The organism is Bacillota bacterium (assembly GCA_023511835.1).
Lineage (GTDB): Bacteria > Bacillota > Sulfobacillia > JAIMAT01 > JAIMAT01 > JAIMAT01.
In genome coordinates this window covers 55251-108147 of the sequence record JAIMAT010000001.1, presented here as the reverse complement: position 1 = coordinate 108147, position 52897 = coordinate 55251, and the positions used below count along the sequence as shown (strand labels likewise).

Below are 52897 nucleotides of genomic sequence, written 5' to 3'. Positions count from 1 at the left end.
GCGCGTCAGCCTCCGCACGATCGGCCTCAACCACCTCTCCTGGAGCCGGCTCTTCCTGGACGGGAGGGAGATCACGGGCGAGATCCTGGCCTCGGACCTGGCCTTGCGCGAGCTGGTGGCCAACCTGCCCGGCCTCGACGCCGCCTCGCCCGAGGTGGAGGCCTTCCTCGGGTACGCGCGGCGGCTCGGGCTGATCCCCAACCCCTACCTGCGCTACTACTTCCTGCCGCAGGCGACGCTGGCCGAGGCGAGGAGGGCGCTGGAGGCGGGCGAGGGGACGCGCGCCGACCGCGTGGAGGCGGTCGACCGGCAGCTCCTCGACCTCTACCGCCAGCACGAACGGAGCGAGCCGCCCGCGGAGCTCGGCCAGAGGGGTGGCGCCTGGTACTCGGAGGCGGCGCTGGGCGCCATGGAGTCGCTCTGGACCGGCCGGCCCGCGCTCCACGTGCTCGACGTGCCCAACCAGGGCGCCACGCCCGACATGCCGCCGGAGGCGGTGCTGGAGGTGGACGCCAGCGTCGGCCCCTGGGGCGTCCGCCCGGTGGCGCACGGCCGGCTGCGGCCCGAGCTGCGCGGCCTGATGCAGCAGGTGAAGGCGTACGAGGAGCTGACCGTCGAGGCGGCGCTGACCGGCGACCGGGAGACGGCGCTGGCCGCGCTGGTCGCCCATCCGCTGGTACCCGGGGTGGCGGTGGCGCGGGAGCTCCTGGAGGAGCTGCTGGAGGCGCACCGGCCCTACCTGCCGCGCTTCTTCCCGCGCTAGGCGCCCGGCTTGCTAGGCCCGCGGGAGGAGACCGGCCCGCTCTGCCTCCTCCGCTTGCTCCGCCGCCTCCGACGGCGACTTCGGCGGGGCCGGCGGGACGGACGGGGCCGGCCGGGCCGCGGACTCCCCCGGCCAGCCCTCGAAGGCCGTGCCCGCACCTGCCGTGGCGAAGTGGAGCGCCGTCTGGAGGAGGACGGCCAGCTGCTGGAGGAGGAGCAGGAGCGACGTCCCCAGCCAGGCGGGAGGAAGCCGGCCCCAGACCAGCCACCCCTGCGCCGCGGCGAGGAGCCGTCCCGCGACGAAGGCCACCGCCGCCAGCGCCAGCAGGGCGGCCCAGAGCGGCAGGGCGGCCCTGCCGAGGAGCGCGCGGAAGAGCACCCAGGCGCCCTGCCGCCGGCCCGTGCGGGCGGCCGCCAGGATGGCCGGGCGGACGGCGTCGACGGCCAGCCGCGCCAGCGCCGCGCCCAGGGCGCCGCCCAGGAGCGCTCCCCACGGCCCGCCGGCGGGGCCGGCCAGGCGGCCGAGCGCGGCGCCCGCCGCGGCGAAGAGGGCGGCCGAGGCGAGCGTCAGGGGGATGCCGGCGGCCCAGAGCCGGTAGAAGGGTCCGAGGGCCAGGCGGAGATCGGCGCCCAGGCTGCGGCGGGCCGCGGCGGGCGCGCCCTCGTCGCCCCCGCCCGGCTGCTCGGCGAGGAGCGCCCGGCCCAGCGTCAGCGAGGCCAGGAGCGGTCCCAGCAGCCAGGCGAGGAGCGGCACGAGGGCCACGACGAGGAGGCTTCCTCGCAGGGTGGCGTCGGGATCGGCGAGACCGGCGCCGGGCGCCGTGCCGGCAGGGAAGGTGGCCGGCGTGGGCGCGGGCGGCCCCGAGAGCGGCGCGTGCGGGCCGAGGAGCATGCCGAGGAGCCAGCCGCCGTCGAGCGTCGCCCAGGCGTCCGCCGCATCCGGCAGGGCCGCCAGGAAGGCGCCCAGCGAGGGCACGGCCAGCCAGGGGAGGGCGCCCAGCGCGGCCGTCACGAACCAGGCCAGAAGGAGCGCCCCCGCGTGGCGGGCGACGAAGGCGAGCCCCGCGCGAAACGACCGCCTCACCAGAGCACCCCTCCGCTCAGGAGCGTCTCCACCAGGTAGGCCAGCTCGCCCCACCAGCGGGCGAAGGGCCAGGCCGGCGGCCGCTGCCGCCAGACGTCGTCGGCGTTGTCCACGTCGAGCGCCAGGCCGCCGGCCACGCGCACCTCCTGCGGCGCCCCGGGGAAGGTGAACGTCCGCTGTTGGCCGCGCCCGTCCCAGCCGAGGATGCGCCGGCTGCCGTCGGCGTAGGTCGCCTCGACCCGGACGGGGAAGCTGCCGTCGCCCAGGTGGCGGACGGTCACCTGGGTGCCCTGGACGGCCGGCCGGACCGAGTCGATCCCGTAGTCGACCCGTCGCGCGCCGGTGACGTACTGGCGGAAGAGGTCGCCCAGCGGCCGGCCCGACACCTCCTCGAAGACGGCGCGCACCTGGTCGGTGGAGGGGTGGCGCCAGGCGTAGCGGTGGACAAGGGTGGAGAGCGCCCGGTCGAAGGTGGCACGTCCGAGGTAGCCCTCCAGGCTCAGGTAGAAGAGGCCCGGCTGGCCGTAGGCGGTGTACCAGTAGCGCGCGTCGTCGCTCTCCTGCCAGGCGGGCCGCACCTGCTCCGGCGGCAGCATGGGGAGGTACTGGAGGCGGATCAGGTCGTCGCCGCTGGCGGTGAGCGGCGGCAGGCCCGGGGCGAGCCAGCGGAGCGGGCCGGGCAGCGCCGCCGTCGGCAGCCCTTCCAGGCCCAGCTCGCCGGGGGTCAGTGGCGCCCGCGGCAGGAGGGCGGCCATGGCGCGCATCTCCGAGTAGGTGGCTAGCCCCTCGTCGAGCCAGGCTTCCTCGGTCTCGTCGAAGCCGACCAGGCCGTACCAGTACTGGTGGGCGTACTCGTGCACCAGCACGTCGGCCAGCGCCGGCTCCTGCGGCTCGTGGGCGCCGGGGACCGGGTAGCCTCCCACGATCAGCGTCGGGTACTCCATGCCGGCCGCGCCCTCCGCCCCCTTCGGCGGGTCGACCACGGTCAGGACGGGGTACGGGTAGGGGGCCCAGCTACGGCCGAAGAGCCGCCAGGCGCCCTGCAGGATGCGGAACTGGAAGCCGGCCGAGGTGACGTCCTCCGGCTGGAGGAGGAGCCGCACCCGCACCGGAGGCAGGCCGGCGGCGCGGAAGCTCTCCTCGCGCACCACGAAGCGGGGATCGGCGGTCCAGGCGAAGTCGTGGACCGCCTGCGCCAGGAAGCGGACGCTCTTCCACCCCGCCTGCGGCTGCGAGCTCCCCACCTGCACGCCCGTCGCCCCCACCACGTAGTCGGCCGGCACGGTGAGGCGGACGTCGTAGTCGCCGTAGTCGGCGTAGAACTCGCTGTTGGCGTGGTACTGGTGCAGATCCCAGCCCGGCGAGGTGCGTCCGCGCGTGCCCGCCGGCTCCAGCACCGCCACCTTGGGGAACCACTGCCCGGCCAGGACGAAGTCGCCGGCGTAGCCCGCCCGCGCGAAGACCCTGGGCAGCTGCTCCTCGAAGGAGAGATCCACCGTCGCCGTGCCGCCCGGGGGAACGGGCCGCGGGAGCGGCAGGCGGGCCAGCGTCCGGTCCTGCGGGTTGTGGTCGTCGGGCTGGACGTACTCCAGGCGCACGCCCTCCACGCGGATCCAGCCGGGATGGCGCGGGTCCCAGCGGACGCCGCGCAGCTGGCCGCCGGACTCGCGCACGAAGGTGGTCTCCGGACCGGCGAAGGCGTTCATGTAGAGGTGCAGGTAGAGCGCGTCGACGGTCAGCGAGGAAGGGTTCCGCCAGACGATCCGCTCGCGCCCGCTGAGGCGGTGGCGGGCAGGGTCGAGGCGGACGTCCAGCACGTAGCGGACGACCGGCGGCGGCGGCGCGGGCAGCCCGTCCAGCTCGGCGGCGGGATCGACGGGGGCCGGCGCCGCCGCCGTCAGCAGGAGCACCACGAGCGGCAGCGCGGCCAGGAGCGCTCGCCGGGGGCGGCGCGGCAGCAGGATGGCCTCTCCCTCCACGGCGCTCCCGATTCGACTCAGTCGGGCCGGCTTCCTGGGCGGACCAGCCGGCGCCGCTCGGCGGCCGCCCGGCGGGCCTCCTCCGCCCAGCGCCCCAGGCGCGCCTCCAGCCCGCCGAACCAGGCGGCGGGCGCCCGCGCCAGCAGCCAGAGCGCCGCCAGCGCCAGCGCCACCGTACTCACTTCGCGGGTCATGTAGCGGATGCGGGCGATCTCCATCTGCGCCAGCGCGCGGGCCGCCTGCGGGCTCCCCGGGCTGGCGTAGAGGCGGCTGGCCCAGTGGCCGGCGGCCGCCTCGTACTGGCCGCCCCAGGCCAGCACCAGCGCGCCGGCGACCACCAGGAGAAGCGCCGCCACGCCCCAGCGTCCCACCGAGCCCGTCCCCCATCCCTCCCGCCGGCCGCCGCGGCGGCCGGAATGCGGCTACGGGAAGCCCTTCCCCGCGCGGCCGGCGCTCATACGCGCGCCGCCCCCGCCTCGTCGAGGCGGCCGGGGAGCGGCGCCGCGCCCAGGCCGAAGCCGCCCGGCCCGCGGGAGAGGAGGGTGAAGATGGGGCCGTCATCGACGCGCAACACGTGGAACCGCTGCCCGGCGGGGGCCAGCTGCCCGAGCCGCTCCTCCAGCCGCCGGGCGGCGTCGGCGTTGCCCCCGTGGCCGATCACCAGCTGCCAGCCCCCCTCGGGGCCGTCCCCGCCCTGCCAGTGCTCGCGGAACAGCGCGGCCAGCCGCTCCACCGCCTCCTCGACGCCCTCTGCGGCGCCGAGCGGACGGATGCGCGCGCCGAGGTCGAGAAGGACGTATTCCGGCGAGCCGCCCGGCTCCGCCTCCAGCAGGCGTCCCAGGTGGCGGAGGATGCTGGTGTCGCGGCTGGCCAGGATCGTCCGCGTGCGGGCGGCCGCCTTCCGCACCCAGCCCTCCATCTCCTCCAGGGAGGCGCCGGAAGCGGCCAGGCGGGCCGCGGAGAGCGCCAGCGCGGCCAGCCCGCAGGAGGCGGTGCCGCTGTCCACGACGCGGACGGGGAACGGCTCGGCCAGCCGGGCGGCGGCCACGGCGCTGCGGTGGGTGCCGCTCAGGGTGGAGGCCAGGGAGAGGAGCAGGACCGAGCCGGCGCCCCGCGCACGCAGCCGGTCCACGGCCTCGCCCCAGGCCTCCACGTTGACGCCCGAGGTGCTGATCTTCTCCACGGGCGTGCCCGCCAGAAGCCGGGCGAAGGCGGCCCGGTCCGCCTCCGGGCCCGCCTCCAGCTCCCGGCCGTCGACCAGCACGACCACCGGCGCCGACTCCAGCCCGTAGGCCTCCAGGGTGGCCCGGTCCAGGTCGCCGGTGGAGTCCAGCGCCACGCCTACGCGCATCCCCGCTCCCCCCGTCCCGTCCGTCGCTCGAACACCCGCTCCGGGCATACTCCGTCCGGCCGCACCCCCCTCGTTACCGGGCGGTCGAAGCGGCCGGGGGGCGCGCAGGTGCGGCCTGCGCTACCATGGAGGACCGGAGGCGACTTGGCGAGCATGCGACCCGTCCGTCTGGCCATCATCTATTACAGCTCCACGGGCACCATCTACCGGCTGGCACGGGCGGCCGAGTCGGCGGCGAGAGAGGCGGGGGCCGAGGTGCGCCTGCGCAGGGTGCGCGAGCTGGCGCCCGAGCAGGCCGTCGACGCCAACCCCGCCTGGCGCGCCCACCTCGAGGCGACGCGCGACGTGCCCGAGGCCGGATACGACGACCTGGAGTGGGCCGACGCCTACCTCTTCGGGACGCCCACCCGCTTCGGCAACGTCGCGTCGCAACTGAAGCAGTTCCTGGACACCACGGGGCCGCTCTGGGCGCAGGGCAAGCTGGCGGGCAAGACGGCCGCCGGCTTCACGAGCGCCTCCAACGACCACGGCGGGCAGGAGAGCACGCTCCTGGCGCTCTACAACGTCCTTCACCACTGGGGCTGCATCCTCGTCCCGCCCGGCTACACCGATCCGGCTGTCTTCGCCGCCGGTGGCAACCCCTACGGGGTGAGCGCCACGGCCAAGCCCGGGCAGCCGCTGCCGGAGAGCGTGCTGGAGGCGGCGGCCTACCTGGCACGCCGGCTGATGCGCGTGACCGCCTGGCTGCTGGCCGGACGCGAGCAGTCGGACGGCTGAGAGCCGGCCCGCGGCCGCGGCCCGCGGCGCGGGCGAGGAGGTGTGGAGCCTTGGCGCGGCCGCGACCGCCCGAACGGCAGATCCTCTGTCCCACCGTGCGGGGGGAGCCCCGCCACTTCCCGGCGGCCGAGGTCCGCTGGCGGCCCGCCTGCTACGGCGTCGCGCTGCGGGAGGGGCGCGTGTTCCTGGGACGCTCGCTCTTCACCGGCCGCTGGGAGCTGCCGGGCGGCGGCGTGGAGCCCTGGGAGAGCCTGGCCGAAGGGCTGGAGCGCGAGTTCGCCGAGGAGTCGGGGCTGCGCCCGCGGGTGCTGGAGAGCCTCTACTTCGCCGAGAGCTACGTCAGCTTCTTCGGACGTGCCTTCCACTCGCTGCGCTACTACTTCCTGGTGGCGCTGCCCGCAGCCGGCCCGCTCCGGCCCCAGGAAGGGGAGCTGGCAGAGCTGGCCTGGCTCGATCCCGGCGACCCGGCGCTGGAGCTGGGGGCCGACGACCGGGAGGCCATCCGCCGCGCGCTCGTCCGTCAGGGCAGCGGCGCGGCCGCCGCGGGCTAGGCGGCGGGGGGCGGCCTCCCGCCCCTCCGCCGCGCCGGCGGCGCCGCCCTAGCCCAGCAGGTGGCGGGTGAGGAAGTCGACCACGCTCCGCCAGGCGCGCTCCTGGTTGGAGCGCTTCATGAAGCCGTGCCCCTCGTCCTCGAAGAGCAGGTACTCCACCTCCAGGCCGCGGGCGCGGAGCGCCTCCACCATCTGCTCCGACTCCGCCTGCACCACGCGGAAGTCGCGCGCACCCTGGACGATCAGCATGGGGCAGCGGACCTGGTCGACGTAGGTGATGGGCGAGCGCTCCAACAGGAAGTCGCGCTCGCTCTCGGGGTCGCCCATCCAGGCGGCCATCCACTTCCTCCAGCTGGGCGGGACGGCGCGGGCGAAGGTGACCAGGTTGGAGGGGCCCATCAGCGAGACGCCGCAGGCCCAGTACTCGGGCAGGCGCGTGACGCAGGAGAGGGTGGCGAAGCCCCCGAAGCTGCCGCCGAAGACGCCGATGCGCCCGGGGTCGACCCAGGGCTGCTCGCGCAGCCAGCGGACGGCCGCCTCCAGGTCGCGCAGCTCGCCGCCGCCCCAGTCGTGGTGGATCAGCTTCTGGTAGCTCCGGCCGTAGCCGGTGGAGCCGCGGATGTTGGGCGCCAGGACGGCGATGCCGCGGTCGAGGAGGACCTGGTAGAGCCCGCCGTACATGTACATCGGCAGCTCCTGCGACTCCGGCCCGCCGTGGATGGAGAGGATCGCCGGCACGCGCCGGCCCTCCCCGGCCGCGCGCGGCCGGTAGAGCCAGGCGGGGACGGAGCGCCCGTCGAAGCTGGTGAAGCGGACCTTCTCGGGCTCCACCAGGTCGGAGGCCGAGAGGCCGCCCAGCTGGTTGCGCGTCAGGCGCCGGAGCTCCCCCTCCAGGAAGTCCAGCACGTAGACGTCGGCGGGGCGGCTCGCCCGCGCCAGGAGGAGGCAGAGCTCGCCCGAGCCCGGGCGCGGCGAGGCCTCCAGGCTGTAGAGGACGCCGTCGGGCAGCGAGGGCAGCTCCGGCTCGCGGCCGGTCGCCCGATCCAGGACGTGGAGGCGGCTGACGCCGTCCTCGTTGACGGTGTAGGCCAGGTAGCGCTCGTCGGCGCTCAGCGTCACCTCCTGGACGTCCCAGGAGGGCGTCGCCAGCCACTCCAGGCGCCGCTCCGCCAGGCGGTAGAAGGCCAGCCCGGCGAAGTCGCGCCCCTGGTCGCTGATCAGGAAGAAGCCGGAGCCGTCCTCCAGCCAGGGTCCCGGCGCGTAGACGGCCTCGCCCTCGTGGGGGGTGAGGAGTTCGGGCTCCGCGCCGGGCTCGTCGAGGCGGAGGAGGTAGAGGTTCGCCTGGGTGTTCCCTTCCTGGTCGAGGACGAGCAGGGAGGAGCCGTCGGGCGACCAGCCGGCCGGGTAGCGGTTCCGCCCCGGCGCCCCGCCCGCGCTCCGCACCTCGCCGCTCTCCACGTCCAGGATGAGCGGCTCCATGTCGGTGGGACGGCTCTCCGTCCCCGCGAAGGCGAGCCGGCGACCGTCGGGCGAGAAGGCGCCGCCCGCCAGAAGGTACTGGACGTCGTCCCGCGTGGTGATCCGCCGCGGCCAGCCGCCCTCCGGCTCCATCAGGTAGAGCTGGTAGCGCTCGTCGCCGTCCTGGTCGGCCAGCAGGGCCAGGCGGCGGCCGTCGCGGGAGAGCTGGAAGGCGCGCACGGTGCCGCGGTCGAAGCTGGTCAGCTGCTCCGGGCAGCCGCCCCGCAGGGGGTGCCGCCATTGAACTGCCCGCTGGTGTCGATGACGTAGAAGAGGTCGCGGCCGTCCGCGCCGAAGCCCACCCGGCTCACCCGGCGGATGGCGTAGTACTGCTCGAAGCTGGGCAAGGGTCCACCTCCCGCCGCCCATCATAGCCGGGAATCTCCCCCAGCGGCGGCGCGGGGGGCCGGAAGGCCGCGGGCAGGGGCCTCCGCCCCTGCCCGCGCCGCTCAGCGAGGGATCATCAGACCGGATGAATCAGGGAACGATCGCGTCCTCAGCCGGAGACCTTGGCCTTGCCGAAGAGGCCCACCACATAGGTGAGCACGGCCGCCAGGACGATGGAGGCGACCATGTTGGCGTGGTCGAGCGTCCAGCCCCAGTTGCCCGGGATCCAGCCGCCGCCCACGCCGCCCACCAGGCCGGCCAGGAGGTAGCCGATCCAGCCCGCCGGGTACTCCCGGTTGGGGATGGCGTAGGCCCCCACCAGCCAGCCGACGACCAGGCCGACCACGATGACGGCGAGCCAACCGTAGGTACCGAGCACCTCCGACACCTCCTCTCGGGAAGAAGCGTCGCAGAACCGGCAGCCTTCGGTCTCGCTGCCACTTTAAACCTAACCAAAAAGGTCGGGATTGATCAGGCGGCGCCCGTCGGGCCCGGCGGCAGAAGCGTCGGGTCGCAGGGGCGGGACGTGGGCCATCTCGTTCGGACGCATCCGTTCTCGGGCTTTCTCGTCTGCACGCCGCCGGACGGGACCGGTCCGGCGGCCGCCCCCATTCAGCGGGCGGCGCGGAGCAGGCGCAAGCCCGGCTGGAGCCCCAGCCAGGCGGCGAGGATGGGTCCCACCTCCTCGGCGGCCACTTCCTCGTCCTGCGCCAGAGCGGGCAGGGGCCGGGAGCTGACCAGCCACCCCTCCTCCGGCCGCCCCGCCAGCGAGCCGAAGGAGCCGCGCAGCACGCTGCGGTCGAGCGGGACGCCGTCCGGGCCGGCCAGCAGCTCCAGCGGGTCGACGCCGGGCTTGCCGGTGGGATCCACCCGCCGGGCCACCGGCGGCGCCTCCTCGGGCCGGTCCCACCAGTCGTAGGGGAACCAGGCGTCCGGCTCGGCGATGGCCACCAGGTCGCCCGAGCGCGGGTGGTCGGCGTCCAGGGCGCGCAAATCCGCCTCCTCCAGCAGGGCGGCCAAGCCGGGCAGCCCCTCCAGCGCGCCGCGGACCTCCGCCGGGCGGGCGCCCTGCAGGTAAATGTGCGCCACCTGCTGGTCGCAGACGGCGAAGGCGCGGCTTCCTCCCAGGTCCAGGTAGAGCTGGCCCCCCGAGCGGCGGACGGCCAGCAGCCCCGCCTCCCGCAGGAAGCGGTTGAGCGGGAGCGGCCTCGTCACCGGCCGGATGGCGCGGCCGGAGAGCGCCAGCACCGCCGTCGCCGCCAGCGTGCCGCGGTGCTCCAGGGCGGCCAGCAGCCGCCCCAGCTCGCCGTCCAGGCGGAGGACGGCCGCCCGCGCCTCGGGGCTGCCGGGGCCGAAGCGGCGCGCCGTGTGCCCCGCCTGCGGCAGGTAGGCCAGCAGCACGTCCGCCCCGCGCCGCTCCAGCAGGTAGGCGAGGGCCGCCAGCGTCCAGCGGGCGGCGCGCAGGCCCGCCCCCGGTCCCCACCAGTCGCCCGAGGTGAGCGGGCCGGCCGCCCGCCCCAGCTCCTCGGAGAGCCCGGCCGGCTGGGTGGAGCAGCCGACGGGCGGGCTGTCGCTGGCCCAGGGGGCGCTGGGCAGCGGCGGGGCCACCACCGCGTCGGCCTCCGCACCCCAGGAGTTGGCCCAGAAGAGGGTGGTGACGCGGAGCGGGCGTCCCCCCGTCTCCCAGCTCCAGAGCGGCGGCGCCTGGAGGAGCCGCGCCGAGTTGGCCCAGGCGATGGGGCGCATCAGCTCGCGGTCGTAGAAGGCGTCGGCGACGATGCCATGCAGCCGCGTCGGCCGGCTCGTCACCAGCGTAGCGTGGAGCGTGGAGGCCGCCGAGGGGAAGGGCGGCCTGAGCCTGCGGCGGTCGCCGGAGGCGGCCAGGCTCGCCAGGTTGGGTGCCCAGCCCTCGTCCAGAGCTTCGGCGGGCACGCCCGACAGGTCCAGGAGCAGGACGCGGCGGATGCGCAGGGTGCTTCCCTCCCCCGGCCGGCCGCGGACGGCGCCGGGCGTGCCGCCGGGCGCTTCGCCGGAGCCGGCCGCGGCAGGTTATGCGACGGGGCTTGGCCGAGGTGCGCGCGGCGGCCCCGCGCCGAAAAGGGCCGGTGGGCGGCAAATGGGTGAAGGAATAGCGCTCTTTGCCACGGGCAACATAGAGTTCCAGCAGGGCACCCGTTTCCGCGCGTCGAATAGCGGCCGCAAGCTTCCGCCGCGGGGAGAGGGGGCGACGAGATGGGCGAGCTGGCCGAGCTGAGCGACTTCACCTTCGCCGAGCAGGTCTACCACTGCGAGCTGGTCGCCGTGGTCGAGTTCTGGGCACCCTGGTGCAGGCCCTGCCTGGCGCTCCAACCGGAGATCGGCCGGCTAGCCGAGGAGCGCCCCGACCTGAAGGTCTTCCGCCTGAACGTGGACGAGAACCCCGTCAGCGCCATGATCTACGGCGTCAAGAACGTGCCGACGCTGCTGGTCTTCCGCAACGGGCAGGAGATGGCCCGCCTGGAGGGCTTCCGCAAGAAGGAGGAGTTGGAGCGCCGCATCGGCGAACTCCTGGGGAAGAGCGAGAAGGGTTAGCCGCGGGCTGACCCGCAGCGACCAGGAGGAGGCGTATCCAGAGGTGGAGCGTCCCCGTTCGGAGGCCGCCTTCCGGCGAGCCTCCGAACGCATTCCCGGCGGTGTCTCCAGCCCCGTCCGCGCCTTCCGCGCGGTGGGGGGGAGCCCGCTCTTCATCGCGCGCGGCCAGGGCGCCTGGATCGAGGACGTGGACGGCAACCGCTACGTCGACTTCGTCGGCTCGTGGGGCCCGCTGATCCTGGGCCACGCGCACCCGGCCGTGGTGCGCGCCGTCCAGGAGGCGGCTGCCGCCGGCACCAGCTTCGGCGCGCCGACGCTGGCCGAGGTGGATCTGGCCGAGCGGATCGCCGCCGCCATCCCCTCGGTGGAGCAGGTACGCCTGGTCAACTCCGGCACCGAGGCCACCATGACCGCGCTGCGGCTGGCCCGGGCGGCGACCGGCCGCCAGCGCATCCTCAAGTTCCGCGGCTGCTACCACGGGCACTCCGACAGCCTCTTGGTGGAAGCGGGCTCGGGCGCGCTCACCCTGGGCGTCCCCTCCAGCCCCGGCGTGCCGGCGGCGCTGGCGCAGGAGACGAGCGTCCTCGAGTACAACGACCTGGAGGGCGTACGCGCCTACTTCCGGGAGCGCGGGGAGGAGACGGCGGCGGTGATCGTCGAGCCCGTCGCCGGCAACATGGGGGTGGTGGAACCCGTGCCGGGCTTCCTCGAGCTCCTCCGCGAAGAGAGCCGGCGGGCGGGTGCCCTCCTCATCTTCGACGAGGTGATCACCGGCTTCCGCCTGGGCTGGGGCGGCGTGCAGAGCCAGCTGGGCGTCGAGCCCGACCTGACCTGCCTGGGCAAGGTGATCGGCGGCGGGCTCCCGCTGGCGGCGGTGGCCGGACCGCGGGCGCTGATGGAACAGCTGGCCCCCGCCGGGCCCGTCTACCAGGCGGGGACGCTGGCGGGCAACCCGCTGGCGGTGGCGGCGGGGCTGGCCACCCTGCGCGAGCTGGAGCGGCCGGGCGTCTACGAGCACCTGGCCCGGCTGGGGGAGCGCTGGCGCAACGGTCTCCAGGAAGCGGCGCGGCAGGCGCGGGTGCCGCTGACGGTCAACGGGCGCGGCTCCATGTCCACCCCCTTCTTCACCGGCGAGCCCGTGCGCGACCTGGAGGGCGCCCGGCGCGCCAGCGGCGCGCGCTACGCCGCCTTCTTCCACGGCATGCTGGAGCGGGGCTTCTACCTGCCGCCCTCGCCCTTCGAGGCCAACTTCCTCTCCACGGTGCACGACGAGCGGCTGGTCGACCTGGCGCTGGAGGCGGCGGGCGAGGTGCTGCGGGCCATCGCCCGCGACGGGCGCGGATGAGCGGCGGGCGCAGGGTGGAGGCGCTGGTCGGGCCGGCGGGGACGGGGAAGAGCCACCGCGCCACCCAGCTGGCCTACGACCTGGGCTGCCCGCTCCTCCTGGACGACGGCCTGCTCATCGAACGCGAGCGGATCGTCGCCGGCCGCTCGGCCAAGCGGGCGCCCAACCCCATCGCCGCCGTGCGCGCGGCCATCCTGGAGGACCCGGCCCACGCGGCCGCCGTCCGCGAGGCGCTGGAGCGGCGTCCCGGCCTGCCGCTGCTGGTGATCGGCACCTCGGAGGCCATGGTGGCGCGCATCTGCCGCGCCCTCGACCTGCCGCCGCCGGAGCGGGTCCACCGCATCGAGGAGCTGGCCACGCCGGAGGAGATCCGCCAGGCGCTGGGCGAGCGGCAGAACGCCGGGAAGCACGTCATCCCCGCGCCGACGCTGGAGGTGCGGCGGAGCTTCCCGGGCTACCTCATCGACCCGCTGGTCCTCTTCCTGCGCACGCGCCGCCACGGCACGGCCTGGGTGGAGCGCTCCGTGGTGCGGCCCACCTACAGCCGGCTCGGCCACTTCACCATCGCCCGCCAGGCGCTGGTCGCCCTGGCCGGTTTCGAGGCGCTGCAGGTGCCGGGCGTGCGCGACGTCCTGCGCTGCCGCGTCGAGCAGCGCTCGGGGAGGCTCGACATCTGGCTGGAGCTGGAGCTCCTCTACGGGCCGCCGCTCCACCGGGTGCTGGCGCAGGTGCGCCGGCGGGTGGCGGAGCGGGTCGAGAGCCTGACCGCCCTCCTCATCGGCCGCGTCGAGGTGAGCGCCAGCCGCCTGGCCCTGCCCGCCGGGGGAGGGCCGCCCTCCGCCGAGGCGCCGCCGCTTCCGGCGCCCGGGCGGCGAGAGGAGGGAGCGGGCTCGTGAAGACGGCTCTCTTCGACCTGGACGGCACGCTTCTCGGCTTCGACATCGCCACCTTCTTCCCGCCCTACCTGGAGGCGCTCAGCCGGCACGTGGCGGCGCTCCTGGCGCCGGCCGAGCTGGCGCGGCGCATGGAGGAAGGGCTGGCGGCGCTGGCCGCGCCGGGCGACGGGCGGCGGAGCAACGCCGCGCGCTTCGAGGAGCGCTTCTACCGGGGCCTCCCGGCCGCGCTGGAGGGGGAGCTGCGGCGGGCCTTCGACCGCTTCTACCGCGAGGTCTTCCCCTCGCTTGCGCGCTTCAGCCAGCGCTGGCCGGAGGCGCGGCAGGTGCTCGAGGCGGCGCTGGCGGCGGGATGGCGGCTGGCGGTCGCCACCGATCCGGTCTTCCCGGAGGCGGCCGTCCGCGAGCGCCTCCGCTGGGCGGGCGTGGACGACCTGCCCTTCAGCCTGGTCACCACCCTGGAGAACATGCACGACGTCAAGCCGCACCCGGGCTACTACCGGGAGGTGCTGGAGCTCCTCGGGGCGCGCCCGGAGGAGTGCTGGATGTTCGGCAACGACATGCGCCAGGACATGGCGGCGGGCGAGCTGGGCATCCACACCTTCTTCGTCCGCCGGCTGCCGCGCAACCTGGAGCGACGGCGGCCCGTGGAGCGCGAGGGCGACCTGGGCGAGGTGCTCCGCTTCTTCCTCGACGGGAAGGCCGCCTGACTCGTCCGGGTCTTCCGGCCCCGCCGCGGGCATAGGGCTGGCCGGGAGGCGATGGCGTGGGCCCGGCCGGCGCGCTCCTCGGCCTGGCCGCGGGGCTGGCGCTGGTGCTGCTGGCGCTCCGCGAGGCGACGGAGGCGGGACGATCCGCCGCCGCCTGGCCGCGGCTGGCGGCGGCGACGCGGGGCGCCGGGGAGCGGCCGCTCCTGGCCTTCCTGGCGGGGGCGGGCGGAACGGTGCTGCTGGGCTCCTCCAGCGCCTGGGTGATCCTGCTGGAGGCGCTGGCCGACGCCGGAGCCGTCGACCTGGCCGGCGCGGTGGCCATGGTGCTGGGTGCCAACGTGGGCACCACCCTGACCTCGCACGTGGCCGCCGCCCCGCTCCCCTGGCCCTGGGCGCTGGCCCTCTGGGCCGCGGGCCGGGCGTCGGCCGGGCGGGCCAGGCGCCCGGCGTGGAGGACGGTCGCGGGCACCGCCGGCGCCCTGGGCGCGCTCCTGGCCGGACTCGACCTGCTGGGCGGGGCGGCGCGCGCGGCGCTGGCCGGAGCGGGCGGCGCGGGGTGGCTGGAGTCGGCGCTGGGCGGTGCCGGGGCCGGGTGGGGCTTCCTGGTGGGGACGGCGGCGACGGCGCTGGCCTTCTCCTCGGCGCTGGTGGTGGGCCTGCTGGAACGGCTGCTCCAGGCGGGCGCCCTCGGCCTGGGGCAGGCGATCCCCGTCCTCTTGGGCAGCGACCTGGGCACCGTCGCCGACACGCTGCTGGCGGCGGCGGCGCTGGGACGGCGCGCGCGGGCGGTGGCGGCCGCCCACCTCCTCTTCAACCTGGCCGCCGACCTGGCCTGGCTCCTCCTCGGCCGCGAGGCGCTGGCGCGGGCGGCGGGGGCGCTGGCGGCGGCGCCGGCGGCCCGGCTGGCCATGGCGCACAGCCTGCTCAACCTGCTCGCGGCGCTGCCGCTTCTGCCCGCGCGGCGCGCCCTCGCCCGCGCCGCCCTGGCGCTGGCGGGCGCCGGGGCAGACTAGGGCCGCGGTTATAATGTCCGCGGACAGTGGCTGGAGGAGATCGCCAGCCCGGAGAGGCCTCGGGATCCGGCCCTCGGGGCCGCCGGGCGGGAAGGAGGCCGGAAGGTGACCGTTCGCGTCGGCATCAACGGATTCGGCAGCATCGGAAGGCGGTTCACGCGCCAGGCCTGGGAGGATCCGGAGGTCGAGGTGGTGGCGGTCAACGACGTGGCCGACGTCGCCTCGTTCGCGCTGTTGCTGAAATACGACAGCAATTACGGGGTCTGGGAGCACGACGTCCGCGCGGAGGAGGACGCCATCCGCGTGGACGACCGCAGGATCGCCTTCCTCCGCCATACCGACCCCGGCGAGATCCCCTGGCGGGAGTACGGCGTCGACGTGGTCATCGAGTCGACGGGCCGCTTCACCGACCGGGAGCACGCCCGCCTGCACATCGACCGCGGCGGCGCGCGCAAGGTGATCATCTCGGCGCCGGCCAAGGGCGAGGACATCACCGTCGTGCTGGGCGTCAACGAGGACCAGTACGACCCGGCCCGCCATCATGTCATCTCCAACGCCAGCTGCACCACCAACTCGCTGGCCCCCATGGTGAAGGTGCTCCACCGGGAGTTCGGCGTCGTGCGCGGCCTGATGACCACCGTCCACTCCTACACCAACGACCAGCGCATCCTCGACCTGCCCCACAAGGACCTGCGCCGGGCGCGGGCCGGCGCCCAGAACATCATCCCTACCACCACAGGCGCCGCCGTCGCCATCGGGCGCGTCATCCCGGAGCTGAACGGCAAGCTGAACGGCTTTTCGCTGCGCGTGCCCACGCCCACCGTCTCCATCACCGACCTGGTCTCCGAGCTCGCCCGCGACGTGACCGAGGAGGAGGTGAACGCGGCCTTCGAGCGCTGGGCGGAGGGGCCGATGAAGGGCATTCTGGGCGTCAGCCGCGAGCCGCTGGTCTCCATGGACTACAAGGGCTCCACCTACTCCTCCATCGTGGACGAGCTCTCCACCATGGTGCTGGAGGGACGCCTCGTCAAGACGGTCGCCTGGTACGACAACGAGTGGGGCTATTCGGCGCGCCTGCTCGACCTGGTCCGCTTCCTGGCCTCCAAGGGGCTCTGAGGCCGCCGCGCCGCACGCCGGCACGGTGCGCCGTGCCGCGACCACGGGGGAGGTGCAAGAGCATGGCCAAGAAGACCGTCCGCGACATCGACGTGCGAGGCAGGCGCGTCCTTCTCCGGGTCGACTTCAACGTTCCCCTGAAGGAAGGTTGGGTGGCCGACGACGCGCGCATCCGCGCCGCCCTGCCCACCATCCGCTACCTCCTGGACCAGGGCGCGCGCGTGGTCGCTTGCTCCCACCTGGGGCGGCCCAAGGGCGAGGTGGTTCCAGGCCTCAGCCTGGCGCCGGTGGCCCGGCGGCTGGGCGAGCTGCTCGGGCGGCCCGTGCCGCTGGCCCCCGACAGCGTGGGCCCCGAGGTGGAGGCCATGGTCGACCGCCTCCAGCCCGGCGAGATCCTCCTGCTCGAGAACCTCCGCTTCCGCCCCGGGGAGGAGCGGAACGACCCGCGTTTCGTCGAGGCGCTGGCGCGCCTGGCCGATCTCTGGGTCAACGACGCCTTCGGCTCCTCCCACCGCGCGCACGCCAGCACCGCCGGTGTGGGGAGCCGGCTGGAGGGCGTAGCGGGCTTCCTGATGGAGCAGGAGATCCGCGGCCTCTCCCGTCTCTTCGGGCCGGAGCGACCCTACGTGGTGCTGGTGGGCGGAGCCAAGGTCAAGGACAAGCTGCCGGTTCTGCAGGCTCTCCTGGAGAAGGCCGACGTGCTGCTCATGGGCGGCGGCATGGCCAACACCTTCCTTCTGGCCATGGGGCACCGGATGGGCAAGTCGCTGGTGGAGCCGGAGCTGGCGAGCGAGGCGCGGGCGCTGGTCCACCGCGCGCACCAGCTGGGGCGCGAGCTGCAGTTCCCCATCGACCTGGTGGTGGGCGACTTCTTCGAGGAGACGGCCGACCACCAAGTGGTGACGGTGGACGCGGTGCCGGAGACGTGGGTGGCCATGGATATCGGGCCCCGGACCGTCGAGCGCTTCGCGGCCGAGATCCGCAAGGCGCGGACCATCTTCTGGAACGGCCCGCTGGGCGTCACCGAATGGTACGACTTCGCCCAGGGGACGCGACGGCTGGCCGAGGTGATCGCGCACAGCCACGCCTACAAGGTGGTGGGCGGCGGCGATTCGGTGCGCGTGGTGGACGAGCTGGGCCTGGCGGACCGCTTCGACCACGTCTCCACGGGCGGCGGCGCCTCGCTGGAGTTCGTGCAGGGGAAGCCGCTCCCCGGCATCGAGGCGCTGGCCGATGCCTGAGGCCGGGGGCCGGCGGCCGCTGGTGGCCGCCAACTGGAAGATGAACCGCGGCGCGCCGGCCGAGGCGCGCGAGCTGGCGGCGGCGGTCCGCCGGGAGCTGGAGGCGCTGGGCCTCGATCCCGGCCGTCCCGGCGAGCCCGAGGTGGTGCTCTGCCCGCCGTACACCGGGCTGGCGGCGGCGGGTGAGGCGCTGGCGCGGTCGGGGCTGGAGCTGGGCGCCCAGGACCTGGACCCGCGGCCGGCGGGCGCCTTCACCGGGGGCGTCTCGGCGGCCATGCTCCTGGGCGCCGGCGCGCGATGGGCGATCGTCGGCCACTCCGAGCGCCGCCTGGTCTACGGCGAGGACGACGCCGCGGTGCAGAGAAAGGTGGCGGCGGCGCTGCAGGCGGGGCTCCGTCCCATCCTCTGCGTCGGCGAGACGGCGGAGGAGCGGGACGCGGGGCGTACCGAGGCGGTGGTGGGACGCCAGCTGGCGGCCGCGTTGGCCGGGCTGGAGGCCGCCGCGCTGGGCCGCCTGGTGGTGGCCTACGAACCGGTCTGGGCCATCGGCACCAGCCGTGCCGCCCAGCCCGAGGATGCGGCGCAGGTGGCCGCCTTCATCCGCGAGAGGGCGGGCCGCTGGCTGGGCGGCGACGCGGCGGAGCTGCGCGTCCTCTACGGAGGAAGCGTCAAGGCCGCCAACGCGGAGGGCTTCCTGCGCCAGGCGGAGCTCGACGGGGCGCTGGTGGGCGGCGCGAGCCTGGAGGCGGCCGAGTTCGCCGCCATCGTCGCCGCCGCGCGCCGCCGGGGCGGGTGGGGCGCGTGACGGCGACGGGCGGGACGGCCCGGCCCGGGCCCGTGCGGGGCCCGCTGGCCATCGTGGTCCTGGACGGCTGGGGCATCCGGCGCGAGCGCCGCGGCAACGCCATCCTGGCGGCGCGGACGCCGGTGATGGACCGCCTCTGGCGCGAGTGGCCGCATACCGAGCTCCAGGCCTCGGGCGAGGCGGTGGGACTGACGGCGGGGCAGATGGGCAACTCCAACGTCGGCCACCTGACCATCGGGGCGGGGCGGATCGTCTGGCAGGACCTGGTCCGCATCGACCGGGCCGTCCGGGACGGGAGCTTCTTCGAGAACCCGGTGCTGCGCCGGGTGATGGAGGAGACGCGCGCCGCCGGACGGGCGCTGCACGTGATCGGTCTGCTCTCGGACGGGGGCGTCCACAGCCACATCCGCCACGCCCTGGCCCTGCTGGAGATGGCGGCGCGCGCGGGGCTCGGGCGCGTCTACCTGCACGCCTTCCTGGACGGGAGGGACACGCCGCCGCGGAGCGCGGAGCCCTTCCTGCGCGAGGCGCAGGCCAGGGCGGAGAGCCTGGGCCTGCCGGGCATCGCCACGGTGACCGGCCGCTACTACGCCATGGACCGCGACCGCCGCTGGGAGCGGACGGAGCGGGCCTACCGGGCGCTGGTGGAGGGCCGCGGATTGGCCGCCCGGGAGCCTCTGGAGGCGCTTCACGCCGCCTACGCGCGCGACGAGAGCGACGAGTTCGTCCAGCCCACCGTCATCCTGCCCTCGCCGGACGGCGGCGGGGAGGCGCCGGGCCGCATCCGGCCCGGCGACGGCGTCGTCTTCTTCAACTTCCGCGCCGACCGGGCGCGCCAGCTGACGCACGCGCTGACCGACGACCGCTTCGAGCCCTTCCCGCGCCCGGCGCTGGGGCTGCGCTTCGTCATGATGACCCGCTACGAGGAGTCGCTGGCGCTGCCCGTCGCCTTCCCCAAGCCGGATCTGACGGAGACGCTGGGCGAGCTGGTGGCGCGCGCGGGCGGCCGCCAGCTGCGCATCGCCGAGACCGAGAAGTACGCGCACGTCACCTACTTCTTCAACGGCGGCGAGGAACGCCAGTTCGAAGGCGAGGACCGCATTCTGGTTCCTTCGCCCAAGGTGGCCACCTATGACCTGAAGCCGGAGATGAGCGCGCCCGAGATTACCGAACGGCTGTTGCAGGCGCTGGCGGGGAACGACTACCGCCTGGTCGTCCTCAACTTCGCCAACGCCGATATGGTGGGTCACACCGGCGACTTCGAGGCCGCGGTCCGCGCCGTGGAGACGGTGGACGGCTGCGTCGGGCGGGTGGTGGAGGGCGTCCTGGAGCGGGAGGGCGCGGTGCTGATCACGGCCGACCACGGCAACGCCGAGGAGATGGAGGACGCGTCGACGGGCCAGGCGCATACGGCCCATACCGCCAACCCCGTCCCCTTCATCGCCGTGGTGCCGGGCCGGGCGCCGCGCGAGCTGGCCCCGGGGGGCCTGCGCGACGTGGCGCCCACCGCTCTCGGTCTCCTCGGGCTTCCGCGGCCGGCGGTGATGGAGGGCCGCGACCTCCTGGCGGAGCCGGCCGAGGCGTGAGCCCGCGGGCCGCCGGGCGCGGTGCGAACGAAGGGAGGAAGCATCCCCATGGCGACGATCGTCGGAGTCCACGGGCGTCAGATCCTCGACTCGCGGGGGCATCCCACGCTGGAGGTGGACGTCGAGCTGGAAGACGGCACGCTGGGGCGCGCCGCGGTCCCCTCCGGCGCCTCCACCGGCAGCCACGAGGCGCGGGAGCTGCGCGACCAGGACCCCTCCCGCTGGGGCGGGCGGGGCGTGGAGGAGGCCGTCCGGCACGTCAACGACGAGATCGCGGCCGAGCTGATGGGCTGGGACGCCGAGGAGCAGGCGGGCATCGACAGGGCGCTGATCGAGCTGGACGGCACGCCGGACAAGTCGCGCCTCGGCGCCAACGCCATCGTCGGCGCCTCGATGGCGGTGGCGAGAGCCGCCGCCCGCTCGCTGGGCGTCCCCCTCTACCGCTACCTGGGCGGCGCGGGCGCGCGGCTCCTCCCCGTCCCCATGCTCAACGTGGTCAACGGCGGGCGCCACGCCCAGAACCCGCTGGACGTGCAGGAGTTCCTGCTCGTCCCCCTCGGCTTCGAGCGCTTCGCCGACGCGCTCCGCGCCGGCGCCGAAAGCTTCCAGGCGCTCCGCACCCTCCTGGCCGAACGGGGCCTCACCACGGCGGTGGGCGACGAGGGCGGCTTCGCCCCGGCGCTGGAGAAGCCCGAGGAGGTGCTCGACCTGCTGGTGGCGGCCATCGAACGTGCGGGCTACCGGCCGGGCGAGCAGGTGGCGTTGGCCGTGGACGTGGCCGCCAGCGAGCTGGGCGACGCCACGCGCGGCTACCGCCTGGAGGGTCGCGAGCGCTCTGCGGAGGAGCTGATCGGCCTCTACGAGGAGTGGGCGGCCCGCTACCCGCTGGTCTCGCTGGAGGACGGGCTCGGCGAGGAAGACTGGGACGCCTGGCGGACGCTGACAGAGAGGTTGGGTCGGAGGCTGCAGCTGGTGGGCGACGACATCTTCGTCACGCACCCGGAACGGCTCCGCCGCGGCATCCGCGAAGGGGTGGCCAACGCCATCCTGGTCAAGGTGAACCAGATCGGCACCGTCAGCGAAACGCTGGAGACGATGCGCCTGGCGCGCGAGCATGGTTACCGGACGGTGGTCTCGCACCGTTCCGGGGAGACGCCCGACGCCTTCATCGCCGACCTGGCGGTGGCCACCGGCGCCGGCCAGATCAAGACCGGAGCGCCTTCCCGGGGCGAGCGCGTGGCCAAGTACAACCAGCTCCTGCGCATCGAGGAGGAACTGGGCGAGAGCGCCCTCTTCGCGGGGCGCTCGCTCTACGCCCGCGCCTGAGCAGCGGGCGCGCCGCTCCGGCGCGGCCCGGGCAGTCTATGCTAGACTGGCGGAGTCCCGAGGGGAGGCGTCCGGATCGCGCCGGCGCCCCCCGTCGCGTGGAGGTGCGGCGCCTTGCTGGCAACCGTTCTGACCATCCTCTTCGTCCTGGCCTCGGTCGTGCTGGGGGCGGCGGTCCTGCTCCAGTCGGGCAAGTCGGCCGGCCTCTCGGGCGCCATCGGCGGCGGTGCCGAACAGATCTTCGGCAAGCGGAGCGGCCTGGACCAGTTCCTCTCGCGCGTCACCGTCGTCGTCGCCGTCCTGCTGGCCGCCGTCGCCCTGGCGCTGGCCTTCGTGGAGCGGTAGGGGGCGGGAAGGGGGCGTGCACGGCTTGGACGAGCCCGCCGAGCGGGCCGAGGCCGAGCGGGAGGAGCGCATCCTCGCCTTCATGCGCGAGGAAGCCTACCGACCCCTCACCGAAGAGGAGCTGATGCGGGCGCTCCACGTGCCCCGCGGCGCCTCCGAGGCAGTCCGCCGCCTCCTCCAGGAGATGGAGGCGCGCGGCGCCATCGTCCGCACGCGCCGGAACCGGTTGGGCGTGCCCGAGCGGATGAACCTGGTGGTCGGTCGCCTGGAGGCCCATGAGAAGGGCTACGGCTTCGTCCTGGCCGGCGACCGGCAGGCGCGCGACGTCTACGTGGCCGCCGGCGACATGGACGGAGCGCTCCACGGCGACCTGGTGGTCGCCCGGCTCCTCGACCTGGAGCGGGACGGGCGCCGCACCGGCCGGGTGATCCGCGTCCTGGAGCGGGCGCATCCCACCATGGTCGGCCTCCTGGAGGTGCAGGGCGACTACGGCCTCGTCCGCCCCGACGACCGCCGCCTGCCCACCATCTTCGTCCCGGGCAGCGCCCTCGCCGGCGCGTCCAGCGGGGAGAAGGTGGTCGTCCAGATCGATCGCTGGCCGGAGGGCCGCCAGGGCGCCGTCGGTCGCATCCTCTCGCGCCTGGGACGGGCTGACGAGCCGGGCGTCGACATCCTCTCCATCCTCACCGCCCACGGGCTCCGGCCCGACTTCCCCGAGGAGGTCCTCGCCGAGGCGGCCGCCGTCCCCCAACAGGTACGTCCCTCCGAGCGGAGGGGCCGTCTCGACCTGCGCCGGCAGACCGTGGTCACCATCGACAGCGAGGAGACGCGCGACATCGACGACGCCGTCTCCCTGGAACCGGGCGCGGGTGGCGCGCGCTGGCGGCTGGGCGTCCACATCGCCGACGTCAGCCACTACGTGCGCGAGGGGAGCGCGCTGGACCGCGAGGCGCGGCGGCGGGGCACCAGCGTCTACCTGGTGGACCGCGTGCTGCCCATGCTGCCGCCCGAACTCTCCAACGGCATCGCCAGCCTCAACCCGGGGGTCGACCGGCTGACGCTCAGCGTCTTCATCGACTTCGACGCGCGCGGCGAGCGGCTGGATCACCGGATCGTCCCCAGCGTCATCCGCTCCAGCGCGCGGCTCACCTACACCCAGGTCTGGGCGCTCTTCCGCGGCGACGCGGCCGTCCGCCGGGAGCTGGGCGAGCCGGTGGCCACCATGCTGCTGGAGATGCGGGAGCTGGCGGCGCGGCTGCACGAGCGGAGGAAGGAGCGCGGCGCCATCGACCTGGACCTGCCCGAGGCCCAGGCGCTCCTCGACCAGGCCGGCCGCGCCACCGACATCGTGGTGGCGGAGCGGAACGAGGCGCACCGCCTCATCGAGGAGTTCATGCTGGCGGCCAACGAGACGGTGGCGGAGGAGTTCTTTTGGCGGCGGCTCCCGTTCCTCTTCCGGGTGCACGAGCGCCCGTCGCCGGAGCGTCTCGAGCAGCTACGCGCCGCCCTGGGCCGCATGGGCATCGCCTGGCGCTCGGTGGCCGAGCCGCATCCCCGCGAGCTGCAGCGCGTGGTCGAGCAGGTGCGCGGGCGTCCGGGCGAGCGCCTCATCCACACGCTGGTCCTGCGCTCCATGGCCCGCGCCCGCTACGCCCCGGAGAACCTGGGCCACTACGCCCTGGCGACGCGCAACTACTGCCACTTCACCTCCCCCATCCGCCGCTACCCCGACCTGTTCATCCACCGCGTGATCCACGCCGCCCTCCGCCCCGGGGGCGTGCCGCCGGCCAAGGAGGCCGAATGGCGCCGGCTGCTCCCCGCGCTGGCCGACCACTGCTCGGCTACGGAACGCGAGGCGGAGGAGGCCGAGCGCGAGTCGGTCGAGGCCAAGATGATGGAAGTGATGGAGGGCCGCGTGGGCGAGGTCTTCGAGGGTTGGGTGAGCGGCGTCGCCTCGTTCGGCATCTTCGTACAGCTCTCCAACCTGGCCGAGGGCCTGGTCCACGTCTCCACCATGACCGACGACTACTACCAGTACGACGCCGAGGCGCTCCAGCTGGTGGGCGAGCGGAGCGGGCGGATCTTCCGCCTGGGCGACCCCGTCCGCGTCCGCGTGGCCGCGGTGGACCGGGTGGAGCGGCGCATGGACCTGCTCCTGGTGGAGCCGGCCGGCGACGAGGCGGCGGACCGGTCGGCGCGGAGCCGACGGGGAGGACGCGCCCGGCGGGCGGACGCCGGAGCCGAGGCCGCAGCGCCCGCGGAGGCGGCGACCGGCGGGCGGCGCAAGGCCCGGCGCAAGAGCGCCAAGGGCCGCACCGCCTCCGCTCCGCGACGGCGCGGAAAGCCAGGACCGCCAGCCGCGCACCGCGATTAGCGCGCGCCTGCCTTGGCCCCTGTTCTCAGTATCCCTCCCCCCGGCGGCGTCGAGACTAGCGACTGACTCCGGCCGATGGGAGGTGAGTCAGGATGGCACGAGGCCAGGGCAACCGGACGCTCGTCAAGGAGGCCGCTCGCGCGCTGGACCAGTTCAAGTACGAGGTCGCCTCGGAGATCGGCGTCACCCCGCCCCAGAGCGGCTACTGGGGCGACCTGCCCGCTCGCCAGTGCGGCGCGGTGGGAGGCAACATGGTGCGCCGCATGATCCAGCTGGCGGAGCAGAACCTCTCCACGCAGTACCCCGCCCAGCGGTAAACGCGCGGGTCCCGAACCCCGCCGGCCGCCGGCGGGCGGCCCTTCACCTCTCCCCTGACCGCTGACGTTGGCGGAGGGATCCGGTGGCTCGGATCCTTCCGCCTTATAATGGCCTGGGATGAAGAGCGCGATGCAGGCGGAGCGAAGGGAGCCTGCCGGCTTCCGCTGGAGGGGCCGCCCGGCGGGCGCGGCCCGCTGGAGACGGCTGGCCGTCGCGGCGCTGGCCCTCCTGTTGCTGGCCTTCGCGGCGCCGCCCGCCCGGCTGCTGGCCGCGCCGGCCACCGGGACGGCCGCCACCTCGGACCCGGCCGCCCTGGAGCGGGAGGCGCAGGCGATCGAGGAGCTCCTGCGCTGCCCGGTTTGCAACGGCGAGTCGGTGGCGGAGTCGCAGACGGCCGAGTCGGCCCAGATGCGCGCCCAGATCCGGCAGATGCTGGCCGAGGGAAAGAGCCGGCAGCAGATCCTGGACTACTACGTGCGCAACTTCGGCATCTGGATCCTGAACGAGCCGCCGCGGCAGGGCGCCTTCTTGGCCGTCTGGCTCCTGCCGCTCTTGGGGCTCGCGGCGGGGGCCGCGGCCCTGGCGTTCTGGCTCCGCTCACGGCTCAGGCCGGCGCCCGACCGGGGCGCCGGGACGGGGGACGCGCGGCCGGCGCCGGCGGCGGCCGCGGTGGAGGAGGAGTTGCGCCGCTGGCTCTGAACGGTGCGGTCCGGCGAGAGGAGGTGGAGACGGGTGCGGGGCGACCGGCAGGTGGCGGAAAACCGGAAGGCGCGCCACGACTACTTCGTGGAGGAGACAGTCGAGGCGGGGCTGGTCCTGACCGGCACCGAGATCAAGTCCATCCGCGCCGGCCACGTCAACCTGCGCGAGAGCCATGCCATGATCCGGAACGGCGAGGTCTTCCTCTACGGGATGCACATCGCCCCCTACGAACAGGGCAACCGGTTCAACCACGACCCCCTGCGCCCCAGGAAGCTCCTCCTCCACCGCCGCGAGATCGACCGCCTCTACGGACGAGTGCGCCAGCAGGGCTTCACCCTGGTGCCGCTCCGCCTCTACATCGCGCGCGGGCGGGCCAAGGTGGAGCTGGCGCTGGTCCGCGGCAAGAAGCAGTATGATAAGCGGAGGGCGATCGCGGAGCGCGACGCCAGGCGGCGGATCGAGCGGGCCCTGCGCCAGCGCTGAACGCCGCCCGCGACGCCCGGAAGATTTGCGGGGGTGAGCAGGCTCGACGCGAGCCGGGCTGGCAGGGGCAGCGAGCCGAGCACCGCGTCTCGGAAAACCGCGGAAGCACCATCAGGTGCCAACGAAGAGTACGCTCTGGCTGCCTAACTAGCACGCCACGTCGACGGCGGACCTGCCTGCGGTCGCCGCTCGACGTCACTCGGCAGGCTGGTCGCCCTACCCCCTCCCCGCGGGGAGGGTGACGAGATCCAGGCGGGGTGGCTGCCGCCGGGCCCGCCCTCGGGCGCGGCGACGGCGAGATCCGTACGAGGGCTACGCTCGTAGAATCCCTGTGGGCTCGTTCGCGGACCGGGGGGGCAGCTCCCCCGCACCTCCACCACTTTCCAGGACCCAATCCTTGCGGGAGGAGCGGCGCCGGGGCCAGACCCCGGCGCCCGTTCCGTGCGAGGCGGCGGAGGATGCCTGCCGCCGCACCGCCTCGCCCGCGTCGCGGGGAGGATGCCCTTTGGAGGCGAACGGCCGGCCGAGCCTGGTGCTGGCGACGCACAACCCGGGCAAAGTGGAGGAGCTGGTGGCGCTCATGGCCGCGCTGGGAGTGGAGACGGGGCGGCTCCGGCTCCTCACGCTCGACGACCTGCCCGGCTACCGGCCTCCCGAGGAAGACGGCTCCACGTACCAGGAGAACGCCCTGATCAAGGCGCGGGCGGCGGCGCGCGCCGCGGGGACGTGGGCGCTGGCCGACGACTCGGGCGTGGCGGTGGAGGCCCTGGGGGGCCGGCCAGGCATCCACTCGGCGCGCTGGGCGGGAACGGGGGCGACGGCCGAGGCGAACAACCGGAAGCTTCTGCAGGAGATGACCGGCCTGCCGCCCGAGCGGCGCGGCGCCACCTTCCACGCCGCGCTGGCGCTGGTGGCGCCCGACGGGCGCGAATGGGTGACCGTGGCGCAGACGCCCGGCCGCATCCTGGAGGCCCCGCGGGGGTCGAACGGCTTCGGCTACGACCCGCTCTTTCTCCTGCCGCAGCTGGGAAAGACGTACGCCGAGCTGGAGGGAGAGGAGAAGAACCGTTACAGCCACCGCGGGGAAGCGATGCGGGCGCTGGTGCCGATCTTGCGGCGGGAACTGCTCGGATGCTAGCATCCATTTTTGCGGAGCGTGGCGCAGCTTGGCAGCGCGCCTGCCTTGGGCGCAGGAGGTCGCCGGTTCGAATCCGGCCGCTCCGACCATTTTGTCCGGCCCGGCCGCGGGGACCGGCGGGCCCTCGGCTCAGTCCGGCGACCGCTCCAGGCGCTCCTCGAGAAAGGCCTTGAGGGCGACAGCGTTGTTGTAGACCGGCTCCCGCGCCGCGTAGAGAAGGGTGACGCCGCCCGAGCGCGCCGCCTCCAGGAGCGGCTGCCAGGCGTCGGGTCGCGCCTCCAGCTCGGCGCTGTAGCGGCGCCGGAACTCCGCCCAGCGCGCGGGATCGTGGGCGAACCAGCGGCGCAGTTCCGGCGAGGGCGCCGCTTCCTTCAGCCAACGGTCGACGCCGGCCGCCTCGCGCGAGAGGCCGCGCGGCCAGAGGCGGTCGACCAGGCAGCGCAGCCCGTCCCCCTCCTCCGCCGGCTCGTAGACACGCTTGACGCGGATCATGGCCGTCCCTCCCTGCCCGGGCCGCGAGGCCCCGGCGGCCCCGGCCCGCCACCATCTTATCGGCGTGCCTCGACAGGCGCAGCCCGGCGCGGCAGAATAGGATGGCCGGCGCGGCCCGCCTGCTGGCGCGCGCGGGCGGGGCCAAGTACAATGGGTCTGCTCCGGCCAGGGTTTCGGCGGGTGTAGCTCAACGGTAGAGCACCGGCCCTCCAAGCCGGGTACGCGGGTTCGACTCCCGTCACCCGCTCCAGTGCGCGGGCGCCCGTAGCTCAATGGACAGAGCATCGGCCTTCTAAGCCGCTGGTTGCAGGTTCGACTCCTGCCGGGCGCGCCAGCAGGTCTTTCGCGGTGGCTGTAGCTCAGGCGGTCAGAGCGCCAGGTTGTGGCCCTGGAGGCCGTGGGTTCGAGTCCCACCAGCCACCCCACCTCCGTTTGGGGCGTCGCCAAGCGGTAAGGCAGCGGTCTTTGGAACCGCCACGCGCAGGTTCGAATCCTGCCGCCCCAGCCAGTCGCAGAGCGAGGATGGTGGAACCGGCAGACACGCGGGACTTAGGATCCCGTGCCGAGAGGCGTGAGGGTTCGAATCCCTCTCCTCGCACCAGATCTGACGGAACAGGGGCGGCGCGGCGCGCCGCCCCTGCGCGCTCCCCGGGCGCGCCCGCCCCCCGGCGGAGGGGCTGCCGGAGAGGCGTGCGGAGCGATGCTATAATGAGCCGTACCCGCGGGGTGGGATGCCCGAAAAGTCAAGCGCGGGGCCATTTTTCGAGTTTTGCGGCCGCGGGGGAGGAGGACCACCGGTTGCGAGCCACGCTGGCGAAGAAGGAGAAGAGCCGCGCCGTCCTGGAGATCGAGGTGGAGGTGCCGCGCGTCGAGCAGGCTCTGGAACGCGCCTACCGCAAGCTGGTCCGCCGGGTGAACATCCCCGGCTTCCGCAAGGGGAAGGCGCCGCGCGGGCTTCTCGAGCGGTACCTGGGGGAGGGTGCGCTCTGGGACGAGGCCGTCGACGAGCTGGTCGGCGAGGCCTACCGGCAAGCGCTCCAGGAGAGCGGCCTCGAGCCCGTGGCCGAACCGGACATCGACATCCTCACCATGAAAAAGGGCGAGCCCTTCACCTTCCGGGCGACGGTGGACGTGCGGCCCGAGGTGGAGCTGGACGACTACCGTACGCTCAAGCTGGAGCCGCGGCCGGTGGAGGTCTCCGAGGAGGAGGTGGAGGCCGAGCTCCAGGCCCTGCGCGAGCGGGAAGCCCAACTGGTGGCGGTCCCGGAGGAAAGCGCCGCGGAGCGCGGCCTTTTCGCCGTCATCGACTTCCGCGGCGAGATGGACGGCAAGCCCATCCCCAACGGCGAGGCCAAGGGGTACATGGTCGAGCTCGGTTCGGGGAGGCTTCTGCCGGAGATCGAGGCGGGGATCGAGGGGATGCACCCCGGGGAGGAGAGGCGGCTGACCGTCCGCTTCCCGGAGGAGTACCCCGAGACGTCGCTGGCCGGCCGCGAGGCCCTCTTCACGGTGAGGCTGCACGAGCTGAAGAGGAAGGAGCTCCCCGACCTCGACGACGACTTCGCCCGCTCCCGCGGCGAAGGGCTGGAGACGCTGGAGGAGCTGCGCGCCCTCCTGCGGCGCCGCCTGCGGGAGCGGAAGGAGACCGAACAGCGCCGCGAGCTGGAGCGCGAGGCGGTGCGGCAGGTGGTGGAGAAGGCGCGGGTCGAGCTCCCCGACTCCATGGTGGAGCACGAGCTGGGCCACCGACTGGAGGATCTTCGCCTCCAGCTGGGCCGCCAGGGCCTCGAGCTGGAGGAGTTCCTGCGCCGGAGCGGGCAGACGCTGGAGCAGCTCCTGGACGAGCTGCGGCCGCAGGCCGTGGAGGACCTGAAGGCCGAGCTGGTGCTGGCCGAGGTGGCGCGCCGGGAGGGCATCGAGGCCGGCGAGGCTGAGGTGGACGAGGAGATCGAGCAGATGGCGGCGGCCTACGGTGAGCGGGCGGCCTCGGTCCGCCAGCTCTTCCGCCAGCCTGCCAACCGCGCCGGGGTGGCCGCCGGGATCGCGCGCCGCAAGGCGGTGGAGCGCCTGGTGGAGATGGGCCTGGCCGGTGTGGAGAATGGAAGCGGAGAGGCAGAGGGCGCAGCCGCAGGGGATGGCGAGCAAGGCCAGGAGGAGGTCGGTGAGGCATGAGAAGCATGGACCACCTGGTTCCCATGGTGATCGAGACCACCAACCGCGGCGAGCGGGCGTACGACATCTACTCCCGCCTTCTGCGCGACCGCATCATCTTCATCGGCACCCCCATCGACGACACCATCGCCAACCTGGTGATCGCCCAGTTGCTCTTCCTGGAGACGGAGGACCCCGACCGCGACGTCTCCATCTACATCAACTCGCCGGGCGGCTCCGTGGACGCCGGGCTGGGCATCTACGACACCATGCAGTACATCAAGCCCGACGTCTCCACCATCTGCGTGGGCGTGGCCATGAGCATGGCGGCCGTCCTCCTGGCCGGTGGCACGCCGGGCAAGCGCTACGCGCTGCCCAACTCGAAGATCCTGATCCACCAGCCCTGGACCGGCGGCCTCCAGGGCCGGGCGACGGACATCAAGATCTACGCCGAGGAGATCATGAAGGACCGCCAGCGGATCAACCGTATTCTCGCCTATCACACTGGCCAGGATATCGAGAAGATCAACACCGATACGGAGAAGGACTACTTCATGTCCGCCGAGGAAGCCAAGGCCTACCACCTCATCGACGATATCCTGATCCCCCGGTCCAAGCGGAAGGAGCACTGAGGGGCTTGGCAGGAAGGAGTGGGGGCCGGATGTTCAAGTTCACCGAGGAGAAGGGGCAGCTCAAGTGCTCCTTCTGCGGCAAGTACCAGGACCAGGTGAAGCGCCTCGTCGCCGGGCCCGGCGTCTACATCTGCGACGAGTGCGTGGAGCTCTGCAGCGACATCATCGAGGAGGAGCTCAACGAAGAGGCCGAGTTCGACCTCCGCGACGTCCCCAAGCCGCGCGAGATCAAGGAGATCCTCGACCAGTACGTGATCGGCCAGGAGCGGGCCAAGAAGATCCTCTCCGTAGCCGTCTACAACCATTACAAGAGGATCAACTCGCGTACCAAGAACGAGGACGTCGAGCTGCAGAAGTCCAACGTGGTCCTGATCGGCCCCACCGGCTCCGGCAAGACGCTGATCGCCCAGACGCTGGCCAAGATCCTCAACGTCCCCTTCGCCATCGCCGACGCGACCAGCCTGACCGAGGCGGGCTACGTGGGCGAGGACGTGGAGAACATCCTGCTCAAGCTGATCCAGGCCGCCGACTACGACATCGAGAAGGCGGAGCGGGGCATCGTCTACATCGACGAGATCGACAAGATCGCGAGGAAGTCGGAGAACCCCTCCATCACCCGCGACGTCTCGGGCGAGGGCGTCCAGCAGGCGCTGCTCAAGATCCTGGAGGGGACGGTGGCCAGCGTGCCGCCCCAGGGCGGGAGGAAGCACCCGCACCAGGAGTTCATCCAGATCGACACCACCAACATCCTCTTCATCGTCGGGGGCGCCTTCGAAGGGCTGGACAAGATCATCCAGCGCAGGCTCGGCCAGCGCGTCATCGGCTTCAACTCGGAGCTGATCGGCAAGCAGGACGTGCGCATCGGGGAGATCCTCTCCCACGTTCTGCCCGAGGACCTGCTCAAGTTCGGGATGATCCCCGAGTTCGTCGGGCGCGTGCCCATCATCGCCACGCTGGACGCGCTGGACGAGGAGGCGCTGGTCCGCATCCTGACCGAGCCGAAGAACGCCCTGGTCAAGCAATACCAGCGCTTCTTCGAGATGGACGGCCTGGAGCTCGACTTCGACCCCGACGCCCTCCGCGAGGTGGCGCATCAGGCGCTGGCCCGGAAGACCGGGGCGCGCGGGCTCCGCGCCATCCTGGAGGACGTGATGCTGGACGTCATGTACGAGATGCCGTCGCGGAGCGACGTGGCCAAGGTCCGCATCACGCTGGACGCGGTGCGGAAGCTGCGCGAGCCGGACGTCATCTCCAAGGAGCAGGCGAAGGCGGAGACGGCGTGAAGACGGGCCGCTCCACCCCGGCAGCCCGCGGAGCCCCGCCGATCCGTCCGGCGGGGCCTCTTCGTCCCCGGGCGCCCGGCGACCTCGCCCCTGATACCCGGGAGGAGCGGCTGGCATACTAACCGCCGTCGGAGGCGAGGCGTGCCATGAGCGCCGTGGCGGCGGTACAGCTCTTCTTCGCGGTGGTGATCGGCCTCTACTTCTGGAACCTGCTGCGCACCCAGCAGGGAGCGCGGGTGGCCATCCAGCGCGAGTCGCGCCGGGAGATCGAGCGCCTTCAGCAGATGCGCCAGATCCGGCTGAACGAGCCGCTCTCGGAGAGGACGCGGCCCACCCGCTTCGAAGAGATCGTCGGCCAGGAGGAGGGGTTGCGGGCGCTCCGCGCCGCGCTCTGCGGCCGCAACCCGCAGCACGTCCTGATCTACGGCCCGCCCGGCGTGGGCAAGACGGCTGCCGCCCGGCTGGTGCTGGAGGAGGCGAAGGCCAACCCGCTCTCGCCCTTCGGCCCCGAGGCCCGCTTCGTCGAGGTGGACGGGGCCACCTCGCGCTGGGACGAGCGGGGCATCGCCGACCCGCTCATCGGCAGCGTCCACGACCCCATCTACCAGGGGGCGGGCGCCATGGGCATGGCGGGCATCCCCCAGCCCAAACCGGGGGCGGTCACCCGCGCCCACGGCGGCATCCTCTTCATCGACGAGATCGGCGAGCTCCACCCCATCCAGCTGAACAAACTGCTCAAGGTGCTGGAGGACCGGAAGGTGATCCTGGAGAGCGCCTACTACAACGCCGAGGATCCCAACATCCCCAGCCACATCCGCGACATCTTCGAGAACGGCCTGCCCGCCGACTTCCGCCTGGTGGGCGCCACCACGCGCCTTCCGGAGGAGATCCCCCAGGCCATCCGCTCGCGCTGCGTGGAGGTCTTCTTCCGTCCGCTGACCCGCGAGGAGGTGGCCACCATCGCGCGCAACGCGGCGGCCCGCCTGGGCATGCCGCTGGCGGAGGGCGGCGAGGAGCTGGTGGCGCGCTACGCCAGCAACGGGCGCGACGCCGTCAACCTCGTCCAGGTGGCGGCCGGCCTGGTGGAGAGCGAGCGCCGCGGGCGCATCGAGCGGCGCGACCTGGAGTGGGTGGTGCGTACCGGCCAGTATACGCCCCGCCTGGAGCCGACCGTGGCGCCCGAGCCGCAGGTGGGCGTGGTCAACGGGCTGGCGGTGGTCGGGCCCAACGTGGGCGCCCTCCTGGAGATCGAGGCCAGCGCGCGGCCGGCGCCGCTGGGCGCAGGCGGCCTCCAGGTGACCGGGATCATCGACGAGGAGGAGATGGTTTCGCTGGGCGGCCGCCGCGTCCGGCGCCGCTCCATGGTCTGGGCGGCCGCCGAGAACGCCGTCACGGCGCTCCGCCGCCTGCTGGGCGAGGAAGTGGACCGGCACCGCATCCACGTCAACTTCCCCGGCGGCGTGCCGGTGGACGGCCCCTCGGCGGGCGCGGCCATCGCCGTCGCCGTCTACTCGGCGCTGATGGGCCTGCCCGTGGACAACCGGGTGGCCATCACCGGCGAGGTGACGGCGCGCGGCACCATCCGGCCGGTGGGCGGCGTCCCCGCCAAGGTGCTGGCCGCGGTCCGCGCGGGGGCGCGGCACATCCTGGTGCCCCGTGACAACCTGCCCGAGGTGGAGGGCGTGGAGCACCGCGAGCTGGCGGGCGCGCGGGTGCAGGGCGTGGAGCGCCTGGAGGAGGCGCTGGCCGCCGCCGTCCGCGGTGAGCCGCGCCTACTCCGCGCCGGGGTCGGGGGTCCAGGCGCGCTTCCTGGAGGCGGGCTGGGAGCGGGCCCCGGCGGGGTGGGAGGAAGCGCCGCCGGCTCGTGAGCCGCTCCACTCCGTCCAGAGCATGCCGGCCAGGATGAGGAGGCCGCCGGCGCCGGGACGGGCCGCGAGGCGCTCGCCGGCCCAGAGGACGGCGAAGAGGTAGCTCCAGACCGGCTCCAGGGTGAAGAGGAGCGCCGCGTGGGTGGGCGTGGTGAAGGCCTGCGCCCGGCTCTGCACCCAGTAGGCCAGGGCGCTGGCCAGAAGGCCGGTCATGAGCAACGCGGGGGTCGCCCGGACGAGCGCCGGCCAGGTGGCGGCCAGGGGATGGCGCGGCGCCTCCAGGAACGCCCAGGCGGCCAGTGAGAGCAGGGCGACGGCCAGCATCTGCACGGCGGTCAGCGCCTCGGCCGGGACGGAGGAGGCCAGCCGCCCCACGGAGAGGATCTGCAGGGCGAAGGCGAAGGCGCAGGCCAGGAGCCAGAGATCGGCCGCCTGGAGGCGCCCCAGCTCGTTCCAGGAGGCGCCGGGAGGGAGCGTCAGCACCAGCAGTCCCGCGGTGGCCAGCGCCACGCCCAGCCAGGTGGCCGGCCGCGGCCGCCCCCCTGCCAGGGGGGCGAGCAGGGGCACCAGCACCACCGAGAGCCCGGTCAGGAAGCCCGCCTTGGCCGGGGAGGCCTGCTGGAGACCGATGGTCTGCGCGGCGTAGCCCGCGAAGAGAAAGAGACCGGCCAGAAGACTCCCCGTCCACTCCCGGCGGCCGAGCCGGCCGAGACCGCGGCGGGCGAGCAGGAGCAGGACCGCCGCCGCCAAGAGGAAGCGCGCCGCCAGGAAGGCGAAGGGCGTCACCGTGGCCAGCGCCGCCTTGATGACCACGAAGGTGGCGCCCCAGATCAGCGTCACCCCGGCCAGCGCCAAGTCGGCCAGGAGCGCCTGCCGTGCGGCGGGCGGGCGCACGGGCCCCCTCAGCGCCGCCCACCCCTGAGCGGCGCCGGTACCAGGGCGGCGGCGATCCGCCCCGCCAGCCAGTCCTCCATCTCGATCTCCAGCTCCGTTCCCTCCGCGGTATAACGCTCTTCCAGCACCTTCCCGCGGCTGTGCAGCAGCGCCAGCAGCTCGCCCCGGTTGTAGGGGACGACGAAGCGGGCGCGCACGCGGCTCTCGGAGAGCGCACGCTCCATGGCCGCGGCCAGCTGCTCGACGCCCTCACCGGTCCGCGCCGAGACCGGCAGCGCCCCCGGCGGAACCACCAGCGCGTAAGGATCCGCCAGCAGGTCGACCTTGTTGGCCACCAGGAGCGAGGGCCGCTCCAGGGCGCCGATCTCGGCCAGCACGGCGCGGACCGCCTCCATCTGCTCCTCGCGGGCCGGGTCGGCGGCGTCCAGCACGTGCACGATCAGGTCGGCGGCCGCCACCTCCTCCAGCGTCGCCCGGAAGGCGGCCACCAGCGTGTGCGGCAACTTGCGCACAAAGCCCACCGTGTCGGTGAGGAGGATCTCCTGGCCGCCGGGCAGCTTGAGGCGGCGCGTGGTCGGGTCGAGCGTGTCGAAAAGGCGCGGGTTGCCGGCGGGCTCGGCCTCGGCCGGCTGGCCGGCGGCGAAGCGGGCCAGCAGCGCCGCCCGCAGCGTCGACTTGCCGGCGTTGGTGTAGCCCACCAGCACCGCCACGGGAAGCGCCGCCCGCCGCCGCAGCGAGCGCTGCTGCTCGCGCTGGCGGCGCACCTCGGCCAGCTCGCGCCGGAGGTGCGCGACCCGCTCGCGGACGGCGCGGCGGTCGGCCTCCAGCTTGGTCTCGCCCGGGCCCCGCGTGCCGATGCCGCCGCCCAGGCGCGAGAGCGAGGTGCCCCGCCCCGCCAGCCGGGGCAGCCGGTAGAGGTGCTGGGCCAGCTCCACCTGGAGCTTCCCCTCGCGGGTGTGGGCACGGCGGGCGAAGATGTCCAGGATGACGCCCGAGCGGTCGAGCACCGCCAGGCCGGTGGCTTCCTCCAGGTTGCGCGCCTGGGCGGGCGTCAGCTCGTCGTCGCAGACCAGCAGCTCGGCACCCGCCTCCCGGGCGGCGGCGGCCGCCTCCGCCACCTTGCCCCGGCCCGCGTAGGTGCGCGGGTCGGGCTCGTCGCGCACCTGCAACGCGCGCCCCACCACTTCGCCACCGGCGCTGGCCACCAGCGCCGCCAGCTCCTCCAGCGAGGCCTCGCCCCGGGCGCGCTCGGCGGCCACTCCGAGGAGTAAGACCTTCTCGCGCTTCTCCGCCTTCTCCGGCCGATCGTCGACCATGCTTCGACCCCCGCTCTGCCGGTCGGCGGCGGGTGCGGGCCGCCCGCCTCCCAAAGCCGGCTCTCTGGAGCGCCTGGACGGATTTGACGGAAGGTGCAGGCCGGGTGCGGAACGAATCCTCACCGGCGTTCGACGCGAATCGCCGGCGGTTTGAGCCGTCTCCCGATGGAGAGGGGTGGCCCCTTGTCCCAACCGCTTCCCGACCGCGGACCGGCGCCGGTGACGATCCGCCCCCGGCGTCCCGGGGAGGAGGCTCTCATCGCCCGCTGGCAGGCGGACCCGGCCGTCGAGTACTGGCTCGGCCACCCCCGGCGGGGCCGCTACGACCTGATGGAGCGACTCCCGCACCGCGTCTGGATGATCGAACGGTCGGGAGAGCCCATCGGCTACCTTGGATTATATGACCTGGACGAGGACGACCGGTCGGCGGAGATGCAGATCTGCATCGGCCGCACCGACCTCTGGGGGCGGGGCATCGGCCGCGAGGCCATCCGCCAGATGCTGGAGCAAGTCTCCGCGGACCCCTCCGTCCGCCGCATCCACCTGCGGGTCTTCGCCGACAACGAGCGGGCCATCCGCTGCTACCGGGCGGTCGGCTTCCGCCTGGAGGGGATCCTCTCCGCCCGCTCCTCCGCGGAGGGCCGCGCCGTCCTGCTGATGGCGCGCGCTTTGGAGGGGCCGGTTGACACGGCCGGCGAGGCTGCGTTGAATGGGAGCGGATAAGGGACCGACCGGTCGGTCGATCCCCGGGAGGCGCATCGTGGGAGCATCCGGCGAGGGCCGACCGCGGACGGCGGAGCCTGGCGAGGGGGCCTCTTCCCCGCAGGGGGAGACCACGCCGCCGATGCGCGACCGGCTTCTCCGCGCGGCCGAGCAGGTGCTGGCGGAACGCGGCTACCACGGCGCCCGGGTGGAGGATGTGGTCCGCCGGGCGGGCGCCTCCAAAGGCGCTTTCTATCACTACTTCACCTCCAAGGAGGAGCTGCTCCTCGAACTGATCGACCGCCTCGGCGGCCTCCTGGCGCAGGCCATGGAACGGGCGTTGGCGGAGCGGCGCGGAGCGGCCGCCCGGGTCGAGGCGGCGTTGGCCGCGGTGCTGGGCACCCTGGCCGAGCACCGGGACCTGGCCTGGATCGTCCTGGTCGAGGCACCGGTGGGCGGCGAGGCACCCCGCCGGCGGCAGCAGGCGGTCAAGGAGCGGCTCATCGCCCGGATCCGTGCCGGTCTCGACGAGCTGGCCGGCGAGGGGCGGCTGGCCGTGCGGGAGACGGAGACGGTGGCCACCGCGCTCCTGGGGATGCTGGAGGCGCTGGCCGTGCGCTGGCTGATGGGCGGCCGGCCGGCCGATCTTCAGGCCTCCCTGGGGGAGCTGGCCCCCTTCGCCCTGCGCGGGATCGGCCTGCTTCCCGCCCCGGCGCGCGAGCCGGCGGCGGACGGGGACGGGAGGCTGCGGGGGCGCGGGGGAGCATGAGAGGCAGCTTGCGCGACTGGTGGGAGATCGCCCGCCCCTTCAGCTGGACGGCCTCGGTAGTGCCGGTGCTGGTCGGGGCGGCGGTGGCGGCCGACCTGGGCTTCTTCCGGCTCCCCGAGCTTCTGCTCACGCTGGTGGGCGCGGTGCTGCTCCAGATCGGCACCAACATCGTCAACGAAGTGGTGGACGTGGAGCGCGGCGTCGACACCGCGGAGACGGCCGGGGCCAGCCGCGTGGTCCTGGAGGGGCGGCTGCCCGCGCGGACCGCCTTCCGCGCCGGCGTGGCCAGCCTGGTGGCTGCGTTGGTCATCGGCCTCTGGCTGGCCGTCCGCTCCACGCTCTGGGTGCTTGGGCTGGGGGCTCTGGGGGCGCTGGCGGGCTACCTGTACACGGCCGGGCCCAAGGGGTACAAGTACCTGGCGCTGGGTGTGCCGCTGGTCTTTCTGCTGATGGGGCCGCTGGAGGTGCTCGCCTCGTTCATGGTCCAGTCGGGGCGCTTCGACCTCCTCCCGGTCTGGACGTCGCTGCCGGTCGGCTTCCTGGTGGCGGCCATCCTGCACGGGAACGACATGCGCGACCTGGCCCTCGACCGCCGTGCCGGCATCGCCACCCTGGCCGGCCTGGTGGGCCTGCCAACCTCGGCCTGGATCTACCGGTTCCTGCTTGCGGGCGCCTACGGGGTGGTCCTGCTCCTGGCCGCCCTGCAGGCGCTACCCTGGACCGCGCTTCTCGTCCTCCTCAGCCTGCCGGCGGCGGCGGAACCCTGGCGGCACGTGACGCGGGGGCTGGCCGACGAGCGGGAGCTCCTGCCCGTGGAGCCGCTCAGCGCCCGGCTGCACATGGTCTTCGGGCTGCTCCTGGCGCTGGGCACGGGACTTCCCGCCCTCCTGGGGGGGGTCGGCCTGTGAGATGGCCCGCAGCGGGCGCGGGCGACCGGCGGTCCGGCGCCGCCACGGACGGCTCCTTCGCCTGGAAGCTGGCGGCCAGCTGGCTCTTCGCCGCCCTGCTCTGGGCGGTCATGTTCGTCTGGCGGCCGCTCAACTTCTGGCTGCTGATGAGCCTCACCCAGGGGGCGCTGATCGCCATCTCGCTGGCCTTCGCGGGCAACCCCTTCGAGCACCGGCGTCCGACGGCGGGCGATGCGGTCCTGGGCGCGGGATCGGCGGCGCTGCTCTACGCCCTCTTCGCCCTGGGCAACCTCCTCTCGCGACGCCTGCTGCCGGGGGCCGGGCTCCAGATCGGCGCCATCTACGCCATCCGCCACGGCACCCCGGTGGGCTTGGTGGCGCTCCTGCTCCTCCTCCTCATCGGTCCGGGGGAGGAGATCTTCTGGCGGGGCTGGGTGCAGCGCCAGCTGGAGGCGCGCCTGGGCGAGAACCGGGCGATGCTCCTGACCGTCGTGCTCTACACGGGCATCCACCTGTCGACGGGCAACCCGATGCTCATCCTGGCCGCCTTGGCGGCGGGACTGGTCTGGTCGCTCATGTACCGCCTCTTCCACCGGCTCTGGCCCAACCTGATCTCGCACGCGCTCTGGGACATGGCGGCCATGGCGCTCTTCCCGTTCCGCTGAGCGGGGCGGGCCGGCGGCGGGCGAGCCAGGCGGGGGCCGCGCGCCGGCGGCCGGGCTGCCGGCACGGGCGACGGAAGGCGCCGTTGACGCCCGGGCGGAGAGCGGCTATAGTGCCTTTCACCGAAACCTTCCTACGCAAGCCGATGAACGGGAGCGAAGGGACGCCCAGAGAGCCGGTCCGCGGCTGGAAGGCCGGCCGTTCCGAACCCGCCCGGGAGGAGGCGGCGAGGAGCCGCCCGCAGGCCCGCGATACGGGCACATGAGCGGGGGGATGGGCCAGGCTGCCGGCTTGGCGGGCCGGCGCCGCTCCGTCCTCCAAGCAAGGTGGTACCACGGGGTCCTCCGTCCTTGCGGGCGGGGGGCCTCTTTTTTCGTCGCGGAGCATGGCCGCGGAGCCGGAAGGGCGGACGGGGCCGCTCGCGAGACGCAGGCGGAGGAAGGGGGCGACCGGGGTGGATGCGGTGCGACGGATGACGGGGGAGCCCGAGGAGGAGGCGGTCGGGCGGACGACGCCCGGCCTGGAGTCCATCCGCCTCGGCCTGGTGGGAGCCGGCGAGATGGCGGAGGCGCTCCTGGCGGGACTGGTGGGCGGCGGGCGCCTGCGGCCCGAGCGCATCCTGGTGAACAACCGCTCGAACCGCGCCCGGCTGGAGCATCTGGCTGCGCACTGGGGGGTGAGGGCGACGCGGGAGAAGGCCGCCCTGGCCGAGGCGGACCTCTTGGTGCTGGCGGTCAAGCCGGCCGACGCGGCCGAGGCTCTGGCCCAGCTGCGGCCCCACGTGCGCGAGGGCGCCGCCCTGGTCAGCGTGGTGGCCGGCCTGCCCACAGAGGCCATCCTGGCCCGCCTGGGGCGCGAGCTGCCCGTGGTGCGCGCCATGCCCAACACCCCCAGCCGGGTGGGCGAGGGGGCGACCGCGCTGGCCGCGGGGCGGCTGGCCGGGCCGCGCGAGCTGGCGCTGGCCCGGCAGCTCTTCGCCGGTGTGGGCCGGGTGGTGGAGGTGGGGGAGGAGGCGCTGGACGCCGTCACCGGCCTGTCGGGAAGCGGCCCGGCGTACGTCTTCCTCCTCCTCGAGGCGCTGATCGCCGCCGGCGTCAAGGAAGGGCTGGAGTACGGCGTGGCCCGGGAGCTGGCGCTGCAGACGGTCTTCGGCGCGGCCAAGATGGCGCTGGAGCGGGGCGAGGATCCGGCCCGGCTGCGCGAGGAGGTCACCTCGCCCAACGGGACGACCATGGCGGGGCTGGCCGCCCTGGAACAGCGGGGCTTCCGCCAGGCGCTGGAGGCGGCGGTGGGGCGGGCGGCGGCCCGCGCCCGCGAACTGGGGCTGCTCTACTCTTGAGCGCCGGGGGCGCCCGCCGGCAGGGTGCAGCCGGTTGACGGCGCGGGCGGCGCTTCCTAGAATAAGGCACACTCCGCGGCGGCCCGGCCGCCGCGACGCCAGAGAGGCCAGAGGCCGAGGAGCGGGAGGAGTACGGCGTGGAGCCGTCGCAGAGAGGCGGGTCGAGGCCGCGCGGCCGAGGCTGGAAGCCCGCCCGGTGAAACGCCCGAAGGTCGCCCGCGAGGCCGGCCACCCCGGGTGGCCCGGCGGCCCGCCGATACCGGGTCGAGAGCCCGCGCCGGAACGAGCCGGCGCGGGAACGAAGGTGGTACCGCGGGTCCCTCCGTCCTTCACGGAGGGACCCTTTCCTTTGGGAGGCGGGGTCGAGGATGGAGGAGAGACGGAAAGGCCTGGCCGCCGAAGAGGTGGCGGAGGAGCTGCCGAAGGCGTGGAACCCGGCCGAGGGCGAGCCCGAGGCCGCCCGCATCTGGGAGGAGGCCGGCCTCTACCGGGCGCCCGAGGGGGGGCGGAGCCGGACGGGCGAGCGCTTCTCGATCGTCATGCCGCCGCCCAACGTGACCGGCAACCTGCACATGGGCCACGCCATGGACAACACGCTCCAGGACATCCTCGTCCGCTGGCACCGGATGCGCGGCGACGCCACCCTCTGGCAGCCGGGCACCGACCACGCCGGCATCGCCACCCAGCACGTGGTGGAGGTGCGCCTGGCGGAGGAGGGGCTCGACCGGCGCAGCCTGGGACGCGAGGCCTTCGTGGAGCGGGTCTGGCGCTGGAAGGACGAGTACGAGGCGAACATCCTCCGCCAGCTGCGGCGGATGGGCGCCTCGCCCGACTGGAGCCGCCTCCGCTTCACCATGGACGAGGGGCTCTCCCGCGCCGTGCGCGAGGTCTTCGTGCGCCTCTGGGAGCGGGGCCTGATCTACCGCGGCGACTACATCATCCAGTGGTGCCCCGACTGTGGCACCGCCCTGGCGGACATCGAGGTGGAGCACGAGCCGGCGGAGGGCCGCCTCTACCGTGTCCGCTACCCCTTGCTGGACGGGGAGGGGCGCGAGAGCGGCGAGGCGCTGGAGGTGGCCACGGCCCGCCCGGAGACCATGTTCGGCGACGTGGCGGTGGCCGTCCATCCCGGCGACGGGCGCTACCGCCACCTGGTGGGCCGCGCCCTGCGCCACCCGCTCGTGGACCGGAAGCTTCCCGTGATCGCCGACGAGGCGGTCGACCCGGACTTCGGTACCGGGGCCCTGAAGGTGACGCCGGCGCACGACCCCGACGACTTCGAGATCGGCCGGCGCCACGGCCTGGAGCCGGTCCAGGTGATCGACGAGGAAGGCCGGCTGACCGCCGAGGCCGGGCGCTTCGCGGGGATGGAGCGCTTCGCGGCGCGCGAGGCGGTGGTGGAAGAGCTGCGCCGGCGGGGCTTCCTGGCGGGGGAGGAGCGCTACGAGCAGGCGGTCGGCCGCTGCTACCGCTGCGGTACGGTGGTGGAGCCGCTCGTCTCGCGCCAGTGGTTCGTCCGCGTGGGGCCCCTGGCCGACAAGGCACGGCGGGCGGTGGAGCGCGGCGAGGTGCGCTTCGTGCCCGAGCGCTTCACGCGGATCTTCTTCAACTGGCTTGACGGCCTCCACGACTGGTGCATCTCGCGCCAGATCTGGTGGGGGCACCGCATCCCGGCCTGGACCTGCGCGCACTGCGGTCAGCTGACGGTGGCGCGCGAGGCGCCGGAGCGCTGCCCGCGCTGCGGCTCGACGGAGCTGGAGCAGGACCCCGACGTCCTCGACACCTGGTTCAGCTCGGCGCTCTGGCCCTTCACGACGCTGGGCTGGCCCGAGCGGACGCGGGAGCTGGAGCTCTACTACCCGACCTCGGTGCTGGTCACCGGCTATGACATCCTTTTCTTCTGGGTCGCGCGAATGCTCTTCATGGGGCTCGAGTTCATGGGCCAGGTGCCCTTCCGGACGGTGGTGCTGCACGGGCTGATCCGCGACGAGCAGGGGCGGAAGATGTCCAAGTCGCGCGGAAACGGGGTCGACCCGCTGGAGGTGGCCGACGTCTACGGCGCCGACGCGCTCCGCTGGAGCCTGGTGGTGGGTGTCTCGCCCGGCAACGACCAGCGCTTCCTGCGCGAGAAGGTGGAGGGCGCCCGCAACTTCGCCAACAAGGTCTGGAACGTGGCGCGCTTTGCGCGCCTCAACCTGGGCGACCTGAAGGCGGGCTTCGATGCGGACGGCCTGCCGCTCCTGCCCGAGGAAGGGCTGCGCCTGGAAGACCGCTGGATCCTCTCGCGCCTGGGGGCGGTGACGGAGGCGGTCGACCGGCGGCTCGGCCAGTTCGAGTTCGGCGAGGCGGCGCGGGAGCTGTACGACTTCCTCTGGGGCGAGGTCTGCGACTGGTATGTGGAGGCCATCAAGCCGCGCCTGCGGCCGGAGGCCGGCGACGAGGCGGCGGAAGCCGACCGGGGCGTGGCGCAACGGGTCCTCCTGGGCCTGCTCGACCGCTCGCTGCGGCTCCTCCATCCCTTCATGCCCTTCGTCAGCGAGGTGATCTGGCAGCACCTGCCCCACCGGGGCCCCGCCCTGATGGGCGCCGCCTGGCCGGCGGCCGAGGAGCGGCGGGACGCCGCGGCCGAGGAAGCCATGGGGCGGCTCATGGCCGCCGTCCGCGCCATGCGCAACCTGCGCAGCGAACTGCGCCTGGCGCCCTCCGCGCGTCCGCGCTTCCTGGTCCGCGGCGAGGGGGCCGGGCTGCTCCTGGACGAGGCGCGCATGGTCCGCACGCTGGCCGGCCTGGGCGGCCTGGAGCCGGTGCAGCCGGGCGCCGAGCCCGAGCCCGGCAGCTTCCTGGCCGACGTGGCCGGGGGGGCGGAGCTGATCCTGCCGCTGGAGGGCCTGGGCGACCGCGAGGAGCTGCGCGCCCGCTTCGCCCGCGAGCTCGAGCGCCTGGAAGAGGAGCTGGGGCGCGAGCGCGCCCGGCTGGCCAGCGACGGCTTCGTGCGCAAGGCGCCGCCCGAGGTGGTGGAGAGGAGCCGGCGGGCGGTGGAGGAGAAGGAGGCGGCCGCCGCGCTCCTCCGCCTTCGCCTCCGCCAGCTGGGCGCCCTCTAGCCGGGTGCGCGGGAGAGCGGGGCCGCGAGGGGTGACGACGGGCTCACCGCCATGGTAGACTTTACCAACCAAGCGGACTCCGGAGGTGGCGCATGAGCCGCAGACGGACGGCCAACGCTTCACGGGCGCCCGCCGGCCGCCCGCGCGAGGGCGGGAGCCGTCGCCTGCGCCGGGGCTGGGCGCTGGCGGCGGCGATCCTCCTGCTGGCGGCCCTGGCGGCCGGCGCGGGCTACTTTCTGGGCAGCACCTTCCTGCGTGCGGCGCTGGGCCTGGAGCCGCCGCGCGTGCCGGCAGGGCCGACGGCAGCCGGCGCCTCCGGGAGCGGAGGGAAGGCGGCGACCGCGCCCGCGCCCGCTCCGGCCCCCGCACCGGCGCCAGAGCCGGTGGAGATCCCCGGCACCACCCTCACCCTTTACCGCCTGGAGCTGACGGGCTTCGCCGACACGGCGGCGGCCACGCGCGAGGCGGCGGGGCTGAACGCGGCCGGCTTCGCCGCGGAGCCGCTGCCGGGCGGCCGCGTGGTCCTCATGTACTTCGAGAGCCGCCGCGGCGCCGAGACCTACGCGGCCGGCCTGCCGGCGGGGCTTCGGCCCTCGGTGACGGCCGAGGTGCTGCGCCCGGCCCCGCTCCGCCTGGCCGGCGGTGCGGGCGCGGAGGCGGCGCGCCAGGCCGTGGAGACGCTCACCCAGTACCTGTGGGACGAGGCCCGCCTCTGGGAGGAGGACTTCCTCGGCACCTCGGCCAGCGCCCAGGAGGCCGTCCAGCGGAGCGACCAGCTGGGCCGGGAGCTGGCGGCGGCGCAGCAGGCCTGGCGGTCGGCCACCTCGGTCACGCCCTCGCCGGCGGGCATGGAGGGGCTCGGTCCGCTCCTCCAGCTGGCCGCGACCAACCGGGAGGCGGTGGCGAGCTGGGCGGCGGGCTCGCCCGACCGGCAGACGGTGGTGGAGGCCATGTCCACATTCATCCAGTTGGTGGTCGGGTTCCAGGGCTGGTATGGTAGCCTGGGCGCGGCGGGCGGGGCCTCGTGAGCGGCCTGCCCCTGCGCGCGCTGCCCCCCGGCGAGCGGCCGCGGGAGCGTCTCCTGGCCGAAGGCCCGGCGGCTCTCACCGACGCCGAGCTCCTGGCCATCCTCTTCCGCACCGGCAACGCCAGCGGGAGGGAGTCGGCGCTGGAACTGGCCCGGAGGCTTCTGGCCATGGCCGGCGAACGGCCGCCCCTGGCCTGGCTGGCGGAGGCCAGCGTGGAGGAGCTCTGCCGGGTGCCGGGCATCGGTCCGACCAAGGCCGTGACGGTGCGGGCGGCGCTGGAGCTGGGGAGGCGCGCGGGCGAGGGGAGGGCCCTGGGCGAGCGGATCCGCTCTCCCCGGGACGTGGCCCGCTTCCTGCGCGGGCGCATGGCGGCCCTGCCGCAGGAGGAGTTCCGCACCGTCCTGCTCAACACCCGGCACCGCGTCATCGGTCTCGAACGGGTCTCCCTGGGCGACCTGGACTCCTCGCCCGCGGCGCCGCGCGAGGTCTTCCGGGAGCCGGTCCGGCGCGGGGCGGCGGCCATCGTCCTGGCGCACAACCATCCCTCCGGCGATCCCGAACCCAGCCCGGACGACCTGGCGGTCACCGCCCGGCTGGTGGAGGCGGGCCGGTTGCTAGGGATTGACGTACTGGACCACATCATCATCGGACATAATGGTTACGTCAGCTTGAGGGAGCGCGGAGTCGCATTCTGACCGACGGGCGCCGGAGGAGGAGCCATTTCTTGTTCAACGGTCTTTTCAGCCTGTTCAGCCGGGACATGGGCATCGATCTCGGCACGGCCAACACGCTGGTCTACGTCCACGGGCGCGGCATCGTCCTGCAGGAGCCCTCCGTGGTCGCCGTCGACGCGGCGCGGAAGACGCCGGTGGCCGTCGGCAACGCCGCCAAGGCCATGATCGGCCGGACGCCCGGCAACATCCTGGCCATCCGGCCCATGCGCGACGGTGTCATCGCCGATTTCGACATCACCCAGAGCATGCTCCGCCACTTCATCGAGGTGGCCAGCCGCGGGGGTGGCTTCCTGAGGCAGCGTCCGCGCGTGCTGATCGGCGTACCGTCGGGCGTCACCGAGGTGGAGAAGCGGGCGGTGCGCGAGGCGGCCGAACAGGCGGGAGTCCGCCAGGCGGAGCTGATCGAGCAGCCGATGGCCGCCGCCATCGGGGCGGGGCTGCCCGTCGAGGAGCCGACCGGGAACATGATCGTGGACATCGGCGGCGGCACCACCAACGTCGCCATCATCTCCCTGGGCGGCATCGTCACGCACCGGACCATCCGCGTCGGCGGGGACGAGATGGACGAGGCCATCGCGGCCTACGTCAAGAGGAACTACAACCTCCTCATCGGGGAGCGGACGGCCGAGGAGGTGAAGATCGCCATCGGCTCCGCCTTCCCGGTGGACGACGACGCCTCCATCGAGGTGCGCGGGCGGGATCTGGTCACCGGCCTGCCCAAGAATCTCCGCCTCACCTCGGCCGAGGTGCGCGAGGCGCTCTCCGGGCCCGTCAACGAGATCGTCGAGGCGATCAAGACGACGCTGGAGACGACCCCGCCCGAGCTGGCCGCCGACATCATGGACCGCGGCATCCTGCTCAGCGGGGGAGGGGCTCTCCTGAGGGGGATGGAGAGGAAGGTGGCCGAGGAGACCTCCATGCCCGTCATCCTGGCGGAGGAGCCGCTTCTCTGCGTGGTGCGGGGGACGGGCGTGATGGTGGAGAACTGGAGCCAGTACGAGCGGATGTTGATCCGGTACAACCGGGCGGGATGACGGGGTGAGCCGCTGGCGGCGCCCGCTGCGCAGGGCGGCCGTCCTCCTGGTCGTCGCCGGCTGCCTGGCGGCGGCCGCCTTCACCGTCCGCCCGGGCAGCCTGCCCGTCTGGCCCCAGGCGACGCTGGACGAGCTGCTCTACCCGTTCGAGTACGGCGTCAGCTGGGTGGCCGACCAGGTGGTGGGCGCCTGGAATTTCGCGCATAGCCTGGCGGGCGCCTATGCCGAGAACCGGCAGCTCCGCCAGCAGCTGAAGCAGCAGCTCTTTCTGGGCCGGCAGCTCGAGGAGGTCCGCCAGGAGAACGAGCGGCTGCGCCAGCTGCTGGCCATGCGCGAAACGCTCAGCCTCCAGTACCCGCTCCAGACCGTGGGCGCCCTGGTCATCGGCCGCAATCCCGACGCCTGGTTCGACACCGTCCAGATCAGCGCAGGCAGCTCGCAGGGCGTCGGCGTGGGCGACGCGGTGGTCGACAGCGGCGGTCTGGTGGGACGGGTGATCCGCGTATCCAGGAACAGCGCCACGGTGCTGCTCGTCACCGACTCCAGCAGCGCCGTCGGCGCCGTGGTGGAACGAGCCGACTCGCGCGCCCAGGGCGTGGTCCAGGCGGCGGGCGACGGCCGGCTGGTGATGCGCTTCTTCTCGGCGGGGGCGGACGTCCGCAAGGGCGACGTGATCCTCACCTCGCCGCTCAGCGGCCGCTACCCGCCGGGCATTCCCGTCGGCACCGTCACCGCCGTCCACACGGCCTCCGACGGGCTGGCGCGGCTGGCCGACCTGAGCAGCGCCGCCGACCTCAACCGCCTGGAGGAGGTCCTGGTCATCCGTGCGCCGCGCTGACGCCGAGGCGCTGACCGCCGTGGCCGTCGCCATCGTCCTCGACTGGAGCCTGGCCTGGCGGCTGGAGGTGGCCGGGGTCCGGCCGGACTTCCTGCTGGTGGCCGCGGCGCTGGTCGGCCTCCGACAGGGCCCGTGGCGCGGCGCCGCCTGGGGGCTGGCTGCGGGCCTCGTGGCCGACCTGGCGGTCGGGCGGCTGGTGGGCCTGCCGGCGCTCTGGAAGGGGCTGGCCGGCTGGGCCGGAGGCCGCTTCGCACGCAATTTCTACGAGGAGAACCTGCTCGGCCCCGCCGCCGTCCTGCCGCCTCTGGCCTTCGCCCAGACCGTCAGCGTGGGCCTGGCCGTCGGCTGGCTGGCGCACCTGCCCGGCGACCCCTGGGCGCTGCTGCCGCTGGGACTGCACGCCGCGGTCTACGAGACGCTGGTGGGCAGCGCGATCCACGTCCTCTGGCCCCGGTCGGGGCGCCCGGCGCGCCCGGGGCATGCCGGCCAGTTCTCGGTTCCACCCGGCTTCTGAGCGAAGATGGGAAGCAGAGGCCGGCCGCGGGCGGGTGGCCGGGGAGGCCCGTCCGGGGGCGGCCGGGGGGCGAAGAGGACGGATCCCAGGGAGCGGAGAGAACAGGAGCAGAGCCGCAGGGCGCGGGCGCTCTGGCTGGTGACGCTCTTGGGCCTGCTCGTCCTGGCGGGGCGCTTGGCCTGGATGCAGGGCGTCGAGGCGGAGCGCTGGCGCACCATGTCCGAGGGCCAGGTCTTCCGCGAGGTACAGACCCCGGCGCCGCGGGGGGAGATCCTCGACCGCAACGGCACCGTCCTGGCCACCTCGCGGGGAGTCTGGGCGGCCCTCCTGGCCTACACGCAGAAGCCGCCCAGCGAGGCCAGCGTCCGGCTCCTCGCCTCCATCCTCCAGCTGGACCCGGCGGCCATCGAGAAAGCGATCCAGCAGCAGCGCTCGGCCCGGGGCATCCCGTACCAGCCGATCCGGCTGAAGCTGGGCCTCACCGCCCGCGAGTGGACGCTCCTGCGCGAGTACCAGGACCAGCTGCCGGGCGTGCAGGTGGACATCGAGCCGGTGAGGGTCTATCCCGGTGCTCCTGACGACCCGCTGGTGGGCGGGACGCTGGCCGCCAACGTGCTGGGCTACGTTCGACAGGACCCCAACCAGGATCCGCGCGAGGCTCCCCGCCTCGTGGGCGGGGCGGGCCTGGAGCGGAGCATGAACGCCTACCTGGAGGGGAAGCCGGGGATCGACCTGGTGGAGGTGGACGCGGCCGGCCGGCCCATCCAGGTCTTCAGCTCGACGCCGCCCGTCCAGGGCGACACGTTGGTGCTGACGCTGGACGCCCATGTCCAGGAGGTGGCGCAGCGCGCCCTGGCGGAGGAAGTACAGAAGCTCAACCAGGCGCCTCCCCCCTCGGGCTGCGACGGCATCCGCAGCGACTGCTACCCGCAGCGGGCGGCGGCTGTGGTGCTGGATGTCCGCACCGGCGCCGTCCTGGCCATGGCTTCCTACCCCACCTTCGACCCCAACGTCTGGGCGCGGGTCGCCTCCAAGATGGCCGACCCCGGCCGCTCGCCCGAGGCGCAGCAGATCGAGCAGTGGCTGAATGACAAGACCGGCCAGATCCTGACCGACCACGCACGCCTGACGCCGCGCTCGCCCGGCTCCACCTTCAAGCCGGTGACGGGGATGGCCGCCCTGGCCAGCGGTGTGGCCAGCGCCGACACCTGGGTCTACGACCCCGGCTACCTCCGGTACGGGAGCTTCTTTGGCAAGAACTGGAGCTACCCGGCCGCCGGCGGCTGGATGAACATGGTCCAGGCGCTGGCCCGCTCCGACAACGTCTTCTTTTGGACGCTGGCCGAACACCTGCGCTGGCAGGACCTGGCCAACATGGCCTACCAGTTCGGCATGGGCGTGCCCAGCGGACTGCGCGAGCTGGATACGGCGCAGGGGACCATGACCACCCCCTCCACCTTCGCCCAGGCCCACCCGGGCGAGATCTGGACGCAGGGGCAGGTGCTCAACGCCGCCATCGGGCAGGGGGTGAGCCAGTTCACCACCCTGGAGATGGCGCAGATGGCGGCGATCATCGCCAATGGCGGCACACGCTACCGACCGTACGTGGTCAGCGAGATCCGAACGCCCGACGGCCGCCTGGTGAAGAAGGCGCAGCCCGAGGTGCTGGGCCGGGTGGCGGCGCCGGCGGCCGACTTCCAGGTGATCCGGGAAGGCATGTTGGCGGTCAACAGCTACAATCCCGGATTCCACGGCACGAGCCCGGTGGGCCTGGCCTACAGTACCTTCGGGGGCTTCCCGCAGAAATCGCTGGCGACCATCGGCCGCCGCATCGAAGTGGCCGGCAAGACGGGGACCGCCCAGGTGGCACGGGGCGTGCCCGACGGCTGGTACATCGGCTTCGCCCCCTACGACAAGCCGGAGATCGCCGTCGCCGTCTGGGTGGAGCACGGGAATGGCGGCGCCGTCGCCGCCGCCCCCGTGGCCGAGCAGATCTTCGAGGCCTACTTCGGGATGGACAAGGCGGCCGCCCTGCAGGCGCAGGACCAGGCGGGGGCCGCCGCCCGGCCCGCGATGGCCCCCTCCGCGGCCGCCGCCGGCGCGCAACCTTCGCACGGTGCGCTGGCGTCGGGGGAAACCGGGACGCAGCCGGCCACGAGCAGCCCGTCGCAAGCTGGCCCGGAGCCGCCCGGGGGCACGCCGCCGGGAAACCCCGCCGGGGGCGCCGGACCCTAGCCCGGGCGGGGGGGGGGGCAGGGCGGCGCTCGACGCGTTGCGACAGGCGGCGCGACAGGCGGCGCGCAGGAGGTGCAGGAGCCCGCCCCGCGGCGCAGAAGCTGGTCCCGGGGGTGGGGTCGGCCCATGGCGGCCAGTCGCGGCATCTCGGTCCGCTCGACGCGGGCGGGCGTCTGGATCCGGCTGGACGAGGAGGAGGACCTGGCCGACCTCCGGCGCCGACTGGTAGAGCGGATCGAACGCTCGGGGCTGGTCCTCCGGGGCAGCGGCGTCACGCTGGACGTCGGCCGGCGCAGCCTCGACGGCCGGCAGATCGCCGAACTGGAGGAGCTCTTCCGCCTGCGCTGGGGGGTTCACTTCCTGCAGATCGTCAACGGGGCGGCGGGGCGAGAATTCCAGCTGGACCGCCGGGCGGAGGAGCCGCCGGCAGCCCCGCAGGGCGCGCCGGCGGCCGCGGTGGCCCTGCCGGCAGGGGGGGCGGAGCGGGCGGAGCGGCCGGCGACGGTGATCAAGCGGACGCTCCGTTCCGGCCAGGCCGTCCACCGCCAGGGCGATGTCATCGTCCTGGGCGACGTCCACGCGGGCGCCGAGGTGGTGGCCACCGGCGACGTCATCGTCATGGGCGTGCTGCGCGGCGTGGCGCACGCCGGCGCGCGCGGCGACGAGAGCGCGCGCATCGCCGCCTTCCGCCTGCGCGCGGTGCAGCTGCGCATCGGTTCCGTCATCGGGCGCGCACCCGACGGGGGCGACGAGCTTCCTGCCACGCCCGAGGTGGCGCGGGTCCGCGAGGGGCGGATCGTCATCGAGCCGCTCAGCCCGGAGGCGCTCTGGACAGGAAATCCCCGGAATCTCCACGAATAGCCAGCCGCAGGGCGAGCGCGCAAGGGCGCCGCGGGCCACGAGGAGGAGACCGCCGTGGGACAGGTCCTGGTGATCACGTCCGGCAAGGGAGGCGTGGGCAAGACCACCACCACTGCCAACCTCGGCACGGCGCTGGCGCGGATGGGCAAGAGCGTCGTCCTGGTCGACGCCGACATCGGCCTGCGCAACCTGGACGTGGTGATGGGGCTGGAGAACCGCATCGTCTACGACCTGGTGGACGTGGTCGAGGGCTACTGCAAGACGAGACAGGCGCTCATCAAGGACAAGCGCTTCGAGGGGCTCTACCTGCTGCCGGCCGCCCAGACCAAGGACAAGACCGCGGTCAGCCCGGAGCAGATGCGCGAGCTGACGCGCGAGCTGGCCGGGGAGTTCGACTACGTGCTGGTGGACTCGCCGGCGGGGATCGAGCAGGGTTTTCGCAACGCCATCGCCGGCGCGCACCGCGCGCTGGTGGTGACCACGCCCGAGGTCTCCGCGGTCCGCGACGCCGACCGCATCATCGGCCTGCTGGAGGCCGAGGAGCTGGGGCGTCCCCAGCTGATCGTCAACCGGGTCCGGCCTCAGATGGTCTCGCGCGGCGACATGATGGCCATCGACGAGGTGGTGGAGATCCTGGCCGTCGACCTGATCGGGGTAGTGCCCGACGACGAGTGGATCGTGGTCTCCACCAACCGCGGCGAGCCGGCGGTGACCAACCCGCGCTCGCGGGCGGGGGAGGCGTACGTCCAGATCGCCCGCCGGGTCGACGGCGAGGATGTGCCCTTCACCCCGCTGGAGCCCGACGGGCTCTTCGGCCGGCTGCGCCGCATCTTCGGCGCGCGCTAGGCGAGGGGGGGGGGACGGCCGTGTTCGACTTCTTTCGCCGCTCGCCCGGGCGGAGCAAGGAGATGGCCCGCCAGCGGCTCCAGGCGGTGCTCGCCCAGGACCGAGCCAGCCTCTCGCCGGGCATGATGGACGACATCAAAGAAGAGCTGGTGCGGACGCTCTCCCGCTACCTGGACGTGGACGAGCGCGGGCTTGAGGTCACCTTCGCCTCGCGCACCGGCGGCGTCTCCCTGGTGGCCAGCGTCCCGGTCCGCTCCGTCCATCGCGGCGGTCGCCGCTGAGGGCGGGCGCCGCGTCCGCCGCGACTCCCGGGCTATAATGACGGCTCGGGGGGGCGGACGCTGGAGCTCGACCTGAAGCGCTTCGACTGGCTGCTCCTGGGGGCGGCGCTGACCATCAGCGGCCTCGGCCTGCTGGTCGTCGCCTCGGCCACGGGTGCCGTGCCGGGCAAGGCCTCCACCTGGGGTCAGGCCGAGCGCCAGGCGGTCTTCGCCTTCGTCGGCCTTCTCGCGGGGGCCGCGCTGGTCGCCCTCGATCCCCGGCGGCTCGCCCTCTGGTGGCGGCCGCTCTACGCCCTCAACCTGCTCCTCCTGGTGGCCGTCAAGCTGGTCGGCGTCTCCGCCAGGGGTGCCGAGCGCTGGATCGGGTTGGGGCCCCTCAGCTTCCAGCCGGCGGAGCTCTCCAAGCTCCTGGTCATCCTGACGCTGGCCGCGCTGCTCAGCGAGAACCGCTCGGAGACGGTGGAGAGGGGGCCGCGCGTCCGCCCCTGGCGGGAGATCGGCGGGCCGGCCCTGGCCCTGGCCGTGCCCATCCTCCTCATCCTGGCCCAGCCGGACCTGGGGACCTCCCTGGTCTTCGTCGCCATCGGGCTGGCGGCCCTCTACACGGCCGGCTTCTCCGGTTGGCTGGTGGGGGGCGGGGCGCTGGGCGGGCTGCTGGCGGCCGCCGGGGTGATCGCCCTCCAGCTGCGCGCCCACCTCGACTTTCCCCTCAAGCAGTACCAGCTGGAGCGGCTGATCGTCTTTCTCAATCCGGTGGCCTACGCGGCCACCGGAGGCTACCAGATCCTGCAGTCGCAGATGGCCGTGGGTTCCGGCTCCCTCTTCGGCTACGGCCTCTTCACGCCGACCAGCGCGCTCTACGTGCCCGAGAGCCACACGGACTTCATCTTCACGGTCGTCGCCAGCCAGCTGGGGCTGGTGGGCGGCCTCTCGCTCCTGGCGCTCTACGCGCTGCTCCTCTGGCGCGGCTGGAAGATCTCGGCCGAGGCCCAGGAGCCCTTCTACCAGGTGATGGCCGCCGGCATCACGGCCATGATCGCCGTCCAGGTCGTGGTCAACGTGGGGATGGTGACCGGCATCATGCCGGTGACCGGCATCCCCCTGCCCATGGTCAGCGTGGGCGGCAGCTCGCTGGTGGTCAACCTGGCCTCCGTCGGCCTTCTCGAGTCCGTCGCCGTCCACCGCAAGAAGCTGGCCTTCTGATCCCGCGCCGGGAGCCTGTCATGGGCCGGCCAGGGGGCGGCATAGGCATGCTCCCGGAGGCGGTGCCCATGCTCCGGCTGTCCCGGATGCGTCGCGCCGGCGGCGCGCTCGCCGGCGGAGCGCGCCGTGCCCGGCGAGGCGGCGTGCGGCGGCGAGGACCCTTCCTGCAGCAGCTGGCCGGCGCCCTCCTGCTCCTCCTCCTCTTCGCGGCGGCAGCGCACCTTCCGTCGCAGCTGGCGCGCCAGGCGGCCGCACGCGTGCGCCAGCTGGCGCCCGTCGACCAGCTGGACGTGGCACGGCTGCGGGCGGCGCTGGAGCGCGTCGCCGCGCTGGCTGGCGGAGCCGGCGGGGGCGGGGAGAGCCGGCCGGCGGAGAGCGGCAGCGCCGGTTCCGCCGCCGCGCAGGGTGCCCCCGCGGCGACGGCGGACCGCCCGGCCGGCCTCCCCTTCCTGGCCATGACCTCCCCCGGCGGCGACCGGGCGCAGCTGGTGGGAAGCTTCGGCTGGCGGCGGGCGGGCCAAGTGGTCCACTTCGTACCCGGCGTCGACTGGCGCCTGCCGGCCGGGGCGCCGGTGCGGGCCGCGGCCGACGGGCGGGTGGTCCAGGTGGAGCGCCAGGGGGCTCTGGGCGCCAGCGTGCGCGTCGCCAGCCCGGGCGGCTGGACGCTCCTCTACGCGCGCCTGGGATCGGTCCGCGTCCGCCCCGGGCAGCAGGTGCGGGCGGGCCAGGTGATCGCCACCGCGGGGAAAGCCAGCGGCGAGCGAGGCTCCAACCTCTACCTGGAGGTGGAACGGGAGGGCCAGCCGGTCGACCCCCTGGTGCTGCTGCGG

Annotated in this window: 51 protein-coding genes, 6 tRNA genes and 1 other RNA gene (1 of these 58 running past the window's edge); 47 read left to right on the top strand and 11 right to left on the bottom strand. The window is 74.1% G+C overall.

The annotated features are described in order from the left end of the window. Positions 1-763 (top strand): 6-phospho-beta-glucosidase (locus K6U79_00580; GenBank protein MCL6520853.1); only part of this gene is annotated, 763 nt, incomplete at its 5' end. 12 nt (positions 764-775) lie between these two features. On the opposite strand, the gene K6U79_00575 is transcribed toward K6U79_00580, so the two are convergent. From K6U79_00575 to K6U79_00560, 4 genes are all read right to left on the bottom strand, one after another. Then, positions 776-1846: a hypothetical protein gene (locus K6U79_00575; GenBank protein ID MCL6520852.1), complete on the bottom strand. Its 1071-nt coding sequence runs from the start codon at positions 1844-1846 to the stop codon at positions 776-778. Continuing rightward, entirely contained in the window at positions 1843-3825 is a 1983-nt protein-coding gene (locus K6U79_00570; GenBank protein ID MCL6520851.1) for a M1 family metallopeptidase, read from the bottom strand. Before K6U79_00570 ends, K6U79_00575 begins: the two co-directional genes overlap by 4 nt. A gap of 17 nt (positions 3826-3842) precedes the next feature. Then, positions 3843-4196 (bottom strand): hypothetical protein, encoded by a 354-nt coding sequence (locus K6U79_00565; GenBank protein ID MCL6520850.1) that lies wholly within the window; start codon positions 4194-4196, stop codon positions 3843-3845. An 83-nt stretch (positions 4197-4279) separates the two neighbouring features. Next, on the bottom strand, positions 4280-5176 hold the full coding sequence (locus K6U79_00560) for a DegV family protein (GenBank protein MCL6520849.1): 897 nt from the start codon (positions 5174-5176) through the stop codon (positions 4280-4282). A 153-nt stretch (positions 5177-5329) separates the two neighbouring features. On the opposite strand from K6U79_00560, the gene wrbA reads away from it, so the two are divergent. Next, a complete protein-coding gene (wrbA, locus tag K6U79_00555; protein MCL6520848.1) occupies positions 5330-5953 on the top strand; it encodes an NAD(P)H:quinone oxidoreductase in 624 nt (207 codons plus the stop codon). Positions 5954-6003: 50 nt separating this feature from the next. Next, positions 6004-6504, top strand: a complete 501-nt coding sequence (locus K6U79_00550) for an NUDIX hydrolase (protein ID MCL6520847.1) — start codon at positions 6004-6006, stop codon at positions 6502-6504. A 48-nt stretch (positions 6505-6552) separates the two neighbouring features. On the opposite strand, the gene K6U79_00545 is transcribed toward K6U79_00550, so the two are convergent. The 4 genes from K6U79_00545 to K6U79_00530 form a co-directional block, all read right to left on the bottom strand. Next, on the bottom strand, positions 6553-8202 hold the full coding sequence (locus K6U79_00545; protein ID MCL6520846.1) for a S9 family peptidase: 1650 nt from the start codon (positions 8200-8202) through the stop codon (positions 6553-6555). A 20-nt stretch (positions 8203-8222) separates the two neighbouring features. Next, the gene (locus K6U79_00540; GenBank protein ID MCL6520845.1) at positions 8223-8369 is read right to left on the bottom strand and encodes a hypothetical protein; all 147 of its coding nucleotides are present in this window, start codon (positions 8367-8369) and stop codon (positions 8223-8225) included. 149 nt (positions 8370-8518) lie between these two features. Further along, entirely contained in the window at positions 8519-8788 is a 270-nt protein-coding gene (locus tag K6U79_00535) for a GlsB/YeaQ/YmgE family stress response membrane protein (protein MCL6520844.1), read from the bottom strand. A gap of 233 nt (positions 8789-9021) precedes the next feature. Beyond that, entirely contained in the window at positions 9022-10341 is a 1320-nt protein-coding gene (locus K6U79_00530; protein ID MCL6520843.1) for an alkaline phosphatase family protein, read from the bottom strand. Between the two features lie 300 nt (positions 10342-10641). On the opposite strand from K6U79_00530, the gene K6U79_00525 reads away from it, so the two are divergent. The 18 genes from K6U79_00525 (at position 10642) to K6U79_00440 (ending at position 26464) form a co-directional block, all read left to right on the top strand. After that, a complete protein-coding gene (locus tag K6U79_00525) occupies positions 10642-10980 on the top strand; it encodes a thioredoxin family protein (protein ID MCL6520842.1) in 339 nt (112 codons plus the stop codon). 43 nt (positions 10981-11023) lie between these two features. Next, positions 11024-12325: a glutamate-1-semialdehyde 2,1-aminomutase gene (gene hemL / locus K6U79_00520; protein MCL6520841.1), complete on the top strand. Its 1302-nt coding sequence runs from the start codon at positions 11024-11026 to the stop codon at positions 12323-12325. Next, positions 12322-13221 (top strand): Asp23/Gls24 family envelope stress response protein, encoded by a 900-nt coding sequence (locus K6U79_00515; GenBank protein MCL6520840.1) that lies wholly within the window; start codon positions 12322-12324, stop codon positions 13219-13221. The genes hemL and K6U79_00515 overlap by 4 nt, the downstream gene beginning before the upstream one ends. Beyond that, complete coding sequence (locus tag K6U79_00510; GenBank protein ID MCL6520839.1) at positions 13218-13928, top strand: HAD family hydrolase; 711 nt, start codon at positions 13218-13220, stop codon at positions 13926-13928. Before K6U79_00515 ends, K6U79_00510 begins: the two co-directional genes overlap by 4 nt. A gap of 56 nt (positions 13929-13984) precedes the next feature. Continuing rightward, positions 13985-14941, top strand: a complete 957-nt coding sequence (locus tag K6U79_00505) for a Na/Pi symporter (GenBank protein ID MCL6520838.1) — start codon at positions 13985-13987, stop codon at positions 14939-14941. Between the two features lie 105 nt (positions 14942-15046). Continuing rightward, on the top strand, positions 15047-16057 hold the full coding sequence (gap, locus tag K6U79_00500; GenBank protein MCL6520837.1) for a type I glyceraldehyde-3-phosphate dehydrogenase: 1011 nt from the start codon (positions 15047-15049) through the stop codon (positions 16055-16057). A 62-nt stretch (positions 16058-16119) separates the two neighbouring features. Continuing rightward, positions 16120-17298 carry a phosphoglycerate kinase gene (locus K6U79_00495; protein MCL6520836.1) on the top strand — a complete coding sequence of 393 codons (1179 nt, stop codon included), beginning with the start codon at positions 16120-16122 and terminating at the stop codon, positions 17296-17298. Next, the gene (gene tpiA, locus K6U79_00490) at positions 17291-18103 is read left to right on the top strand and encodes a triose-phosphate isomerase (protein ID MCL6520835.1); all 813 of its coding nucleotides are present in this window, start codon (positions 17291-17293) and stop codon (positions 18101-18103) included. Before K6U79_00495 ends, tpiA begins: the two co-directional genes overlap by 8 nt. A gap of 32 nt (positions 18104-18135) precedes the next feature. Continuing rightward, positions 18136-19689 (top strand): 2,3-bisphosphoglycerate-independent phosphoglycerate mutase, encoded by a 1554-nt coding sequence (gpmI, locus tag K6U79_00485; GenBank protein MCL6520834.1) that lies wholly within the window; start codon positions 18136-18138, stop codon positions 19687-19689. 48 nt (positions 19690-19737) lie between these two features. After that, positions 19738-21015, top strand: a complete 1278-nt coding sequence (gene eno, locus K6U79_00480; GenBank protein MCL6520833.1) for a phosphopyruvate hydratase — start codon at positions 19738-19740, stop codon at positions 21013-21015. Between the two features lie 117 nt (positions 21016-21132). Then, complete coding sequence (secG, locus tag K6U79_00475) at positions 21133-21360, top strand: preprotein translocase subunit SecG (protein MCL6520832.1); 228 nt, start codon at positions 21133-21135, stop codon at positions 21358-21360. 16 nt (positions 21361-21376) lie between these two features. Further along, entirely contained in the window at positions 21377-23734 is a 2358-nt protein-coding gene (rnr, locus tag K6U79_00470; protein MCL6520831.1) for a ribonuclease R, read from the top strand. A gap of 92 nt (positions 23735-23826) precedes the next feature. Further along, complete coding sequence (locus K6U79_00465) at positions 23827-24051, top strand: alpha/beta-type small acid-soluble spore protein (protein MCL6520830.1); 225 nt, start codon at positions 23827-23829, stop codon at positions 24049-24051. 130 nt (positions 24052-24181) lie between these two features. Next, positions 24182-24751 carry a cytochrome c-type biogenesis protein CcmH gene (locus K6U79_00460; protein ID MCL6520829.1) on the top strand — a complete coding sequence of 190 codons (570 nt, stop codon included), beginning with the start codon at positions 24182-24184 and terminating at the stop codon, positions 24749-24751. A gap of 33 nt (positions 24752-24784) precedes the next feature. Beyond that, positions 24785-25237, top strand: coding sequence for an SsrA-binding protein SmpB (gene smpB, locus K6U79_00455; GenBank protein ID MCL6520828.1), 453 nt, complete (start codon positions 24785-24787; stop codon positions 25235-25237). Between the two features lie 29 nt (positions 25238-25266). Next, positions 25267-25616, top strand: a transfer-messenger RNA (tmRNA) gene (ssrA, locus tag K6U79_00450). Between the two features lie 126 nt (positions 25617-25742). Next, positions 25743-26375, top strand: a complete 633-nt coding sequence (rdgB, locus tag K6U79_00445; protein MCL6520827.1) for an RdgB/HAM1 family non-canonical purine NTP pyrophosphatase — start codon at positions 25743-25745, stop codon at positions 26373-26375. Positions 26376-26387: 12 nt separating this feature from the next. Then, positions 26388-26464: transfer RNA gene (locus tag K6U79_00440), tRNA-Pro, on the top strand. A 40-nt stretch (positions 26465-26504) separates the two neighbouring features. Here K6U79_00440 and K6U79_00435 read toward each other — a convergent pair. After that, the gene (locus K6U79_00435) at positions 26505-26867 is read right to left on the bottom strand and encodes a DUF488 domain-containing protein (GenBank protein ID MCL6520826.1); all 363 of its coding nucleotides are present in this window, start codon (positions 26865-26867) and stop codon (positions 26505-26507) included. A gap of 176 nt (positions 26868-27043) precedes the next feature. Between K6U79_00435 and K6U79_00430 the strand changes: the two genes are divergently transcribed. The 9 genes from K6U79_00430 (at position 27044) to lonB (ending at position 32801) form a co-directional block, all read left to right on the top strand. Further along, positions 27044-27117: transfer RNA gene (locus K6U79_00430), tRNA-Gly, on the top strand. A gap of 8 nt (positions 27118-27125) precedes the next feature. Further along, positions 27126-27201: transfer RNA gene (locus K6U79_00425), tRNA-Arg, on the top strand. 14 nt (positions 27202-27215) lie between these two features. Beyond that, positions 27216-27292: transfer RNA gene (locus K6U79_00420), tRNA-His, on the top strand. Between the two features lie 8 nt (positions 27293-27300). Further along, a tRNA-Gln gene (locus K6U79_00415) sits at positions 27301-27375 on the top strand. 8 nt (positions 27376-27383) lie between these two features. Beyond that, a tRNA-Leu gene (locus K6U79_00410) sits at positions 27384-27468 on the top strand. A gap of 197 nt (positions 27469-27665) precedes the next feature. Beyond that, on the top strand, positions 27666-29039 hold the full coding sequence (gene tig / locus K6U79_00405) for a trigger factor (protein MCL6520825.1): 1374 nt from the start codon (positions 27666-27668) through the stop codon (positions 29037-29039). A 14-nt stretch (positions 29040-29053) separates the two neighbouring features. Further along, complete coding sequence (gene clpP / locus K6U79_00400; protein ID MCL6520824.1) at positions 29054-29650, top strand: ATP-dependent Clp endopeptidase proteolytic subunit ClpP; 597 nt, start codon at positions 29054-29056, stop codon at positions 29648-29650. A gap of 29 nt (positions 29651-29679) precedes the next feature. Then, positions 29680-30933 carry an ATP-dependent Clp protease ATP-binding subunit ClpX gene (clpX, locus tag K6U79_00395; protein MCL6520823.1) on the top strand — a complete coding sequence of 418 codons (1254 nt, stop codon included), beginning with the start codon at positions 29680-29682 and terminating at the stop codon, positions 30931-30933. A gap of 146 nt (positions 30934-31079) precedes the next feature. Further along, positions 31080-32801, top strand: coding sequence for an ATP-dependent protease LonB (lonB, locus tag K6U79_00390; GenBank protein ID MCL6520822.1), 1722 nt, complete (start codon positions 31080-31082; stop codon positions 32799-32801). Here lonB and K6U79_00385 read toward each other — a convergent pair. Continuing rightward, positions 32706-33695: a DMT family transporter gene (locus K6U79_00385; protein ID MCL6520821.1), complete on the bottom strand. Its 990-nt coding sequence runs from the start codon at positions 33693-33695 to the stop codon at positions 32706-32708. The genes lonB and K6U79_00385 overlap by 96 nt on opposite strands. A gap of 8 nt (positions 33696-33703) precedes the next feature. Then, the gene (gene hflX, locus K6U79_00380) at positions 33704-35011 is read right to left on the bottom strand and encodes a GTPase HflX (protein MCL6520820.1); all 1308 of its coding nucleotides are present in this window, start codon (positions 35009-35011) and stop codon (positions 33704-33706) included. Positions 35012-35194: 183 nt separating this feature from the next. Here hflX and K6U79_00375 point away from each other — a divergent pair, with 183 nt between their 5' ends. The 17 genes from K6U79_00375 to K6U79_00295 all read left to right on the top strand — a co-directional run. Continuing rightward, on the top strand, positions 35195-35734 hold the full coding sequence (locus K6U79_00375) for a GNAT family N-acetyltransferase (GenBank protein MCL6520819.1): 540 nt from the start codon (positions 35195-35197) through the stop codon (positions 35732-35734). 121 nt (positions 35735-35855) lie between these two features. Continuing rightward, positions 35856-36482, top strand: a complete 627-nt coding sequence (locus tag K6U79_00370; protein MCL6520818.1) for a TetR/AcrR family transcriptional regulator — start codon at positions 35856-35858, stop codon at positions 36480-36482. Next, entirely contained in the window at positions 36479-37390 is a 912-nt protein-coding gene (gene menA, locus K6U79_00365; GenBank protein MCL6520817.1) for a 1,4-dihydroxy-2-naphthoate octaprenyltransferase, read from the top strand. The genes K6U79_00370 and menA overlap by 4 nt, the downstream gene beginning before the upstream one ends. Then, positions 37387-38055: a CPBP family intramembrane metalloprotease gene (locus K6U79_00360; GenBank protein MCL6520816.1), complete on the top strand. Its 669-nt coding sequence runs from the start codon at positions 37387-37389 to the stop codon at positions 38053-38055. The genes menA and K6U79_00360 overlap by 4 nt, the downstream gene beginning before the upstream one ends. A 470-nt stretch (positions 38056-38525) precedes the next feature. Then, positions 38526-39392: a pyrroline-5-carboxylate reductase gene (proC, locus tag K6U79_00355; protein ID MCL6520815.1), complete on the top strand. Its 867-nt coding sequence runs from the start codon at positions 38526-38528 to the stop codon at positions 39390-39392. A gap of 368 nt (positions 39393-39760) precedes the next feature. Beyond that, positions 39761-42493 (top strand): valine--tRNA ligase, encoded by a 2733-nt coding sequence (locus K6U79_00350; protein ID MCL6520814.1) that lies wholly within the window; start codon positions 39761-39763, stop codon positions 42491-42493. 92 nt (positions 42494-42585) lie between these two features. Next, on the top strand, positions 42586-43521 hold the full coding sequence (locus tag K6U79_00345) for a hypothetical protein (GenBank protein MCL6520813.1): 936 nt from the start codon (positions 42586-42588) through the stop codon (positions 43519-43521). Then, positions 43518-44216, top strand: coding sequence for a DNA repair protein RadC (gene radC / locus K6U79_00340; protein ID MCL6520812.1), 699 nt, complete (start codon positions 43518-43520; stop codon positions 44214-44216). Before K6U79_00345 ends, radC begins: the two co-directional genes overlap by 4 nt. 50 nt (positions 44217-44266) lie before the next feature. Then, positions 44267-45289 (top strand): rod shape-determining protein, encoded by a 1023-nt coding sequence (locus tag K6U79_00335; GenBank protein MCL6520811.1) that lies wholly within the window; start codon positions 44267-44269, stop codon positions 45287-45289. Positions 45290-45293: 4 nt separating this feature from the next. Further along, positions 45294-46127 (top strand): rod shape-determining protein MreC, encoded by an 834-nt coding sequence (gene mreC, locus K6U79_00330; protein ID MCL6520810.1) that lies wholly within the window; start codon positions 45294-45296, stop codon positions 46125-46127. Continuing rightward, positions 46114-46641 carry a rod shape-determining protein MreD gene (gene mreD, locus K6U79_00325; protein ID MCL6520809.1) on the top strand — a complete coding sequence of 176 codons (528 nt, stop codon included), beginning with the start codon at positions 46114-46116 and terminating at the stop codon, positions 46639-46641. The genes mreC and mreD overlap by 14 nt, the downstream gene beginning before the upstream one ends. A gap of 138 nt (positions 46642-46779) precedes the next feature. Continuing rightward, a complete protein-coding gene (locus tag K6U79_00320; protein ID MCL6520808.1) occupies positions 46780-48876 on the top strand; it encodes a hypothetical protein in 2097 nt (698 codons plus the stop codon). Positions 48877-49002: 126 nt separating this feature from the next. Further along, complete coding sequence (minC, locus tag K6U79_00315; protein MCL6520807.1) at positions 49003-49737, top strand: septum site-determining protein MinC; 735 nt, start codon at positions 49003-49005, stop codon at positions 49735-49737. 54 nt (positions 49738-49791) lie between these two features. Continuing rightward, on the top strand, positions 49792-50583 hold the full coding sequence (gene minD, locus K6U79_00310) for a septum site-determining protein MinD (protein ID MCL6520806.1): 792 nt from the start codon (positions 49792-49794) through the stop codon (positions 50581-50583). Between the two features lie 20 nt (positions 50584-50603). Then, a complete protein-coding gene (gene minE / locus K6U79_00305; protein MCL6520805.1) occupies positions 50604-50864 on the top strand; it encodes a cell division topological specificity factor MinE in 261 nt (86 codons plus the stop codon). A 60-nt stretch (positions 50865-50924) separates the two neighbouring features. Next, on the top strand, positions 50925-52067 hold the full coding sequence (rodA, locus tag K6U79_00300; protein MCL6520804.1) for a rod shape-determining protein RodA: 1143 nt from the start codon (positions 50925-50927) through the stop codon (positions 52065-52067). Positions 52068-52210: 143 nt separating this feature from the next. Next, positions 52211-52897: the 5' portion of a M23 family metallopeptidase gene (locus tag K6U79_00295; GenBank protein MCL6520803.1), read on the top strand. It continues 18 nt past the right edge of the window; 687 of the gene's 705 nt are visible here — the first part of the coding sequence; it begins with the start codon at positions 52211-52213; its stop codon lies off the right edge, out of view.

Excerpts from the sequence above, each read along its gene's own strand:
- K6U79_00560 (MCL6520849.1), bottom strand. The coding sequence starts at position 5,176 with ATGCGCGTAGGCGTGGCGCTGGACTCCACCGGCGACCTGGACCGGGCC.
- wrbA (MCL6520848.1), top strand. The coding sequence starts at position 5,330 with ATGCGACCCGTCCGTCTGGCCATCATCTATTACAGCTCCACGGGCACC.
- K6U79_00525 (MCL6520842.1), top strand. The coding sequence starts at position 10,642 with ATGGGCGAGCTGGCCGAGCTGAGCGACTTCACCTTCGCCGAGCAGGTC.
- K6U79_00515 (MCL6520840.1), top strand. The coding sequence starts at position 12,322 with ATGAGCGGCGGGCGCAGGGTGGAGGCGCTGGTCGGGCCGGCGGGGACG.
- K6U79_00495 (MCL6520836.1), top strand. The coding sequence starts at position 16,120 with ATGGCCAAGAAGACCGTCCGCGACATCGACGTGCGAGGCAGGCGCGTC.
- tpiA (MCL6520835.1), top strand. The coding sequence starts at position 17,291 with ATGCCTGAGGCCGGGGGCCGGCGGCCGCTGGTGGCCGCCAACTGGAAG.
- eno (MCL6520833.1), top strand. The coding sequence starts at position 19,738 with ATGGCGACGATCGTCGGAGTCCACGGGCGTCAGATCCTCGACTCGCGG.
- K6U79_00465 (MCL6520830.1), top strand. The coding sequence starts at position 23,827 with ATGGCACGAGGCCAGGGCAACCGGACGCTCGTCAAGGAGGCCGCTCGC.
- K6U79_00460 (MCL6520829.1), top strand. The coding sequence starts at position 24,182 with ATGCAGGCGGAGCGAAGGGAGCCTGCCGGCTTCCGCTGGAGGGGCCGC.
- K6U79_00435 (MCL6520826.1), bottom strand. The coding sequence starts at position 26,867 with ATGATCCGCGTCAAGCGTGTCTACGAGCCGGCGGAGGAGGGGGACGGG.
- clpX (MCL6520823.1), top strand. The coding sequence starts at position 29,680 with ATGTTCAAGTTCACCGAGGAGAAGGGGCAGCTCAAGTGCTCCTTCTGC.
- lonB (MCL6520822.1), top strand. The coding sequence starts at position 31,080 with ATGAGCGCCGTGGCGGCGGTACAGCTCTTCTTCGCGGTGGTGATCGGC.
- hflX (MCL6520820.1), bottom strand. The coding sequence starts at position 35,011 with ATGGTCGACGATCGGCCGGAGAAGGCGGAGAAGCGCGAGAAGGTCTTA.
- K6U79_00370 (MCL6520818.1), top strand. The coding sequence starts at position 35,856 with ATGCGCGACCGGCTTCTCCGCGCGGCCGAGCAGGTGCTGGCGGAACGC.
- menA (MCL6520817.1), top strand. The coding sequence starts at position 36,479 with ATGAGAGGCAGCTTGCGCGACTGGTGGGAGATCGCCCGCCCCTTCAGC.
- proC (MCL6520815.1), top strand. The coding sequence starts at position 38,526 with ATGACGGGGGAGCCCGAGGAGGAGGCGGTCGGGCGGACGACGCCCGGC.
- K6U79_00350 (MCL6520814.1), top strand. The coding sequence starts at position 39,761 with ATGGAGGAGAGACGGAAAGGCCTGGCCGCCGAAGAGGTGGCGGAGGAG.
- K6U79_00345 (MCL6520813.1), top strand. The coding sequence starts at position 42,586 with ATGAGCCGCAGACGGACGGCCAACGCTTCACGGGCGCCCGCCGGCCGC.
- minC (MCL6520807.1), top strand. The coding sequence starts at position 49,003 with ATGGCGGCCAGTCGCGGCATCTCGGTCCGCTCGACGCGGGCGGGCGTC.